47 protein-coding genes (1 of these 47 running past the window's edge) are annotated in these 57671 nt (G+C 44.5%); 15 read left to right on the top strand and 32 right to left on the bottom strand.

The features are described 5' to 3' along the window. The 3 genes from F9K33_10600 to F9K33_10590 all read left to right on the top strand — a co-directional run. A protein-coding gene (locus F9K33_10600) for a DJ-1/PfpI family protein (protein KAB2879137.1) crosses the window boundary here: on the top strand, positions 1 to 533 show its 3' portion. The gene continues 580 nt to the left of window position 1, outside the view; the window shows 533 of its 1113 coding nt (coding positions 581–1113); its start codon lies beyond the left edge, outside the window; it ends in the stop codon at positions 531 to 533. Positions 534 to 593: 60 nt separating this feature from the next. Beyond that, positions 594 to 1916, top strand: a complete 1323-nt coding sequence (locus tag F9K33_10595) for an exo-alpha-sialidase (protein KAB2879136.1) — start codon at positions 594 to 596, stop codon at positions 1914 to 1916. Between the two features lie 84 nt (positions 1917 to 2000). Next, positions 2001 to 2516, top strand: a complete 516-nt coding sequence (locus tag F9K33_10590) for a DUF1579 domain-containing protein (protein ID KAB2879135.1) — start codon at positions 2001 to 2003, stop codon at positions 2514 to 2516. Positions 2517 to 2634: 118 nt separating this feature from the next. Here the strand turns inward: F9K33_10590 and F9K33_10585 are convergent, their stop codons facing one another. The 4 genes from F9K33_10585 to F9K33_10570 are packed head-to-tail and all read right to left on the bottom strand — an operon-like array spanning position 2635 to position 5829. Then, positions 2635 to 3960: a hypothetical protein gene (locus F9K33_10585; protein KAB2879134.1), complete on the bottom strand. Its 1326-nt coding sequence runs from the start codon at positions 3958 to 3960 to the stop codon at positions 2635 to 2637. Positions 3961 to 4008: 48 nt separating this feature from the next. Further along, positions 4009 to 4887, bottom strand: coding sequence for an MBL fold metallo-hydrolase (locus F9K33_10580; protein ID KAB2879133.1), 879 nt, complete (start codon positions 4885 to 4887; stop codon positions 4009 to 4011). Positions 4888 to 4909: 22 nt separating this feature from the next. Next, positions 4910 to 5290: a response regulator gene (locus F9K33_10575; GenBank protein KAB2879132.1), complete on the bottom strand. Its 381-nt coding sequence runs from the start codon at positions 5288 to 5290 to the stop codon at positions 4910 to 4912. Continuing rightward, on the bottom strand, positions 5287 to 5829 hold the full coding sequence (locus F9K33_10570; GenBank protein KAB2879131.1) for a gamma carbonic anhydrase family protein: 543 nt from the start codon (positions 5827 to 5829) through the stop codon (positions 5287 to 5289). The genes F9K33_10575 and F9K33_10570 overlap by 4 nt, the downstream gene beginning before the upstream one ends. Positions 5830 to 6128: 299 nt before the next feature. On the opposite strand from F9K33_10570, the gene F9K33_10565 reads away from it, so the two are divergent. After that, positions 6129 to 8261 carry a M28 family peptidase gene (locus F9K33_10565; protein KAB2879130.1) on the top strand — a complete coding sequence of 711 codons (2133 nt, stop codon included), beginning with the start codon at positions 6129 to 6131 and terminating at the stop codon, positions 8259 to 8261. A gap of 14 nt (positions 8262 to 8275) precedes the next feature. Beyond that, positions 8276 to 8491, top strand: a complete 216-nt coding sequence (locus tag F9K33_10560; GenBank protein KAB2879129.1) for a hypothetical protein — start codon at positions 8276 to 8278, stop codon at positions 8489 to 8491. 5 nt (positions 8492 to 8496) lie between these two features. Here the strand turns inward: F9K33_10560 and F9K33_10555 are convergent, their stop codons facing one another. The 5 genes from F9K33_10555 to F9K33_10535 all read right to left on the bottom strand — a co-directional run bounded on the left by F9K33_10555 (position 8497) and on the right by F9K33_10535 (position 12745). Further along, entirely contained in the window at positions 8497 to 8928 is a 432-nt protein-coding gene (locus F9K33_10555; GenBank protein KAB2879128.1) for a hypothetical protein, read from the bottom strand. 101 nt (positions 8929 to 9029) lie between these two features. Next, positions 9030 to 9353 (bottom strand): hypothetical protein, encoded by a 324-nt coding sequence (locus F9K33_10550; protein KAB2879127.1) that lies wholly within the window; start codon positions 9351 to 9353, stop codon positions 9030 to 9032. A gap of 76 nt (positions 9354 to 9429) precedes the next feature. Continuing rightward, positions 9430 to 10623 (bottom strand): site-specific DNA-methyltransferase, encoded by a 1194-nt coding sequence (locus F9K33_10545; protein ID KAB2879126.1) that lies wholly within the window; start codon positions 10621 to 10623, stop codon positions 9430 to 9432. A 19-nt stretch (positions 10624 to 10642) separates the two neighbouring features. Then, positions 10643 to 11743: a transcription termination factor Rho gene (locus F9K33_10540; GenBank protein KAB2879125.1), complete on the bottom strand. Its 1101-nt coding sequence runs from the start codon at positions 11741 to 11743 to the stop codon at positions 10643 to 10645. 84 nt (positions 11744 to 11827) lie between these two features. Continuing rightward, positions 11828 to 12745 carry an alpha/beta fold hydrolase gene (locus F9K33_10535; GenBank protein KAB2879146.1) on the bottom strand — a complete coding sequence of 306 codons (918 nt, stop codon included), beginning with the start codon at positions 12743 to 12745 and terminating at the stop codon, positions 11828 to 11830. A gap of 625 nt (positions 12746 to 13370) precedes the next feature. Between F9K33_10535 and trxA the strand changes: the two genes are divergently transcribed. The 6 genes from trxA to F9K33_10505 all read left to right on the top strand — a co-directional run bounded on the left by trxA (position 13371) and on the right by F9K33_10505 (position 15406). Next, a complete protein-coding gene (trxA, locus tag F9K33_10530) occupies positions 13371 to 13712 on the top strand; it encodes a thioredoxin (protein KAB2879124.1) in 342 nt (113 codons plus the stop codon). A gap of 5 nt (positions 13713 to 13717) precedes the next feature. Further along, entirely contained in the window at positions 13718 to 14122 is a 405-nt protein-coding gene (locus tag F9K33_10525) for an OsmC family protein (protein KAB2879123.1), read from the top strand. Positions 14123 to 14131: 9 nt separating this feature from the next. Continuing rightward, the gene (locus tag F9K33_10520) at positions 14132 to 14518 is read left to right on the top strand and encodes a DUF302 domain-containing protein (GenBank protein ID KAB2879122.1); all 387 of its coding nucleotides are present in this window, start codon (positions 14132 to 14134) and stop codon (positions 14516 to 14518) included. Between the two features lie 4 nt (positions 14519 to 14522). Next, positions 14523 to 14750: an RND transporter gene (locus F9K33_10515; protein KAB2879121.1), complete on the top strand. Its 228-nt coding sequence runs from the start codon at positions 14523 to 14525 to the stop codon at positions 14748 to 14750. Positions 14751 to 14968: 218 nt separating this feature from the next. After that, positions 14969 to 15172, top strand: coding sequence for a hypothetical protein (locus F9K33_10510; protein ID KAB2879120.1), 204 nt, complete (start codon positions 14969 to 14971; stop codon positions 15170 to 15172). A 42-nt stretch (positions 15173 to 15214) separates the two neighbouring features. Next, the gene (locus tag F9K33_10505) at positions 15215 to 15406 is read left to right on the top strand and encodes a DUF2892 domain-containing protein (GenBank protein ID KAB2879119.1); all 192 of its coding nucleotides are present in this window, start codon (positions 15215 to 15217) and stop codon (positions 15404 to 15406) included. Positions 15407 to 15469: 63 nt separating this feature from the next. Here F9K33_10505 and F9K33_10500 read toward each other — a convergent pair whose 3' ends face one another. Together F9K33_10500 and F9K33_10495 are read right to left on the bottom strand one after the other, a co-directional pair. Next, on the bottom strand, positions 15470 to 16588 hold the full coding sequence (locus F9K33_10500; protein ID KAB2879145.1) for a patatin-like phospholipase family protein: 1119 nt from the start codon (positions 16586 to 16588) through the stop codon (positions 15470 to 15472). 121 nt (positions 16589 to 16709) lie between these two features. After that, on the bottom strand, positions 16710 to 17375 hold the full coding sequence (locus tag F9K33_10495; GenBank protein ID KAB2879118.1) for a phosphoribosylanthranilate isomerase: 666 nt from the start codon (positions 17373 to 17375) through the stop codon (positions 16710 to 16712). A 443-nt stretch (positions 17376 to 17818) separates the two neighbouring features. Between F9K33_10495 and F9K33_10490 the strand changes: the two genes are divergently transcribed. Continuing rightward, the gene (locus F9K33_10490; GenBank protein ID KAB2879117.1) at positions 17819 to 21955 is read left to right on the top strand and encodes a T9SS type A sorting domain-containing protein; all 4137 of its coding nucleotides are present in this window, start codon (positions 17819 to 17821) and stop codon (positions 21953 to 21955) included. 155 nt (positions 21956 to 22110) lie between these two features. On the opposite strand, the gene F9K33_10485 is transcribed toward F9K33_10490, so the two are convergent. The 10 genes from F9K33_10485 to F9K33_10440 all read right to left on the bottom strand — a co-directional run bounded on the left by F9K33_10485 (position 22111) and on the right by F9K33_10440 (position 38185). Continuing rightward, the gene (locus F9K33_10485; GenBank protein KAB2879116.1) at positions 22111 to 23217 is read right to left on the bottom strand and encodes a BamA/TamA family outer membrane protein; all 1107 of its coding nucleotides are present in this window, start codon (positions 23215 to 23217) and stop codon (positions 22111 to 22113) included. 105 nt (positions 23218 to 23322) lie between these two features. Continuing rightward, positions 23323 to 26511 (bottom strand): efflux RND transporter permease subunit, encoded by a 3189-nt coding sequence (locus F9K33_10480; protein ID KAB2879115.1) that lies wholly within the window; start codon positions 26509 to 26511, stop codon positions 23323 to 23325. 171 nt (positions 26512 to 26682) lie between these two features. Beyond that, complete coding sequence (locus tag F9K33_10475; protein KAB2879114.1) at positions 26683 to 27732, bottom strand: efflux RND transporter periplasmic adaptor subunit; 1050 nt, start codon at positions 27730 to 27732, stop codon at positions 26683 to 26685. An 80-nt stretch (positions 27733 to 27812) separates the two neighbouring features. After that, entirely contained in the window at positions 27813 to 29159 is a 1347-nt protein-coding gene (locus tag F9K33_10470) for a TolC family protein (GenBank protein KAB2879113.1), read from the bottom strand. A 23-nt stretch (positions 29160 to 29182) separates the two neighbouring features. Further along, a complete protein-coding gene (locus F9K33_10465) occupies positions 29183 to 29815 on the bottom strand; it encodes a TetR/AcrR family transcriptional regulator (GenBank protein ID KAB2879112.1) in 633 nt (210 codons plus the stop codon). A 179-nt stretch (positions 29816 to 29994) separates the two neighbouring features. Beyond that, a complete protein-coding gene (locus F9K33_10460; GenBank protein ID KAB2879111.1) occupies positions 29995 to 30840 on the bottom strand; it encodes a hypothetical protein in 846 nt (281 codons plus the stop codon). Positions 30841 to 30871: 31 nt separating this feature from the next. Continuing rightward, on the bottom strand, positions 30872 to 32944 hold the full coding sequence (locus F9K33_10455; protein ID KAB2879110.1) for a DUF3857 domain-containing protein: 2073 nt from the start codon (positions 32942 to 32944) through the stop codon (positions 30872 to 30874). Positions 32945 to 33249: 305 nt separating this feature from the next. Further along, entirely contained in the window at positions 33250 to 35799 is a 2550-nt protein-coding gene (locus F9K33_10450; GenBank protein ID KAB2879109.1) for a TonB-dependent receptor, read from the bottom strand. A gap of 33 nt (positions 35800 to 35832) precedes the next feature. Beyond that, entirely contained in the window at positions 35833 to 36912 is a 1080-nt protein-coding gene (locus F9K33_10445) for a serine hydrolase (GenBank protein KAB2879108.1), read from the bottom strand. A 136-nt stretch (positions 36913 to 37048) separates the two neighbouring features. Then, positions 37049 to 38185, bottom strand: coding sequence for a helix-turn-helix transcriptional regulator (locus tag F9K33_10440; GenBank protein ID KAB2879107.1), 1137 nt, complete (start codon positions 38183 to 38185; stop codon positions 37049 to 37051). 294 nt (positions 38186 to 38479) lie between these two features. On the opposite strand from F9K33_10440, the gene F9K33_10435 reads away from it, so the two are divergent. Then, complete coding sequence (locus F9K33_10435) at positions 38480 to 39721, top strand: acetate kinase (protein ID KAB2879106.1); 1242 nt, start codon at positions 38480 to 38482, stop codon at positions 39719 to 39721. Positions 39722 to 39900: 179 nt separating this feature from the next. Here the strand turns inward: F9K33_10435 and F9K33_10430 are convergent, their stop codons facing one another. The 9 genes from F9K33_10430 to F9K33_10390 form a co-directional block, all read right to left on the bottom strand. Further along, the gene (locus F9K33_10430) at positions 39901 to 43590 is read right to left on the bottom strand and encodes a T9SS type A sorting domain-containing protein (protein ID KAB2879105.1); all 3690 of its coding nucleotides are present in this window, start codon (positions 43588 to 43590) and stop codon (positions 39901 to 39903) included. Between the two features lie 68 nt (positions 43591 to 43658). Continuing rightward, positions 43659 to 44282 carry a DUF2380 domain-containing protein gene (locus F9K33_10425; protein KAB2879104.1) on the bottom strand — a complete coding sequence of 208 codons (624 nt, stop codon included), beginning with the start codon at positions 44280 to 44282 and terminating at the stop codon, positions 43659 to 43661. Positions 44283 to 44724: 442 nt separating this feature from the next. Further along, the gene (locus F9K33_10420; GenBank protein KAB2879103.1) at positions 44725 to 45654 is read right to left on the bottom strand and encodes a TerC family protein; all 930 of its coding nucleotides are present in this window, start codon (positions 45652 to 45654) and stop codon (positions 44725 to 44727) included. Positions 45655 to 45767: 113 nt separating this feature from the next. Then, positions 45768 to 49010, bottom strand: coding sequence for an efflux RND transporter permease subunit (locus F9K33_10415; GenBank protein KAB2879102.1), 3243 nt, complete (start codon positions 49008 to 49010; stop codon positions 45768 to 45770). Positions 49011 to 49137: 127 nt separating this feature from the next. Next, the gene (locus F9K33_10410) at positions 49138 to 50196 is read right to left on the bottom strand and encodes an efflux RND transporter periplasmic adaptor subunit (GenBank protein ID KAB2879101.1); all 1059 of its coding nucleotides are present in this window, start codon (positions 50194 to 50196) and stop codon (positions 49138 to 49140) included. Between the two features lie 104 nt (positions 50197 to 50300). After that, positions 50301 to 51608: a TolC family protein gene (locus tag F9K33_10405; protein KAB2879100.1), complete on the bottom strand. Its 1308-nt coding sequence runs from the start codon at positions 51606 to 51608 to the stop codon at positions 50301 to 50303. Positions 51609 to 51617: 9 nt separating this feature from the next. Continuing rightward, the gene (locus tag F9K33_10400; GenBank protein ID KAB2879099.1) at positions 51618 to 52217 is read right to left on the bottom strand and encodes a TetR/AcrR family transcriptional regulator; all 600 of its coding nucleotides are present in this window, start codon (positions 52215 to 52217) and stop codon (positions 51618 to 51620) included. Between the two features lie 179 nt (positions 52218 to 52396). Continuing rightward, positions 52397 to 52630, bottom strand: a complete 234-nt coding sequence (locus tag F9K33_10395; GenBank protein KAB2879098.1) for a hypothetical protein — start codon at positions 52628 to 52630, stop codon at positions 52397 to 52399. 25 nt (positions 52631 to 52655) lie between these two features. Continuing rightward, positions 52656 to 53198, bottom strand: a complete 543-nt coding sequence (locus F9K33_10390; GenBank protein ID KAB2879097.1) for an ATP-binding protein — start codon at positions 53196 to 53198, stop codon at positions 52656 to 52658. Between F9K33_10390 and F9K33_10385 the strand changes: the two genes are divergently transcribed. Beyond that, positions 53159 to 53590, top strand: coding sequence for a helix-turn-helix transcriptional regulator (locus tag F9K33_10385; GenBank protein KAB2879096.1), 432 nt, complete (start codon positions 53159 to 53161; stop codon positions 53588 to 53590). The genes F9K33_10390 and F9K33_10385 overlap by 40 nt on opposite strands. A gap of 77 nt (positions 53591 to 53667) precedes the next feature. On the opposite strand, the gene F9K33_10380 is transcribed toward F9K33_10385, so the two are convergent. Continuing rightward, positions 53668 to 54978 (bottom strand): hypothetical protein, encoded by a 1311-nt coding sequence (locus tag F9K33_10380; protein KAB2879095.1) that lies wholly within the window; start codon positions 54976 to 54978, stop codon positions 53668 to 53670. A gap of 48 nt (positions 54979 to 55026) precedes the next feature. Here F9K33_10380 and F9K33_10375 point away from each other — a divergent pair, with 48 nt between their 5' ends. Beyond that, positions 55027 to 55365: a hypothetical protein gene (locus F9K33_10375; GenBank protein ID KAB2879094.1), complete on the top strand. Its 339-nt coding sequence runs from the start codon at positions 55027 to 55029 to the stop codon at positions 55363 to 55365. A 30-nt stretch (positions 55366 to 55395) separates the two neighbouring features. Here F9K33_10375 and F9K33_10370 read toward each other — a convergent pair whose 3' ends face one another. Beyond that, positions 55396 to 57642, bottom strand: a complete 2247-nt coding sequence (locus F9K33_10370; GenBank protein ID KAB2879093.1) for a type IV secretion system DNA-binding domain-containing protein — start codon at positions 57640 to 57642, stop codon at positions 55396 to 55398. Positions 57643 to 57671: the final 29 nt, after the last annotated feature.

The following is a 57671-nucleotide window of genomic DNA, read 5'->3' as shown; positions in this document are numbered from 1 at the left end:
GTCTAATTCCATCTTTGCAACGATTAGCGCCAAAGGCTCGAGTTGTTTCAAACAAACGATTTGTAGATAATGGTAAGATTGTTACTTCTGCAGGACTATCGTCCGGCATTGATGCAACATTTCATGTTATTTCAAAATATTTAGGGGTTGGCAGGACACAAGTAATTGCTACGAATCTTGAATATGATTGGGATCCAGAGCCGAAATATATTCGAGGAATGTTGGCAGACAAATATTTGCAAGGTCCCCGATCTGTATTTTCACCATTTGAATACAGGACTCTTTCTTATAGTGGAGATAACGTGTCCTGGGAAACCAAATTACATGTCAAAACTGATTTGTCTCATGAAAAACTGGTTCAATTGCTTGAATATCAGTTAAATATCGGAGAGAAATGGGTAAAAACATCGGCAACGAAATATGGTAGTAACTGGCACTTTGTTGCTGATAATAAAAAATGGATTGGTATAATTAATTATGAAATCAGTTCTGCAAACGGGCAAACTATACAAATGAGGGTAAAAGAGTTTTAGAGTAATTGGAATTAAATGTGAACATTTATTCACTAATTAAATTAAGAAAGTTATCGTTTTATGTATTCAACTTATAAAAATAAAGTTATGTTGCAGTTTGTAGTATTTAGCGTACTTCTGTTTGCCTTTATTCAAAGTTGCAGCGGTCAGCCCCCAAAAAACCTGACCAACATCAGCACAAATCATTTCAATATTTCTATTGACCAGAATATTCCTATTCCGTCACAGTTTAGTAATTTTCCTGTTGTCGAACCTCATATTTCTGTTCACCCCTCAAATAATAACCACTTACTCGTTACAGCGATGATAGTAACGGATAAAACGAGGCCTTATGAAAGCTGCCGTCTTTCCAGTTTTGTGTCCACGGATGCCGGAAAGACATGGAAAGAAACTGCGCATGACTGGTGGGGATATGACCCATGGAGCGCTATTTTACCGAACGGGAGAGCTGTGATGAGTTGGATCGGAACACCAAATAGCTTTCAGGATTTATACCCTATCAGGTTCTTCAGATCCACGGATGCCGGTATATCCTGGAGTTCTGAAGTACAGACATTGGAAGGGGGACATGACGGAACAAAAATAACGGCTTCAACTGAAGATTTTTATTTCACGACGGTTTGGTTTACGGAGGACATGGGCACTGAAATTAGGCTTTACACCAGCCGAGGTGACAGCTCATTTGTTAAAACTGCGTCTGTGTACGGTAAAGGAAAACGCCTTGATTTTTGTGAGGTTGCGGTTTTAACTGACGGCACAATTGTAGTACCGGCGTTCTTACGAGACAAAAGCGCTTGGGTACAAGTTTCTCACGACGGCGGAAAGACGCTATCAAATCCCATACATATAACAGACAATTTTGGCAGAAAAGGTTATTCGCACCTTGCCGCCGACTTGCATTCATCATTCAAAGACCGGTTATATTTTGTTCGTGCAACGGGATATGGCGACGAATTCAATGGCGTTTGGTTAAATTATTCTGCCGACAAGGGTAAAACATGGAGTGCAGACATCAGGGTGGACACGTTTGATAAAACTACAAAGACTCGTGCAAATGTTCCTTCGGTCGCAGTAAATAAAGATGGACTTGTAGGTATATCTTGGGTGGATTCTCAAAATGACCCTGATGGAAAAAAGAATGATGTCTATTTTACGGTTTCTGGTGATGGGGGTAACACTTTTCAATCGCCGGTAAAAATTACCGACGTGAGCAGTGATCCAAGGACTTCCGCTAATGATGATGTCGCAAACAAATTTCCTGGTGGCGGCCATTATTTAGGCATGGTCGCTAAGCCGGATGGAAGTTTCCAATTGGTGTGGAGTGATAGCCGAAATCAGATATTTCAATTACAGACATGCAATGTGCTGCTCAGTTCTAAATAGTCTCTATTCGGGAAAGACAACCAATAATGAAGAAATTATTTTGGTGTAAATCATTTAGTAAAGATCTATTCGAAAGAATACAATATGAGAATATTATTGATTAAGATTGCTGCTTTGATTTTGTTTCTGTTTGGAATTTCTGAGACTAACGCGCAAATAAACCTATCACAGACTTTTTTAAATCGATTGGAAGGCAATTGGTCTACCGACAAAGGGAAATCTTTCGGAATGCCTGCTGTCGTCACAATGGTTTGTAAAAAGTCCCTTGATTCTAAATTTATTGAATTGAGTTATACGATAGAAATGTCAGCCGCAGACGGTAAAAAGCATGTATTTGAAGGAAGGGCTTTTTACAAACCTGTATCAGAAATCCAATTTGTGGGCACATGGTTCGATTCAGGCGGTGAAACGCACCCCATTAAGGCCAGCCATGATTCAACGACGCTCACATCGCTTTGGGGAACGGCCGAGACAAAGCTGGGTAAGACCCTTTATGTTTTTTCCTCACCCAACATAATTGAAATCATTGATTTTATTATGAAAAAAGACAGCTCATGGAAGGAGTTTAACCGCAATACTCTGTATAGAGAACACCGTTAAATGTCTATCCATCGGTAGTTGAGTTTTTTGAAAATTCAACAACTTTTGTCGATTCCTTTATCCAAAAAAAAAGCCAGTACGCTGCATGCGCACGGGCTTTTTGATTAATACAATGATCTTAATCTTTTTTCGGAAAGTATCTCGCATACACCGCATCCGTAAAAGCAATCGCTTCTTTCTGATACGGATTGACTTCCAATGCATAGAATGTATCGTCGATCAGATTGTTTGCGTCTTTCCAATTCGTCGACGCATTCAAATTGGCAAGTAATTGGAAAAACTCTTTGTCTTTTTTCTTAAAGAGCTTCTTGATATAAAGTTTCTTGTCTTTATCTTCGATCAATTTGTTGAGATCTTCGAGCACTTCAGCTTGTCCCATCTGACGCGCTAAGTGTTCTGCCAACTGAGTCGCCGTATCTGCGCCTGCCGCCGCTGCAGCCGGAACAGCCGGTTTGACAGTCGGTTTAACTTCAGGCATAGGCGGTTGCGCCGGTAATACAATATCATCTTCTTCTTCCTCTTCGAAAAAGGAACTTACATCGGCAGCCTGATCTTCTTCCTTAATATCTTCAATCTGCGAGACCAGGTTAGAGAGGTTCTTCGTTGAAACAACTTCTTTTTTCTCTTCATATTTAACTTCAGCCGCTTTAGGCGCTTCTTTCACAATCTTCGGCTCGATATCACCGGTTTCAACGAAAGATTTCAGCATGCCTGCAAGCTGGGAAACTGGAATTTTATCTTTTCCTTTCGACTGCGCGTTTTTCATCGCATTGACAAAATCGGGTAAATTGCGATCCTGGTAGGCGCTGATTAAAATTTCGGTATCCAGATTATCCGATTGCTGATCACGCCCTAAATTTAAGAAACCGACTATGACCTGCGCCATGCTCAAAGCCGCTCCGGATTTATCCTGCGATAAGGCTTTTTCATCGAGCTGTTGAATAAAACTCTTAAATTTGGTTCGTGAAATCGTCTCCATCTTGTTGTTCTTAAAAAACTGCTCGAGCGCCTGGTAATAGTATTCGTAATCAAGGAAGTACTTCATGGAATCCATAACTTCCGCCGGCGTAATGACGTCTTCATCGCGGTAAATAAACTGCACCATCGTTCGTTGCGGCTGAATAAGGAAGTTGGATTGTAGCTTTACCGCCTGTTCCATCACGCGATGAAGTTTGGCCCGGCTGAAGATTGCCGTGTTTTTCAGTAAATTATATAATTCATCGAATTTTTTTCGGATTTCCGGCAGATCATAATTAAACCGCCCGGAAGACAGAAACATGGAAGATTCTTCGCGAATCCATTTTTCCGATTCACGGTCAAAATAGTTTTTTATGAAACTCGGAATGTCGCGCTTTTTGATTTCCTGTAACGACACACGTTCATCTCTTCCGATAATCTTTTTGTCAAGATTCAGCGTAATGCCGTCTATCTCGGTAATGACCATGACTTACTCCTTCTGGTGTTTGCAAGTGAATTCATCTGTTTACAAAAATTATAAAACAATTTCCATACCTTCTTTCGCCCCGAAAACTTCCGTCGGGCATCCCTTTTCCTGAAGTATTTTTTTCACCGCGTCAACAATGGTATTCACATACGCATCGTCATGTCCCGGATCGTGATGATATATAGCCAAACGTTTTACCTGCGCTTTCCATGCAATTTCTGCAACATAGTCGTACGGGGAATGGCCCCAACCGACTTTTGTTTTATACTCGTCGGGAGTGTATTGGCAGTCGTGAACGAGGAGATCAGTTCCCTTGGAAAAATTAATGATACGGTAGTTGTTATTTCCCTTATACTTCATCCCTTCAAATTCCGGGCTATCGGATTCCTGAATCGGATACGGTTCGTTATCGCTTACGTATACGACGGATTTCCCGTTATATTCGACGCGGTATCCGAGCGCAAATCCGGGATGATTAAGATAAAGCGTGTCCACGCGCGCGCCGGAAATTTTAAACTTGCCTTCATACAGCCTTTTAAATCCGACCGATGCGGGCATATCCCCCAGTTCCACCGGAAAATAGGCGCTCTTCATCTGATCGGTAATGATCTGATCCAGTTTTACATCGGCTTCCTCACAACCGCAGATCACGAATTTATTTCCGGGAATGAATGCAGGAACAAAAAACGGAAAGCCCTGAATATGATCCCAATGCGTATGGCTGAGAAGTATGATTGCTTCGACGGGTTTTTTCCCGCGTTTCATCAGATCATTGCCTAAAACCCGTATACCGGAACCTGCATCAAAAATGATAATATTATTGTCGTCCAGCGTGAGTTCGCCGCAGGCCGTATTACCGCCGTATCCTACCGTCTCGGGCCCCGGCGTCGGAATGGAACCGCGAACACCCCAAAATTTATATTTCATTATACAACCTCAAAAAATAAGTTTAAGACTGGGGTAACTGAAGAACTTGATGGATCGTATCAATCAGTTTATTGGATTCAATGACTTTTGACACATAAGCATCCGCGCCCAGCCGCAGCGCTTTCTTACGATCTACATCAAAAATTTTCGCCGAATAGACTATGATCTTAATATGTTTCAGATCGTCGGCATCTTTGACGCTCTTGCAGATAGTAAAGCCGTCCACCTTCGGCATCATAATGTCCAGCAATAGCAGGTCCGGCTTTGTTTTACGGATCAGATTCATTGCATCGGAACTTTCATCGGACGGCACGACTTCGAATTTTCCAATCTGGCTTAACACCTTGGTTGTTATCGACAGAAAATCGTCGTCATCATCGAAGATCAAAATTTTCTTCTTCATAAATTATCATTTTCCATTTGTTCAATAATACGCATTTTTCGATACGTTTCGGCATACTGAATATAACGTTCAGCCGATTGTTCTATCGCTTTGATTTCCTCTTCTCTCAGCGGCCGCATCGGTTTTGCAGGAACGCCTGCCATTAACGTTTTCTCAGGAACCTCATAACCTTCTTTAACAACCGCGCCCGCCGCAATGACGGAATTCCGTCCGATCACCGCGCCATCCAGGACTTTAGCCCCCATACCGATCAACACATGATCCTTAATCGTACAGCCGTGCAGTATAGCGCCGTGCCCGACGGTCACATCGTGACCGATCACGGTTGAATGCTTCTTGAAAGTAACATGAACAATTGCACCGTCCTGAATATTGGTTCGCCGTCCGACGCGAATCAGATTCACATCGCCACGAAGAACCACGTTAAACCAAATACTGCAATCCTCACCTATTTCAACATCGCCTAAAATCTTTGCACCCGGAGCAATAAAAACAGAGGGAGGTATTTTCGGCGTCTTTGATAAAAATTGCTCGATCATTGATTGCATGACGTTGGGGTGAAAAGGTGCTTTGCAATATAGTTACGTGAATATCGAATTTCAAGTGAAAAAACACTCCGGCGAAAGCTCCTTTTTATATAAATTCTTGCAAAAAAAAATAAATTGTCCTATTGTTCATAATATAAGAGAAACAATGAGGCATTTTGCACACTCTAAAATCACTGAAGGAAAATTTAACATCTGTTGCCTCACGATGCATTTACTTCAATCACATCTACGGTCGGTACCAAGCAGGTTAACATTGAACCCGTTCTAAAAAGATCCCGGTTTTCCCTAACATGGAGCATTACATGAAAAACCTCATTTCGTTACTTGTACTAATTTTTTCACTGATACCGCTGCGGGTACAAGCACAGTCGACGCCTTTTTTAAGCGATACGGAAATCGATATGCTCGTGAACGAGATCAGCGGCGACCGCGCCTTCGAACATATTCGTTGGTTATCGCACTGGCACCGCGACTCCGGTATGGAAGGTTACTTTAAAGCCGCCGATTACGTCCTGCAGGCGGCCAAAGAAGCGGGATTGGAAGATGTATCATTTATCGAGCAACCGATGGATGGAGCCAACTACACGGCAAAATCTGCTGAACTGTGGATGATCGAACCGGTTGAAATAAAATTAGCCGACATTGGCGATCATGCCGTGTATTTAGCGGACGGAAGCCACGACGCCGACTTGACGGCTGAATTGATCTGGATCGGCGATGCGTCAAAAGAAGCCCTTAAAGACCTCGACGTGACGGGCAAAATCGTTTTGACCGGCGGCAGCGAATATGCGGCCGCGCATAATGCGGTTTGGAACAAAGGCGCGTTGGGTATTGTGACATTCAGAACTTCTGAGGAACGATCCCCGATGGATTTTCCCGATCAGATCGCATGGACTCATATTCCGCTGGATCCGCCGGAAGGAAAGAGCGGAACATTTGCATTTTCACTTCCGCCGCGCAAGGGGGAGATTCTGAAAAATATTCTCGCATCAAATAAATCGAAAGATTGGTTTGCTACCGGAAAAGAAACGCCGGGCGGCAAAGTAGTGCTGAAAGTAAAAATTGATACCGAGATCGGAAAAAAACCGGGACGAACGGGTTTTGTAGAAGGGTGGATTCGCGGCAGTAAATACCATGATCAGCAGATCGTGCTCACCGCGCATCTTCAGGAGGAACAAGGCTCTGCCAACGACGACGGCTCCGGCTGCGCCAATCTGCTGGAACTTGCGCGCACGTTTAATAAACTGATTCGTGAAGGCAAGATGCAGCGGCCGCTTCGCGATATCCGTTTTTGGTGGACGGATGAGATCTATTCCGAATACCGTTATTTTATGGATCATCCGGAAGTTCCTAAACAATTATTAGCCAATTTACACCAGGACATGACCGGAGCAAAGATGTCGCTCGGAAGCCGTACGCAGCATCTCATTTTTGCCCCTCAATCACGCATGTCTTATCTTGATGCTGTTTTTGAGAACGTGGCGACGTACGTCATTCATACGAATAATTCATATCTCTCCGCAGGACGCAGCGGCGGACTATCGCGACCTCACTCACGCGCGATCTATTCCACGCGCGGTTCGCGTGAAGGGTATCGGGCGGAATTTGTTCCTTACTTCGGTTCCTCCGATAATATGACGTTTGTTGAAGGTGCGATCGGCGTTCCTTCCGTTGCCATGATCAACTGGGACGATCATTATATCCATTCCTCGGATGACGATTTGTGGCAGATCGACCAGACGCAGTTAAAGCGCAATAATTTTATTGTCGCCTCGATAACTATGTTTCTAGGCTCCGCCGAAAATACGGAAGCGGCCAAAATAGCCGCTGAAACATTCGCCCAGGGGCAAAAGCGGCTTACCAATGATCTTAAAACGGCTATGGAAATCTTGAGCGGCAGTAATACCGGAAACGATTCTCTGTGGAAAGATGCGGCCATGTTAATCGAACAAGGCATCCAGCGTGAACGGCGCGCCATGAATTCCGTTCGGGTATTTTGCGGGACCGACAAAACGGCGATGCAGATGATTGACAAACTGGTTACACGGTTAAATGCAAGAGAATCCGAACTGATGAATGACCTGCAAACGTATTACCGGCAGACAACGGGCGCAAAACCCGGAGATCGATCATTAACGGCGGAAGAATTGACCGCTTCAAAAAAGATCCCCATGAATGCCGCCCCGCTTGAAACTTATTTCAACAACCGTGTCAAGGTGAAATATAAATCGGCGTTGCATTCGATCATGAAATCCGAGGTGTACAATTTTGTTGACGGCAAACGCAGTTACTATGATATTTATAAGGCGGTGCGATCGGAGGCTTTGTCCAGCGGAGCCTGGTATTATGGAATTGTCACCCTCAATGATGTGACGGGTTTACTTGATGCGGCCGTAGAAACCAAAGCGCTGATTCTAAAATAGTAAAAGGAGAAAAAATGTTGGATAAACTTATACGCAGGCTGCTGCCTCAGGTCATCGGACTAGTTATGATGGTATTGGGGTGGTATGTCAGTATTGTCAATGTGGGACTGGATAAATTAAGTTCTCCCTCGATATTTACGAAAGCGTCGTGGACGGGTTTGCTGATGATACTCATCGGAGCGTACTTGCCGCAGTTATGGATTGCCATACTGAATAAATTTAACAAGTAGCGGGTTCACCCATTTTCTTTTTTCTTTTTGTAAAATAAAACCGCGCTTACGACAAAACATAAGAGAACCACAGAAAATCCTACTGCAGTAAATGGCACATATATCGCGCCGGCGAAAATCAATATCACAAGACCTGCGATATTGAAAAGCGAAAACCGGATCATGGAAACCGGCAGTAGCGATTCGAAAAGTATCAGAAGATTCAGTGCACCGAACACCAACATCAAGACGCCAAAAAAGACCCCCCAGCATTGCATGACATCTATCATGCTGTATTGAAACCCAAAACCGCTAAAAGAATATTCCTTCATAGCCTGTTCGACCAGCGAACGCTGAATGTCCAATCCTTTAGGTTCAAATTGCCCGAAAAAATGGCCGACGCCCACGAGTATCAAAAGAATCGAACCGATTAAATAAAATATCTTAGCCTTTTTCATTATATAGCCTCCTGACTGTTTTTTTAGGTTTATTAGCATACCCCGGCAAATTTTTCGGCGCTATGAAGCTTCTAGACAACAGGATGTATCAATTACAACTCCTATTCCTTTTTCAAGCGCTTAACAAGCAAGGGTATTAGACTTGCTAACGAGGCTGCGAGATAAACATAGGGCAGGTATTTTTTAGCCTGTAGAAAATAATCGAATGCCACGATCAAAAGGATCAGGCTTCCGAATAAGGTGATCCATTTATTTCCATTGACATCCTTCCTGATTGCAAGTAATGCAAAAGACGTATAAGCCAGTCCGCATAACACATAGATCGTTCCAAAAACTGCCTTCCCCTGATCCAGCGTGTCTGTTCCCGCAAGAATGAGCGGGAATGCGGTCATGATGAACGAAAATATAAATAGTTTTTTCTTCATAAATGCCTTTACAAAACTTTGCAATTAAAGAACGAGCTAATGTAATTGAGGCTGAATTATGGAACAAGGAAAAATATTAAGTCTTTGTAAAAAGAACGATCCGGTTGGAATTTGTACCTTTGGAATTATTTTTGATTCCCCAAATGTTGGACGTTTTTGTGAACTGCTGCTGATTGATCACAATGCCTTTACATTCAAATCCTGCTTCTGTTCCCAACGGTACTACGTATTCTTCAAGTTTGATCTTCGCATTCTTTACTTCGCCAACTTCAAACGCAATCCAACCGCCCTTTCGCGTGATACGGAATAATTCTTCGAAAACACCATTCATTACATCAGCCCAGTCTTTTAACGTCTTTGACATGGTTATTTTTTTTGCTACCACACCGGCGTTAATATCGTTAAACCAAAAGCGGAGCCAGTTATCGTCTGCATACTGCACAACATTCAAAAACGGGGGAGAAGTAACGGTTAACTGAATATGATCGGAAGGAATCTCCTTAGTAGACCGTGCGTCATCGTTCAAAAAAACCGCTTGTTTTCCAATACCGCGAAGAATCTGAACATCTTCGCTGGCCAGATCTTTAATCAGTTGTTTTGATTTATTGAGAATGATTTTCTTTGTGTCGCGGTATTCGGGTTTTTGTTTTCTTTTTTTATTGATCAGTTTCTGCCGTTCTGCGCCAACAGCCTGATTGGGAGGAAATGTATACACGGAAAAAAAACCTTTGGAATGGCCTGTTAGACGGTTGGTGGCAACCATACGAATCCAAAGATCCAAATCATCTTCTAATCCCGTTCTTTTTCTTCTCTTCAGGTATTTTTTTAGCCCTACAATTTCCGATTCGGTTTTCGAATGATAAAACATGGAAAGATCTATGTCAGCGCGTTCGTTTTTTTCAAAAGGAATTGCGGAGAGTCTTTTCTCCACTTCCTGCGTGTCAGGAATAAAGAACCGCGGAGAGGATAATATACGGCTAAGCGGATTTACATCATTTGCAATGACGTTACGTTCAAGTAACGCTGCCTCGATCACCGTCGTTCCTCTCCCGCTGAAGGGATCGTATATTACGTCGCCTTTTTTTGAAAAAATTTCTATAAAAAAATTTGGAAGTTGCGCTTTGAAGCATGCGCGGTAGGAAATCTCATGGATCGAAGAAGCCTGGCGCTGTTTGGGGGTCCAGAATTCACCGACATACTTCGGGTAGGACACTCCATCTAATTCTAAATGATCTGTCTGATGTTTTTTGTACGTGGAAAAAAAGTTCATCCGCAGATTGGACGTTCGCTTAGGACTTAAATCTGCTTAAGAGCAGATCGTTCGTCGGGTACTGCCGGATCAGATCCAGCGCGCTGCTCATAGCGTCTTTAGGCATCATCCTCGCCAACGACCGGCGTAAAGCATAATGTTTATCGGTGGCGGGCCCAAACAGTAATTCTTCGTTCCGCGTACCGGATGCATTGAGATCAATGGCGGGAAAAACGCGCAAGTCGGCCAGTTCGCGGTTCAATACCAATTCCATATTTCCCGTACCTTTGAATTCCTGAAAGATCAGTTCGTCCATACGTGAGTTCGTCTCAATCAGCGCCGTGGCAATGATCGTGAGCGATCCGCCGTGTTCTATATTGCGTGCTGCGCCGAAAAGGCGTTTTGGAATTTCCAAAGCGCGGATATCCACGCCGCCGGACATGGTTCGCCCGCTGCCTTTTTGATGCACGTTGAAAACGCGTCCGAGCCGCGTCAGCGAATCGAGCAGTAACGCGACATCCTTACCGGCTTCGACCTTTCGTTTGGCATATTCTAAAACGAGCTGGGCTAACCGCATGTGCTGCCCGCCCTGGCTGTCGCTGGAACTCGCAAATACTTCCCCTTTCACGGAACGTTGCATGTCGGTAACTTCTTCCGGACGTTCGTCGATGAGCAATACCATCAGATCGATTTCGGGATGATTGACGCTGATGGCGTGGGCCATATCCTGCATCAGGCGCGTTTTTCCGGCTTTTGGCGGCGCAACGATCAGGGCACGCTGTCCTTTGCCGATCGGACAAAAGAGATCGACAACCCGCATGGAACGCGAACTGTCTTTTCCTTCAAGCCGGATCCATTCATCGGGTTGAATGGGTTGAAATGAAGAAAAATCAGGAATCTTCGCCCATTCCTCCGGTGTAATATCGTTCACCGATTCGATGGCCGAAAGCTGCACGTTGCCTTTATCGCTCGGTTTGGATGTCCCTTTGATGAAAACGCCTGCCCGCAGCCGGTGTTTCTGAATCATGGCCGGTGCAACATAGACGTCCGATGTACTGTTTTTTATTGTAATTGAGACGTCACGAATGAATCCGAATCCTTTCGGATCAATTTCGAGCATCCCGCTGATAGGATGAGACATTAATAAAGAGGGGTTAATGAGAGATGTGAATTATGGTTATAATATACTATTTTTTTTGAATCGTAACAATTTTTTTTTGAAAATTTATTTTTTTAAATGGTCGTCAAAAAATGATGCGGTGCGTTCCATTACCAAAGGCCAGGCATTGATGAACTCGTGCAACTCATCAGGATACTCATAAAATGTAACGTTTTTGCGGTGTGTTTTCAAAGAGTCGTTCAGTTTACGCGCCCATTCCACCGGACAGGATTCGTCGGTCGTGCCGTGATGAATAAGGATCGGCGATTTTATTTGATCCAGGAAAAACATCGGCGACATGTTATCCCAAAAAGCCGGATTCTCCTGGGGGCTTCCATAAAGTTCAAATATTTTCTTTGACAGTCCCGGGCGTCTTGAATCCCAACGATAAAAATTGTCACGGATATCTGCGCTTACGGTGCCGAAAAGCACGAATGCTTGTACCAGTTCAGGTTGCGAGACCATAATATTCAGGCAAATGCCGCCGCCCATGGAGTGGCCTAACATACCGACGTTTGCGGTATCAACAAAGGTAAAGCCGGCTTTTTTCACCGCATAAACGGCGTTGATCACATCCTCGACATAGCCTAAACGAAAACGCGGATTGTTTAATGAGTCCTTATCGGACTGCGCATGGTTACGGTAATCCGGATGAATTACGACGTACCCTTTTTTTGCAAGATAATCCTGTTCTCTTTTTAACCCACGCCCGTTGGTATATACGCCCGGGTCAATGTAGCCGTGATTGAGGATCAAAACAGGAAAAGGCCCGCGGCCCTTTGGAACGTTCATGATGCCGGAAATTTTCAAATCGCCGCTCCGATACGTAATGTAATAACGCGTATAAAATGCGTGGTCATCCAATACTTTTCCGAGTTTAAGATCCGTTCCGGATAACCGTTTTCGGCTGAAGTTCGGAATTGATACCGAATCAACCCAGCGCTTAATATTAGGCGTAACGGGTTGCGCTGCCTGCTCGAACATATTCGGATAAAATATCCAGCTTAAACAAACAATAACTATAAAAACACCCAGGCTCAGGCTCAATCTCATTTTCATATCTTATTTGTATTATGTGAAACGTACTGTAGGATTCCAAATAAAACTAACGAATCCAGACGTTATTTGTTGCAGGAATTATAACAGCGTCCATTCTGATACTTCCCAAATTTCGACGCCTTGGATATTATATTAAGAAATTACTGATAGCGCAAATTCTTTTCCGCTTCGATTGATATGCTAATTTGCGTATCGTATAGATCATTTCCCAATCCCAGGATGACCCAAAAATAATTCTTCAGGTAATGGCCACATGATTATGCTTTATTACTACGCGTAGGGTACATATATTTATGTGCTTATCCGCTTTACTCACCTTCGTCATGGTGAGCCCTTCGGCGGGGCTCAGGACAAGCTTGTCGAACCATGACAAAGAATAGTAAAATCAGCCTTCGGCTGCGCTCAGGCTGAACCTCTCTTTTCCATTTGTGAGTCAACCGGATATGCATGTATATTCATCTGGTTCCTTATCAAAATAAGCGGGAATATTTTAACCTGCAATTTGTTATACCACTACTTAACTTTATAACTATAAACTTATATAAAAATTATGACAGAAAAAACACCTAAATCATTTGATGAATTAATTCAAACCAGCGAAGTGCCTGTTTTTGTTGATTTCTGGGCAGAATGGTGCGGGCCATGCCGCATGGTGGCGCCATCAGTAAAACAACTGGCCGAAGAACTTGCAGGCCGTCTGGCGGTAATAAAAATCAATGTGGACGAAAAGCCTGCTATTGCCTCTCAGTATGGCATTCAGAGTATTCCGACCTTTATGATATTCTACAAAGGAAAAACCGTCACCCGTTTTTCTGGTGCGATGCCGTATCCGATGTTGAAACAGGAAGTGGAAAAAAGTTTATCCACGTTGCACGAAACAGCAACCGCTTAGGGGACATGATGCAAACAAAAGTCAAATGGATCTCGGATAAACATTTCCAAGGTTTGGCTGATAATAAGACCGTGATCGACATGGATGACGTACAAAAAGGTGCGCCGACGCCGATGGAAATTCTACTGATGAGCCTCGCCGGCTGCGGCGGTATAGACATTGTTCCCATGCTAAAGAAAATGAGGCAGGAACTTGTGGCTTTTGAAACAACGATTAAGGCTGAACGAGCAAATGACCACCCCAAAGTATTTCAGAAGATCCATCTCAGCTATCATTTTACCGGCAAAAAGCTCGACCCGAAATCCGTCGAAAAAGCAATTAAACTAAGTCATGAAACGTATTGCTCCATTGCCGCCATGCTCAAGCCCGCGGCAGATATAACCTATTCTTATAAAATAAGCGAAGCATAAGGATTAAATATGGAATATGGATTTTCAAAAACCGTCGGCTACTCCTATGACGAAGCCGTTGAAAAAGTCACGGAAGAATTAAAAAAAGAAGGCTTCGGCGTACTTACTTCCATCGACGTCAAAGATACAATGAAAAAGAAACTCGATGTTGATTTCAATAAGTACGTCATTCTTGGCGCGTGTAACCCGCCGCTGGCTCATAAAGCGCTGACCGCTGAAATTGATCTGGGCCTGCTTCTTCCTTGTAACGTGATCGTCTATGAAAACGACCAAAATAAAACGGTGATCGGTTTTTTTGACCCTAAGTTGATGGCAAAGTTGGTTGATAATCAGGAATTAAATAACATTGCAGACGAAGTCTACAAGAAACTCCAACGGGTCTACGCTGAATTATAGTTAAATGAACTTTAAAAAACCCTGGGTATATCCCCTGCTGGCATCCCTGACACTGGGGCTCGCCCCATTCACGCCTGAACCTCATATATGGAAGCAAATGGCGGCCATATGGCACGGCACTCTCCATGAATGGATCGACTGGTTCGATCTCGTTCTGCACGGATTTCCCTGGATCTGGCTGTTGGCGGTATTGATGACTATGTTAAAAAACAAGAATTCAGATAAGGCGTGATCCGCGTGGTATTTATGAAAAAAACTGAAATGTTCACGAAGGAGTTAGATCATGGGTGAATGGAAATTGTTATTATTTCTCGCAGTTTATTTTTTATTGATGTATTACATTTTACCTAAATTGGGAGTGCCTACTTGAATGAACAGCTCTTGTTCCGTGCCGAACAAGCCGAAAGAAAAGAAAAACATTGAAGACGACGAGCCTTCTGAGGAATTAAAATGAAAAAGAAAATATTATTTATTGCGTTAGGCGCCGGAGCCGGATTTGCGTACTATTATTTTATCGGATGCAATAACGGAAGTTGCCTTATTCAAAGCAACCCGTACATCAGCAGCACGTATGGCGCCGCCGTGGGATGGGCTGTTTCTACCGTAACGCTCCCGCTTAAGAAAAACAAAAAAGATACAGATTCTTCAATCTGATAATTAATAATACACGTTACTTTCTAAAAAGGAGGCTGGCTTATGAAATGCAATGTAGGTAATGCCGATCGTATGTTTCGCATCATTGGCGGTTTGGTTATAATCGCTTTAGGTTTCATTTATCAGTCATGGTGGGGAGTTATTGGTGTGTTGCCGATTCTGACAGGAACTCTTCGTTGGTGTCCATTGTACTTACCTTTTAAGATCAGTACAGACAAGACGCATCAGGCTTAAATAATAATAGGGAAATGTTTTCGCATTTCCCTTTTTCTAACAACGCAGTCCCTCAGCGCATCATCACTTTGTTGTTACTCCGAGAAAATCTAGAATTTCTTCCTTACGCGCCCTTGCGTCGGCGTATCCGAGCGCGATGAGTTCACGGCAATACGCCTGCTCAAAAAGAAGATAACTTGATAAATTTGCTCCGTTGCGGCCGGCGGCCCCCATTCCACGGAGCAGTATGCGCAGAGACAGAGGCAATTGATGAGCATGTTTTGTTGCTATCGGCTCGATATCTCGGCTGGGGCTAATCCAAAACGTGTCGACTTTACGCAGCGTGTTTGCTCCGTCTCTTAAATATTCTTTCGGAATATGGCTGACGGTGTGGTTAATCCGGTGCAAAAGCTCAAGATCAGTCTCTATGGCATCAAGAAAAATAGAGTTCAACATATGGCCGGCAATGCCGGCCAGCGTGGGATATTCCTGTGGTTTTAAACGCTCAACCTGTTCTTTCACTTTATAACGTACGCCGATAACAAATATACGCTCTGCGCCAAGGTGCAATGCCGGGCTGATCGGCGCCGATTGCCGCACGGAGCCGTCGCCAAAATATTCACGATTCAGTTTTACTGCAGAAAAAAACAGCGGAATGGCCGATGATGCCATCAGATGATCCGTTGTGATTTTGCAGGCGCTTCCAAAACGACGTGCGCGTTTCCAGGGCGTGAGTGACTCAATTCCCTGATAGAATGTAACTGACTCTCCGGTGCCGTAGCCAAACGCCGTGACGGCAAGCGCGCGTAACGCCCCGGAGTCAATTGAGGGTTGTATCAGATCGCAGGGCATTTTGGTCTCCAGTAATTTCCGCAGCGGCGCGCGGTTGAATAGTTCCTGGGGATAACGCCTCCCAAGGCCCGCTAATGCAAGAGCCGCGAACCAATGTGCCCCGGTAACAAGCAAACCCCATGCATCGGCTCGAAACACATGGTTAACATGAAAATTCTTCCATACGAAATTCAGTTGTTTCACCGCATCGTGAAAATCCCCTGCCCGAACGGCTAATGCAGTGGCGTTGATGGCGCCGGCTGACGTTCCGCAAATGATTTTAAAGGGGCTCGATGTGCCCGGAGGAAGCATAGAGGAAATCCCCTTTAACACGCCAACCTGGTACGCGCCGCGAGCGCCGCCGCCCGCCATGACGAGCCCTATGATGGGTTTTTCATTTTGTTCCACAGCCGTGATACTCCTGCGATAATCAGATTTAGAAAATAGGCCGAGAGGCAGTTAAACCTAAAAGACCGTCGAAAAAAATTGAATGTTAGCTGTACCTAAGGCATTCAAAAAAATCATGCAGTTTTTTTTTATCCAATTTTCCGTCACTTCGAACGCCGCTGCAAACATCTAATGCAAAAGGGCCCACCTGCAAAACCGCCTCCGCAGCATTTAGAGGATTTAAACCGCCGGCGAGAAACACCGGAATATCTACAGCTTCTCGAATCTTCCGGCTGATGTCCCAATTATGCGTCCTTCCCGTTCCTCCAAGTTCTTTCACTTTCAGTTTTTGATTCCCTGAATCTAACAACAATGCATGGACTCCTGCCGCTGCGTCTGCCGCTTCCGCAATCGATTCTTCTCCGGTTACATGAACCACCTGAACGATCTTTATGCCGGGCATAGCTTTCCGCAGATCATCATACGATCCTGCTAACAGTCTATCGCATATCTGAATCGTATTGGTCCCGCACCGGCTATGTTGTGCAATGATCTCCTCTGCATCCTGTAAACTGGTTAAAAGAAATGTTGCGATAGAAGGCGGTACGAAATCAGCAATATCAGCAATCATCGTTTCGCTGATAACACCCGGTCCGCTGGGCATGGCGGAAACTAATCCCAAAGCCGATGCGCCGGCGTCGATAGCCATTTGAGCCTCGTTTACGGACTGGATGCAGCAGATTTTAACTCTTATTTTAATCGAGCGGTCCATAAATTATTTTTATTATAATGTACAATTTCATTTTGATGATTCCATACTAATTTTTAACTGCGGGTGACAATTAATTGTTTAAAAAAAATCTTGACTCCGAAACAATTCCATTGTATAATTGTCCGGCTTTAGACCTTTCCGTTAGTTGACATTTCTATGTTTTCTGCGTAATGGCCCCCGCGGTTGTTGCGTCTTGTCAGATTTTAATACCTTCCGGGTTGGTTGGCTCTTTTTTTTTGCCGGACTAACTCCTCACTTTTGTTGAAACCCTCGCGTTGCAGCGAAAGAAATTCAGATTAAGACAAAACATTTTTTAGAATTTGGCGCTTAATAGCGGTATGTACCCGAGATGTGCGCGAATTAAAGTTTGATATCTCTATTTTTTGTTTCTTACTATTAAATAACTTACCTAATGACTATCTAATGAGGAGGAGAAGGATCTCATGAGAAAAGTTACTCACCTGTTGGCAGCGGCTCTTTTCTTTTTGGCCGCAATCACATCGGGCAACCAAGCCCAGGAACAGAAGGCGGGCAACGCGCCCGGCTGGATTGATCCCGACAAAAACTTTAGGGACGTGCAGAAAGAATTTGATCAATTTTGGACGGGAAAGGACGTATCGAACCGGGACGTCGTCAAAGGCACCGGATTCAAACAATTCAAGCGATACGAATGGTTTTGGCAGAGCCGTGTGGATGCTTCGGGAAAATTTAATCCTGAACTGATTTGGCTGGCGCGTCAGGAGAAAATGCGGAATTTTCCAAACTCCTGGTTTGCGAAAGGCAAAGGACTCGGAAAATCCAGCGCGATCATGGTGAATAGTTCAAACTGGACAAATCTGGGACCACAAACATCGATTCCTTCCGGTGGCGGAGCCGGACGGGTCAACTGTATCGTTTTTGATCCGACCAATTCTAATACCATTTATGTAGGTTCACCCGGTGGCGGCCTATGGAAAACCACGAATGGCGGAACTACCTGGACAACTAATACTGACGAGCTGGGAACTCTCGGCGTATCCTCGCTTGCTATCGATCCGACAAATACAAGCATTATGTATCTCGGCACAGGCGATGGCGATGCCGGCGACACGTATTCGCTCGGCGTATTAAAATCAATCGACGGCGGTGCTACGTGGAATACAACGGGATTGAGCTGGACGGCAAGCCAGACCTTCCGGATCAGCAAACTTATAATACACCCGACGAACACGGGCATATTAGTTGCGGCTACCAGCAACGGTATTTATAAAACGACGAACGCAGGAACTACCTGGACGCAAGTTCTGACAGGAAATTTCAAAGACCTCGAAATAGATCCTTCGAATGCGGCCGTGTGGTACGCAGGCCGTTACGGTAATGGAACTGCGGCTATTTTCAAATCGACGGACACGGGCGGTACGTGGGTGCAATTGACCTCCGGTCTTCCGGCCAGCGGTGTGTACCGTGTTGCTATCGCAGTGGCTCCATCCTCTCCGTCAACATTGTATGCTTTGTATTGCAATAACATAGCCAACGATTACGGTTTGTATGGCGTATATAAGACGACCAACAGCGGCACGACCTGGACGCAAGTCAAAGGCGCTACGTCACCTAATTTATTAGGCTGGAATAGCAATGGCGGCGATGCGGGCGGACAGGGCTGGTACGATCTCTGCATCACCGTTTCCCCTACCGATGCGAATAATGTATATACCGGCGGCGTCAATATATGGCGTTCAACTAACGGCGGAACCACCTGGACGATCAACGCGCATTGGACCGGATCGGGCGCATCGTACGCTCACGCGGATCATCATGCGGTCGAATTTTTGCCGGGCAGCGGCACGACGCTTTTCAGTGGCAACGACGGCGGATTCTTTAAAACAACAAATAATGGAACGACCTGGACGGATTTTAGCAACGGACTTGGTATTCATCAATACTATCGGATCGGCGCTTCAAAAACCAATGCGAGCATAGTACTCGGCGGCGCACAGGATAACGGCACAGATCGTTATAACGCCGGGAGCTGGACCCGTATCATCGGCGGCGACGGCATGGAATGCGCCGTAGACTTCACGAACGCCAACATTCAATACGGCGCGCTGTACTATGGCGACATTTATCGCACGACATCGGGAGGTACGCCCACAAATATGGCCGATCCTTCTGAAGACGGCGCATGGGTTACACCCTATGTTCTCAATCCGCTGGTCAATACTACCATGTATTATGCGACCATGACAAAAGTGTATCGCAGTACGAATGTGACCAACACTACGCCGACATGGTCATCCATTAGCGCCTCCGCGCTGGGAACTACAAGCGATCCTCTTACCGTGCTCGCCGTAGCGCCATCCAACGGAACTACCATGATAACGGCTAACGCCGCAAACGCATGGAAAGGAGTTTTCGGAGGAAGTACCTGGACATGGACCAGTTTATCCGGCTCCGGCCTTCCTGCCGGTGTCACGTATGTTGCGTTTCACCCGACAGATCCTAATACTATTTGGGCAACCATAGGCGGATTTACTGCAGGCAGCAAAGTTTTCAAAACCGTCAATGGCGGAACGTCATGGACCAACATATCCACATCCCTGCCTAACGTACCGGCCAATTGCGTCGCCGTTCATCCGACAACTCCTAACGACGTGTATATCGGTATGGACCTTGGCGCATTTTATTCCGCAGACGGCGGAACAACCTGGGAAGCTTATGATACGGGCCTTCCTAATGTGATTGTCAACGAACTGGAAATTCACGTAAGCGCCGGTAAGATCCGCGCTGCAACTTACGGGCGCGGTCTATGGGAATCTCCTTTGCAGACCACCACTCCGACGAATTCCGTGACCGTTACGGCTCCCAATGGCGGCGAAAATCTTACGGCAGGAACTTCCACTAATATCACATGGACAAGCACCGGAACTATAGCGAACGTGAAGCTGGAGTACTCGACTGACGGAGGAACGAACTATACCGTCATTGCTGCCTCTACTGCCAATGACGGATCACAAGCATGGACGGTTCCAAGTACTGCAACGACACAAGGCCGCGTGCGCGTATCCGATGTACTCAATGCGGCAACCAATGACGTCAGCAATGCGAACTTTACCATCACCGTTGCTCCGACGAATTCCGTGACTGTTACGGCTCCAAATGGCGGAGAAAATCTGACAGGCGGAAATTCCACTACTATTACCTGGACGAGCACGGGCACTATCGCCAATGTAAAACTGGAATATTCGCTTGACGGCGGAACGAACTATACCGTTATTTCTACCTCTACTGCTAATGACGGAACGGAAGCCTGGACGGTTCCGAGTTCTGCAACGACACAAGGCCGTGTGCGCGTATCCGATGCATTAAACGCTGCAACGAACGACGTCAGCAACGCGAACTTCACTATTACGGTTCCGTCCGGAGGTTATGCAACTCTACCTTACTCCTTTGGATTTGAAACGGCGCTCGACGCATACTGGGCAACATCCAGCAGCAATAGTTTCGGCCGCATCCTTCGAACAACAGCCAACGCGCCGCATAGCGGAAGCTATCATCTTACCATGGATGTCACAACAAATAACAACTACTCTGAAAACCATGCCGATCTCAAAGTCAATCTGTCGGGATACACAAATGCGACGCTGTCCTTTTGGTGGAAAGATTTTGGCGATGAAAACCATACCAACGACGGCGTGTATTTCTCGAGTAACGGCGGATCGACTTTTACAAAAGTCTACACATTCCTGCCGGCATCATACAGCACCGTTTACACACAATTCACTCTCGACATCGATGCGCTTTGTGCATCCAATGGCTTGACGATGACGAGTACTTTTGTGATTCGATTTCAACAATATGATAATTACGTGATCGCGACAGACGGTATGTCGTTTGACGATATCAGTGTTACAGGTACAACCGGCGGCCCTACGCCGCCGATCACTGCTGAAAGTGAAGACAACGGCGCGTCGACCAGCGCAGATGGACCTGTCGGAACAGGCGTAGCGGTCAGCGGCAGCGTCTCGAGCACGACCGATAACGACTGGTATTATTTTGACGTAAGTACTGCAGGTAATGTAGGAGTAACGTTAGCTATCACCGGATCGGCCGACTTAGATTGGTATATGTACAATTCGGCGTTGACGGAAGTCGCCCGCGGCTACACGGTCAATAATCCGGAAACCGGGAACTACACTGCCGGAGTCGGACGTTATTATGTTAAAGTTAACGGCTATTCAGGCGCAACGGCGGCCTATACGCTGACGTTAAGCGGCGGACTCGCGCAGGTTGCTCGTGGCGGCCAAAAAGGACAGGTCGTTCCAGCCAAACTCACGCTCGATCAGAACTACCCTAATCCTTTTAATCCGACAACGTCCATCCGTTTTGGAATTCCGAAAGAAAGCCATGTATCGCTGAAGATCTATAATATACTTGGCCAGGAAATCCGGTCTTTGATTAATGAGAACCGTAAGGCTGGAAATTATGATCAACTGTGGGACGGCCGCAACCAGTTCGGCGCCGCGGTGTCCAGCGGAATTTATATCTATCGCCTGCAGGCAGGCAATGAAATTATCACCCGAAAAATGAATTTTCTGAAATAATTTCTACTCGAACAAATAAAAAAACCCGTACGATTCAGTCGTACGGGTTTTTTATTTTATAGTATTTGCGATTCAAAAATATTCAGCAACAACTCCACTGCCGCTCAGATAAAATAGTCTGCATTATTCTGCCGGAGATGTTTTGTTGCTCGCCTCTAAAAGGCTTCACCTATGGCAATGGTGGGATACGCCGAATTCTTTCCCACAGCAATATCCAGCCGAACGCATGACTTTGTGCGCCGGTCGATGATAAAACGAATTCCAAATCCTACTGAGTATTTTAGTTCTTGTAATCTGAAATCTTTTACATCATGCGCGACATCTCCATAACCGCCAAAACCTGCAGCGCTAATTCTCCAGAATAACGGCATACGGTATTCCGCCTGAAATGCAACCATATTGCGGTCGCGGAATCTGGCGGGATAATACCCCCGCATCAATCCGTCACTGCCAAATAATGACATTTTGTAGTAAGGGGGATTATACGCGATCAAACTCATATAAGCCTGATACGCAATAACATGACTTTCAAAAGGCGAAAAATACTGGCGGACGTTGGCAACAAATCTCACAAAATTGTAATCGCTTCCCAAGGTTGCGTGGAACGGAATCAGTGAATATTGCTGATATTTGCCGCGCGCAGGATAAATTTTGCTGTCTCTTGAATCATAGTCTGCGCTGACACCCAGTCCCGATGAGAGGCCGGACTTCTCGCCCGGAATATTAAGATTTGCAAAATAACCGTTGGCCTCGCTTTTAACAACCCTGCTGTAATCGAATTCGGTAACTAATCCTATCTGCAGATGTGGGCGAACGGTTTTAGACAATTTCACGCGAAACGCCAATGTTTTTGGAGTATATTCCTCATAAGTTGAATCTGTAGTGCTATTGCCTATGCCATAAAACAGATTGAACCATTCGGTATAGCTCCCCGTTGTCTGAAAGTGCCATCGGTCCTTGTTCCAGTGATTTTCATAACTCAGCGTAATGTCGGACTGATTGCGCTGCGTATATACCGCATAGACGGATATGACGGACGGAGACGGCGTACTATCACCTATACTTTTGTACATCGTATACCCAACCGAACCGCCGCCCATGAGTCTTGTTTGCGGTGTCCAGAAAATGATCGGAAAATAAAATAGTTTGTTTTTCTTCTGAACCAGTGAATCTGCTACATCTTGCGAGAATGTGACAGAGGCTGTTGACTGAATAATAAAAAGACCGACTATGAGACGGTAAAAAACTTTTTTAGGCTGCATAATTAATAAATAAAATTAACAATTTGACTGAGCCATAATACAATAAAAAAAAGCCCTCCTCAAGTCAAATTATCGAGGAGAGATTGAATACAGATACAAGCCCGCTTAGGTTTTCGCCAATTCTTTTATTTTCTCTTTACGGCCGTTGTCGCGTATTGCCGTTCCGGCGTCGGACAATTCATTTTCCATGGACCAAAAAACTTTTCCAAACAAACGCGGCAGTTTTTCTTTCCATTGATCCACCTTACTATAGACCACCGGAACCAGAAGCAAGGTCAGGAACATCGAGCTGGTCAAACCGCCTACCAGCGCCCAGGCCAAACCGGTTTTCCATTCCGAACCGGAACTGGTCGACAGTGCGATCGGAAGCATTCCAAATATCATGGTAAGCGTCGTCATCAAAATCGGTCGCAGCCTCGATTTACCGGCTTCGATCAAAGCATCATACGTGGACAACCCGTTTTCCAGCCGGGTTTGATTAGTGCGATCTACCAGTAAAATTGCGTTTTTTGCAACCAGTCCGACCAACATAATAATACCTAACATTGAAAAGATCGATAGCGACTTCATCATAAGCGCAAGCGCCAAAAGTGCGCCAACCATAGCCACCGGTATCGAGAACAATACAACAAAAGGGTAAACATAAGAATCATACAATGCCACCATGATCAGGTAAACAAATAAGATACCTGCGATCAATGCGAGTCCTAAACTGCCAAAAGAATCAGCCTGGTTCTTCAGATCCCCTGCATAGGCAATGCTCACTCCTTGCGGTAGGGCTTCTTTCTTCATTGCTGCTTCAAAATCCGCACCCACACTCCCGCTGGGGCGTCCGATGACTTGTGAGAAAACGGTGATCGAATTATTACGATCGCGTCGCTGAAGTTTAGTCGGCCCGCTCGCGTGAACAATGGTCGCGAATTGCTGTAGTTCGACCTGTTCCCCGCGTCGATTGAAAAATACGATACTTCCAAGTTTGCCGGTTCTGGATCGATCCGACTCGTCCAGCGCGATACGGATATCATATTCGTTATCTCCGTCCCTGAATTTCGATTCGTCATCCCCTGCAAGCGCGATGCTGAGCGTATTACCGATATCTGCAATCGTCAATCCAAATGCCGCCATTTTTTCGCGAGCGATTTCTACGCGCGACTCCGGTTTACCTTCTTCGGATGAAAGCCGGATATCCGCCGTTCCTGAAATGTCGCCGAGTATAGCTGCCACACGATCTGCCGCCGCGCTAACCTCCGCGCGGGTCGGCCCGCTGACGATGATCTGAACCGGCGTCTGATTTGCAGTACCGAAAATTCCGATGGGATTAACCCGGACTTTCATTCCTGGAATTTGCTGAAGCCGTTGTTTTATTTCCCATCCTATTTCATCCGTAGATTTGCTCCTTTGTGATTTGTGAATTAAGGCCACATTCAATTCGGATGAATAGTTAGATGCTTGCCCGATGAATCCTTCGTTGGATGCGCCGACATTGGTAAAAACTTTATCCACTTCCGGCATCGCAAAAAGAATCCGCTCGACTTCCTGCGTTGCATAATTGGTATGTTCAATTGTCGAGCCGGACGGCAGTTCAATCGTTACGGCAAATTCACCGCGATCGGACTGCGCTACAAATTCGGATCCGATAAACCCAAGCGGAACCAGTGACAGGGAAGCAAAAAATAAGACCACGGTTAATAAAAATATTTTTCCTTTATTGGCCAAACTCCATTTGAGTAAGTTCATATAATGGCCGCTGAATCTTTCATAGATAGACTCAAAAGCCAGCGCAAAGCGTCCAAGCAGCGTGTTTTTTGTCAATCGTTCAATTTTGGCAAATCGCGACGCAAGCATCGGCGTTATGGTGAACGAAACAAATAGACTTAAAATAGTGGACACCACGACCACGACGGCAAATTGCCTGATAATGTTTCCAATCAAGCCCGTGGTCATAGCCAGCGGCAGGAATACAACGACGTCTACCAGCGTAATCGCGAGCGCTGCAAATCCGATCTCATTTCGGCCGGTTAAGGCTGCCGTTCTGCGCTCCTGTCCTTTTTCCATGTGGTGATATATATTTTCCAGAACGACGATCGAGTCGTCCACAAGAATTCCCACCACCAGCGACAGTCCCAGCAGCGTCATCAGGTTTAATGAAAATCCGAACATATAGATCGCCGTGAATGTAGATATCAGCGAAGCCGGGATGGCGATCATGACGATAACGGAATTACGCAGACTGTGCAGGAATAATAACATGACCAGCGCAACAAGCATAACGGCAATGGCTAGGTCCGTTTTAACTGCATTCGACGCGTCAACGGTAAACAGCGATCCGTCCTGCGCGATGTCAAACTTCAACTGAATATCTTTGTAATCTTGTTCCAGTTTAATAATTTCTTTGCGCACCAGTTTGCTGATCTCGACGGCATTGGCATCCGACTGTTTCTGGATCAGCATACCGACGGCAGTTTTCCCGTTGATGCGGCTTATATTGGTATAATCTTTTTGTCCGTCCTGTACTTCGGCTATATCGGAAACTTTTATTTCACCGCCCTGCCGTGAACGCGAAATGACGGTATTTCGGATATCGTCGATGGAGGTGAACTTACCGGCCACGCGTACAATAAATTGCCCGTCCACATCCTTGATCTTTCCGGTCGGAAAATCAAGGTTGGAATACTTGATAGCCTGCGCCGCCTGCGCAATGGACAGTCCGTAGGAACGAAGTTTCCCGGGATCTAAATTAATTTTGATCTCGCGTTCATCCCCCCCGATCATCGTAACCTGCGCTACGCCCGGTAATTGTGAAAAGCGCGGCTTCACGTGATCTTTCAAAAATTGATAAAATTCACGCGGCGGCTTTGAACTGAGAATGCCCATACGGATCACCGGCATTTCATCGATGGCGAATTTAGACAACGTCGGAGATTTTGCATCCGACGGGAGGCGTGCTGCGATCTCGCCGACCTTCCTCTGCGCATTTTGCAAAGCAATGTCGATATCCGCCGCCTGATTAAATTCAACCGTCACGAGAGACAGCCCTTCCTGCGAGGTTGAATTGACCGCCGAGATCTCATCCAAACTCGATACCGCATCTTCCACAAGTTTTGTCACCGACGTTTCAACTTCGTTCGGCGAGGCGCCCGGATAAAAAGTCGTTACGGTCAGAACCGGCGGACTTATCTTGGGAAGCAATTCGTAGCTTAATTGTGAATAACTGTAAAGCCCCAGCACGCCGAGAACCGTGAAGATCACCACGATCAAGGACGGACGCTTTATGGCTAATTCTGTTAAGGTCATAGTTATCTCCTATTTGTAACGGCTCTTAATTTCAATAAATAACATTTAACCAATAATCAAAAATGGCTAAGACGTTTTGAACAATCTATTTTTATGCCTAATGTCGACGTCTCCATGGTTCACTTTTTTATTATTCATTTCTCGTTAAATGTTTTTCATTTCTAATTTTCGTTATTGCATGATGGTTACGGGAACGTCGTCTTTCAGATTATTATGTCCGGCGACAACGATCTTTTCCCCGTCCTTCAATCCCTGTAAAATTTGTAATTTCGTTCCGGATTCATTCCCGGCAATAATGCTGCGTAGTCGTGCAATGCCGTTTTCAATCACATACACTTTCGGATCCTTAATGCTGCCTATCACCGCTTCTCTTGGAATGACGATGGTTTCCATACCGAGAACTGAAACAAAATTAACACGGCAGAACATCCCCGCCTTTAATGGATTCTCCCTGCTGTTGGCAAGAGACATTTCAACCGGGTAGGTATGGGCTTCATCGCCTTTAGAACTGACGCTCTCGATCTTTCCGGCAAAAGTCAGTCCGGGGTAAACCTCCGTGGTAATTTCAACTTTATCGCCTGCTTTTAACTTGAATGCGTCGTTTTCAGCAACATTGAGTTTAACTTTAAGTTTGGAAATGTCAACCACATTGGCGATGGTCATTCCGGGCTGAATCATCACGCCCATGTCCACGGTTCGCGCAGTGACCATGCCGTCTATCGGCGTTTTAATGCGCGTATCATTTAACTGACGTTTGGCGACGATGTACTGGTTCTCCGCGCCTACATACGCCAGCCGCGACGCTTCCATCTGTAATTCCGTAATAGTACCGTCTTTGAAAAGCTCTTCATTACGCAGTAAATCTTTTTTTGCTTTTTCATAAGTTGCTTCGGCCGCCTTGAAGTTGGACTGCTTCACTTCGTCATCCACCTGTACGATGGGCGATCCTGCCGGTACATAATCGCCGATTTTCGCATAAACGGAAACGACACGGCCTTGCGTTTCAGATACGATGGCTACATCGTTATTGCCAACAATCGTGCCGACCATACTCAAACTCTCTTCCATTGTTTCTTTTCCCGCAATTGCAGCAGAAACGGGGAATGTGGTCATTTTGTCATTCCTTGCCGTTGACGCGCTGGTAGCCTTGTTGTGAAGGAGCACGGTGATAACTGCTCCCAGAATAAATGCGATCAGTAAAATGCCCTTTAATGATTTCATGTTTTCTCCTTTTATATTAATATCTTACCGTTTTTACATTTACATTTCTAAATAACTTTGCGCGCTCTTGCGGTTACCATCTATTTTTCTCCAATGGCTTTTAATAACCTCGCTTCGGCCAATTCGTATTCCACAAGCGCATCGGTATGATCCGTCTTGGCCCGCAGCACCGCTACCTCCGCGTCGAGCAAGTCTGTCGTAAGCGCAACGCCGCGTTTAAATTTTTCACTGGTGATGCGGTAACTTTCCTCGGCTTCCGCTATACTTTGTTTTGCAACTTCTATTTTTTCTTTGTCTTTCCGGAGGTTTAAATAATTTTGCGTAACTTCCAGGCTAATGCCGTCCTTGAGTAATCCAAGCGCGTCTTTAACCTGAGCAACTTGCGCCTGCGCCTGTTTCGTTTGATATTTCGTGGCGCCCCAGTTCCATACATCAAAATTTACCGTTACACCGACATCCCATCCGGTTTTGAATTGGTCTCGCGTCGGAAAGTAACGCGTATTGGGGCTGTTGTAATAATAATTTCCGGTTAACGAAGCCTGCGGATAATAACCTGCCTGGGCAATTTTTACCGAAGCATCGCCCGCCTGTAAACGGTATTCCAGCGCCTTGACGTCCTGTCTTTGATCTGCTGCTTTTTGGATCAGAGCGGACACTTCCTGAAACACCATCGGGTCATTTGTGATCACCGATGAAATCTCGATCTGCGTTCCAAGCGGTAAGCCGATCAGGTTATTCAGATTGATCATCGATAATTCTACGCCGTTTCTTGCGTCGATCTGAAGTAACCGGACGCTGGAGAGCTGTACCTGAACTTTGAGCACATCATTATTGGTTATCATACCCTGCGCGAGCAGATTTTGCGCGTCTTTCAGATGCGCTTGAACCTGATCTACATTCTCGTCGACCACTTTTTTAACTTCCGTTGCTCTAAACAAATTCCAATACGCAAGACGAATCGCATAGATCATGTCGGTTTTATCTTTTTCGAGATCCTGCCTGCTAGCTTTTTCTGAAAGTTCCGCTACCTTCGAATTATTTTCCAGACGAAAGCCTGTAAAAAGTTGCTGCTGCACGGTAGCTTTCAAAGTATAGGTATTCAGAATAGTTGGTGACAGCGTGCTTGTGACGTCGGTAACGGGAACACCCGGGGCGAAAGCATTGGCCGGTATCGAAAACTGTCCCGGCGGTACGTCGCTCAACCGCGTATAGCCCGCAGTTAGTTTCAACGACGGCAACCGGGCCGCATTAGTTTCTGATTTTTTAGCCGAAGCGGACTCGGCTTTCATTTGCGACGCGTGCAGGGATTTGCTGTTTTCAAGCCCGATTTGTAGGGCTTCTTCGACGGTCAGTTTCCGCAGCTCCTGCGCCGACAGAACGGGCCACGCTATTATGCTCCAGAAAAATATCGCTTTCAGCAGGTTCATAGATTCTCTCCAAATAAAATAACTTAAATTAAATTCTGAATTTCTTTTTCATGACGAATATATTCCGCTCGCGCTTCTTCCGTAAGGAAGCCTTCATAGAATATTTTTGAAATGTTCTCGAAAATTTGCGATGCAGTATAAGGCAATGTCGATAATGTTTCCGGGTTGATCAAATTTTCCACCAAAGTAAGCATGATCAGCGTGGACAACTTTTCATCCACATCGCTGCGAAATTTTCCTTTTTCAACGCCCTCTCTGATGAGTTGCCCGAATTCTTCCACAATATGTTTCCTCCGATGGTCATCGATCACTTTCCAAACTTCCGGGGCGTGCTTGCGCATATCGTCGACAAAATGTTTATTGAAGCTGGTATACAGGGTTCCGACAAACTCAATCATCTTTTTTAATTTTTCCACGAAGGCCATGTCTTTGGTATCGGTCAATCCGCACATAAAGCCATTACATTCTCCGACCTTGTGTGCCACCAATTCTTGCAGTAAAACCATTTTGCTGTCATAGTGCTGATACAGTGTTTTCTTGCTCATGCCCAGTTCTTCGGCGATTTCCTCCATCGTAACCTTGCTGAATCCATATTGGATGAACTTCTCCCCTGCGGCACGCATGATTCTTTGTTTGGTTTCCATTTCTTCCGACATATTTTCTCCTCGATTATCAGGAAACTATTTCAGTGTTTCCGGTTTCCATAAAGTTAAAAAAATTAGCAGTTTAAATCATTAAATCTGCTACATTTATAGGAAACTTAGTTCGTTTCTACGGTTTCCAATATAAAAAGTTTCATGAAAGATGTCAAGAGGGAAGATTTTTTATTATGCTTTCAGTTACTTAAATGCCAGCGAGCCCCAAGTTCAAATACCATAGCGGCTCCTCCTGTATTAAACGTCGAAAACGTATTCACAATATAATCATAGGACCCAAAATATAGATTAGCGCGCCTTATAAGTTGTTGTTCTTTGATTTTAGTTGGAACTGGCCTGAGGTTCAATTGCAGTTTGGCTTGAATGGAAATCGCATTTGAAACATAATAGTCAGCACAAGCTGTTCCAAAAACACCGAATGAAATACTACTTTGGTTCTTGTTGGTAATAATTAAGACGGAGTTCGGAATCGCGTTTTTATTACTCAACAAGGTACTTTTCATAGAAGTGTTTTGTATGTCTGTTCCAATTCCAGCGCTTACATCCCAATGTGAATACCGTTTTAAATCGAAGATCGTCCCCAGACGAAAAATCGTGCCATATGACAGTTCATGTTTTGTTTCAAAGCTTAGCGATACGTATGGTGAAACAAGTTTTGAATTCAATTTTTGTGGAAGCACAAAATGCGCGTAAGTCGTTAGTCTTGGAGATATCTGAAATTCAGCGCCCACAAAAACTCCCGACAACGTGGTTAATCCAGATGAAGAAGTTCCAAATCTCTTTTCAAACTGACTCTTTGTCGCTGAAAACTCTTGGCTATATCCCATAATAATGTGAATTTTCTTGTTCGGAATTACGAAACCGGGTGTTTTCAACATATCTATCTTATCTTGTTCCAAAAACAAATCATCCGGAAATGATTCTCGATATAAGGAATCACTCTGCCCTAAAACCTCACTTGGGGTTATCAGAATTATAAATAATACCGAACTGTAGAATAATTGTTGAATAGATTTGGAAATCATAATAAACCTCATTTTTTTTCTAATTCAATTTTCACTTTGTAAGTACCACTTTCTCCGCAGAGCTGTTCTGTATCCTGGAAAAAAATGTCTGGATGCTTTGATATTCTGAAGCAGGAATTTCGCGTGATTTAACCGCATAATCTTCTTTGAAAATCAATTCGGAATCGGATTGATTTTCATACGAACTCATATAGTCAAGATCATACGTGCTGAGTTTCAATGTTTTTGGTAAATTCCTTACCTTATAGGCATCCGATAGTTTGATTTGAACCGTTTTGTGAACGGAATATGGATAGCTGTAACGAATAGGATATCTCCGGTTCTCAGAGGATAACCATGTCATACTCTCAAACATTTTAAACGGATCGATTTTAGCATAACAAAGGTCACCTTGTTGCTGAATGGCGTTAGGCATTACGGCATCAAATTCCAAGGTAAGAGGTTTATCTATCCCTTCTCGTTTGGACAGCTTTATGTTTTGAATCTTGGAGTTCAGAAATTCATCCGCAACCAGGCTTTTGCAGTATTTTTGAAGATCGGATAAAGATAGATCCTTGAGTTCGTTGCTAAGGAACAAAGCCCAGTTGCCGTAATGCTCAATTACAAAATGGAAATTCATGCCCGATTCTCCGAACAACACGGCTTGAATTTTAACGTCCATTTTGTTCTGATTTTGATCGCGAACGGGTGTTTTTTCAATTTGAGCTTTGTTGGAATCCAGCACGCAAACCCATACGCCTTCATCTAACCATGGAAGTTCGCCGAATTGTGAGTTTTCTGAAGTCGGATCAATCCAAAGGGTCTGATCGGGCAACTCAACTTTGGCGATCATGTGATTAAACCAACCCATACCTTGAAATTCAGGATCGAGTTGTCCTCGGTTGTATGTTCTGACTAGTACAGGTTTTGCAACTATACCAATAGATCGCAGCATGGTTATGAGAAGTGTCGATTTATCCTTGCAGTCACCGTATTGCGTATCTATCACTTCCTGAGGTTTTCGTGGTCTATATCCACCGTCTCCGAGTTGTATAGCCGTATACCGAATCGATTTTACATAATTACTCAAAAGACGAACCTTCTCTTCATCACTGGAAACTCCTTCAATAATTCGATTCGTTTTTTCCAATACTTTTGGTGTAATCAACGCCTGTGGATTCCAAAACCGATCCATGTAACGCTTAGCAATGCCGTTCCAAGATGTTTTTGTTGCAAATCTTACATGTCCGACTGTTTCTGTATACGGCGGGCAAAAGGGCTCCCGTTGAAAGCTATGAATTTTTTTTAGTTTCCAAGTAAAAATATATTTTTGTTCGTCCTCAACCTGGTTTGATAGAGGTCTTTCAACTGTAGGTTGGCCGATATCCATTCCATAAGCCTTGTATATCCAATCCCACTTGTATTCTTTTTGATTTTCATCGAGCAAAGTCAGCTTATCAACCAAATAGGTAGGGACAGATAATTTCATTACGTTCAAAATTACCGGAATGTCTTGTTGTACATGCCAAGTAACTCCTCCGTATGCAAAATCACTCAGTATACGACATTTGTATTCTAGCACTGAACCGGCTTGGACATTCTTGAATGCAAACCGAATCGCTTTTCGATCCGAAATAAATTCAGATTCGTAAGTGACACCGGTTGCAGTATGAAAATCTGTAGACAATAACGTGACGACCTCACCTTCAGGGTTAATCGTTCGTGCTTCGATGGACATGAGTTTGTCATCATGATCAAGCATAATTTCTACATTGGCATATTTGTCAAAATTCCTAAAAACACGCTGCACTACATGCGTCTCTTCAACGGTATAAATATTGTCATTCGTATCAAAATTCATGTCAATAAAATGCGATTCAATAACTGTAACTGCATCCGAATTCGGAAAATCTTCTGCATTCGGCATTCTCCGTAAACCGTAAGTTTTTTGTGTTTCAGAAATCTCTTTAAATGAAGCGCATCCTGTGCTAAATAACAACGTGACACCTAATACAAAAACTGTTTGTAAAAAACGCATTTTTCCACCTGTTTGGTTAACTGTTGTCTTGGAGGCAATGGTTGAGATATTCAACCCGGTTTTTTTGATAGTAAGGGAATTAGACATTTGAATTTGCCACGATAAATCAAACCCAAAACATTTAGGCTACCCTAATTCTAGACAATCGAAATTATATTGTCAATCTTTTTTTTTGATAATTTTTTCTCAAAATCGGCAAATCAAATTAAAACACCATACTCAATCTAATCGCCGGCAGGAACGGAAATTCGTGGGTTTTGCTGCGTTCGATCACGGGATCGGGTTTCCAACCTCAACCCTGTCCCTTCTCCTTGAAAAGGAGAAGGGGACGTACTAATCGAGAAAGTACGTGCCCTCTCCTCGCTGAGGAGAGGGACAGGGTGAGGTTATATCTAAAACACCATGCTCAGTCCGATAGTCGGCAGGAACGGAAATTCTAAAGTCTTACTCCGTTTGATGACGGGCTGGCCGTTACTGTCGTAAACAATTTCCTTTTGCCCGGTCGAGTTTCGGGCTTTCCGGAATTCGTAATCATATTGAAAAACATTTTTTTGATCATACACGTTGATCGCGTCAAGATAAAACGTCCACTTCGCGCCCCAGAAACGGGCATAAAACGACGCGCGCAGGTCGAGACGGTGATACACAGGCAGCCTTTTTAGATTCTTATTTTCTTCTCCGCCGAAATGGATCGTTTGCACCAGACGGCCGTTGGGGTCAAAACGAACGATGATAGAGTCGGCCACGCCGTCGCCGTATCCGTTGGCGTCTTTCGTATCGACGATAAATTGCTGAGGAACCGAACCCACGGGCGCGGTCGCCGGAAATCCCGAACCGACTTTGAGTTTCGCTGAAAATTCAAACCACCGCTTGAATAAATAATTTCCAACCAAACTGAGCGTGTGCCGCTGATCGAAATCAAAATACGATTGCGTTCCATACGTCTTCCGTTTTGCGACCGAATACGCGTAGGAAACCCATCCGCTGAATTTGTCTTTGGCCGATTTGCTATCCCGCTGCAAAAAAACTTCAAATCCGTACGCATACCCTTTCCCGCCGTTGCTCGGCACGGTGCTGACGGTGCGTCGATCAATTCGCGCGATAATGTCCGCCGAGTCCGCAGGGCTGATCGGATTTCCAAACGCGTCCTGAAACAGAATGGGCACCGTATTCGTGCCGTCATTGATCACAAGTTCTTTTCCTGCGATCAGGTTGTAATACGGTTTATAATACACCTCCGTTTTGAGCAAAGTTTTTCTGTTGAAAAAATGTTCCATCCCCAAAATGTAATGTATGGCCATTTCCGGCTTGATGTCGATTTTTTTTGAATAGTCGACAAAGAAGTTTTGATTGACAAATTTCTCGTAACCGGGAGACTGGTAATACACGCCCCATGCGCCTTTGAAGCGGGTTTGATCGTTCAGTTTATACACCGCATTGAGGCGCGGCGACATCGAGTAGCGGTCATTGATCTCGGCATAATCGAAGCGCAGTCCGCCCTGAAGCGTCCACTTCGGGTCCAGTTTCCATGTATCCTGCGCATATACGCCCAGCTTGACTTTTCCTCTGCGGGGTGAACTGAAGAATTGCGGCAGACTCGCCCCGCCCTCATTGCCGTTGTTTCCACCGGAGATAATGGTTTGTTTTACTTTCCATCGGATATCGGAGGTGACCGTCTGGTATTGAAAACCGCTCTCCAGTTGATGCTCCGCATTGATCCTATAGTCATACTCCTGCTTCAGCGTGAAACTGGAAATGTTCTGCTGTAAATTAACGCTGAAAAGCTGCGCCGTGTCAATGGTGGATGCATTACCGAATTCACCGCTACCTCCGAAATCACTGCGATTAGGATTCTGATAATAAGACATTATCGACGTTATGGTCAGGTTGTCGGCCGGCGCGTAGAACCAGGAACCGCTGAGCAGATTATTGTGCGAGGTATTGAAAACCCGGATACTGTCGCCGTCTTTTTGATCGGGCGCGGTGATATCCACGCCTTCCCGGCTGGTAATTCCGAGAAAGGAAAAACTGTGTTTTTCCCACGGCGCAACCGAGATCTTACCTTGAAAATCGAGAAAGAACGGCAAAGCCGTGGCGCCGTCAATAAATTTATTGGCTACCAGATCGTAATACGTTCGCCGCGTCGTAAAAAGCCACGAGCCGTTTACCTCTTGAGGCAACCGGCCTTCAAAAATCAGATTGGCATCCGTAATGCTCGCGTTAATATTACCGACGAATACCCGTTCGAAATTACCGTTTCGGTTCTGAACTTGCAGCACACCGGACAAGCGGTCACCGAAACGGGCGGGAAATCCTCCCTGAGAAAGTTCAAAACTCGACACGGTTTGCGGATTGAAAGCGCTGGTCACACCGAAGAGCCGGTAGGGATTAAATAATTCTGCTCCGTCCAATAATATCAGGTTCTGATCGGGATTCCCGCCGCGCACGACGATCTGCGAACTAAAATCGCTCGTCGAGATCACGCCGGGCAAAGTTGCGACGGAGCGGAACACGTCCTCAAATGCGCCCGGTAATTTCTTAACCTGGGTCGGTTTCACGTCGATCACGCTGGTTTCTATCCGATTGGCAACTTCATCCCTGTCGGCCATCACCGTTATCGTTTCGCCTTCAATTTGTTCAGGATGCAGGCGGATGACTATATACTTTTTTTCACCCTTTTTTAGTTCAACGCGGTTCGAATAATTTTTGTAACCGATGTACTGCGACACCAAAGTGTACACGCCTTCATCGGCCTGAATGGAGAAGTACGCGTTCGTATTGGTAACGCTGCCCCGCTTGGTTTCCTTCAGAAAAACATTGGCGCCGATCAGCAGTTCGTCCGTATCCGCATCTTTTACAACACCGGTGATTTGGGTTTGACCATAACTGTTGCCTAAATACAAAAACAGCAACGTAAAGATTCTTAAGATACAGTTACTCATATTTAGAAATGTACACCTTTCCGGATGTTGAAACTAGTTACGAAAATTGGTTATTAACTCTTCCCTAAAATCGGAATCCTCAATCAATTTAACCATGAAATTATTTATGTTGTTTTCCAGGCTGTATTTATCAGCTCCTGAAAGATTATTAAAGAAAACTGCAAACTCGGTTTTTGAACCTGATTTTTCATTAAAATAGAAAGCCAGAGTCAATATCCAATCCGTGTCCCCGCCTTTGCCGCCTGCATGATAAAATAGTTCCCGATTTGCAGGACTTAAGCGGGTGAGCGTATCAAACACTTCGTCGATATGAAACAGTATTTCAGATGGAAAATTTCGGTCATTTATTTTTTTCATTATATCAACGTACGCTTTAGCAGTAGACGCCGGCAGATGGTCTGACCATATTTTTTGAGCGCTCAGGCTCAGGTTCTGCTCATTTAGACTAGCCTTAAATGTACCATCGAAATCGGTTGCCAATTTGCCGTGAATTATTTCGGCGTGATGAGATCTTTCTTCAAAACTCAGATTATTTAGAAAGCGAATCAATGAATCTTGCGCGATAGACCTGTCCAAACCGATGCCGAGCGCTGAAATAAAATAATACATGGGTGTATGTTCTACATTCAGTTCGGTTATCTGTTGATTGATCCTATCCAAAGTGAGTCGTTCCATCAAAAACTCCGTATTTGCGTTTGAACTGAAATCAATCATGCCTCGTGCGACCTCTCTCAATGGCACTTGATGGTTGATAATTAAGTTATTTTGATTCAAATAATTTATCCACATCGGATGCGCCCCACCGTCCGTTCCTTCGATATAAAACCGCTCGAGACAATCCAGATTGATCATCGAATCCGGATTGATTTCATTTGCAGCCGCTTGTTTGGCGTATTCTAATGCGATAAGAGTTTTCGCAGTGCTGGCCAAAGGTAATAGTACATTGGCATTATAATCGGCCAATACCGTATCATTACGAACGACACTCAAAGCCGATGATTGATCATATTTTTTAAGCATTTGGATAAAAATAAAATCTTTACGATCAGAAGTGTCCGCGGAACAGCCAAATAAAAAGTTTGCAATCACGATTATTAAGAGCGTTTTTTTCATAGTATTACTTTCATAATTTAGTTTTTTGTTTCCACTTGTAATAATATGAAAATAGATAGAAAATATCGTCCTGATGCATTCATCAGAACTAAAAAATAATCGTAAATGTTCTTAAACCTTTAAGAAACAGGGTTATCTAAGTGACAGATTTTTTATAGGCTGAGGGTGTTGAGTGCGTATATTTTTTAAAAGCTGTATTAAAGGCCGATTTAGAATTAAACCCGACGTCATAAGCAATACTCAAAATATTCGTCCGTCCGTCCTTACTTTCCAATAATAAGCGTTTAGCTTGATCAATTCGGTATCGATTGACAAAATCAAAAAAATTCTGCTTTGTTTGTTCATTGATAATCTGAGATACATAACGAGCAGGGAGACTCAACTTATGCGACAATGTGTCAAGACAGAGATCGGAATCTATATATAATTGTTCCTTTTCCATCAGCTCTGTTAATATTAACATATAGTGTTTTGATTGATCGTCTGTTAAAGGTGAATTCTCATATTTAGTCACATATGCTTCTTGTTCCTGCGCAAAAATAGCTGGCTGTCGAAGACCAAAATACCCCATGCCATAGACAAAAAATGAAAAAATAACCGGTAATATGATCACGTCATCAGAATTGGACAGATTCAAAAATAGAATGAACCATGCCATCCAAATCAGGGTAATGATGATCAAAAGATAAGTAATCCATTTTAAGTTAATTTTTCCGATGGTAGAAAATTGATTTTTCAGATTCATCGTATGTTGATGAAGCGTTTTAAATATCAAAATAATATAAACCAAGGGCTGTGTACAAAAAAATAAGGCTATTACAATCTTGCTTTGAAAATTATCTGAACTGCCCGTATTAGTTAGTCTTTCGTTATATGATTCTTTGATCAAGTCCAATTTCCATTCTGCGCTTTGAAACCAAATCGGAGCGAAAACCAAACCAAGCAGAATAAAAGGAACGAAATGCAAAAAATAATATTTTTTTAGCCTGAACCCCTTCTGGGTTAGAGCCACAACATACAGAAACAACAATGGGCCGACAGCCCAATCTAATGGGTCGGTAATAAGATATAAATTGGGAAACAGAAAATAGTAACCGGCATAATCGGCAATCGTCCCCAAGATGTCTATTGAAAAAACAAACAAAAAGGCCGCTAAAAAATAATTGGCAATTCGATTCCCCGTCCGATGAAAAACCAATACTATGGAGAGAAAAATTCCTTGAATAAAACCAATAATACCAATGATGGAATAAATATCAATATTAGGCTGCATCGCGTCAGTTAGTTTTTAGATCTCTGTTGAAGCAAGATAACAATTTTATGAAAGCGATACTAAAGGCTCAACAATTCAGGGTTTTTTAACCTTTCTCGTTTCCTGAAAAAATATTCGCCGATCTAATTTATGATTAATAGCTCTCATTTTCAATCGAATCAAAGTGTATATTTATGCAGCAAGGGTCGAAGATAAATCAGGGAAAATCAGGTGTTTCTTGTAGTTCAAAACATGACCGTTGTCATTGGTTTTTCAGTTTGATTGTATTAAATTCAACAAAAATTGAGGTGGTATATGAATATACTTGTATTAAATAGCGGGAGTTCCTCCGTAAAGTTTCAAGTCATCGAAACGGATCTGGATCTTATAACAAAAAGCGGTGATAAAAAATTGGTTTCCGGCATCATTGAACGCATCGGAAGCGAATCGATTATTTCTTTTAAGGCGGAGGGAAATCCTCCGGTGAAGCAAACGGCGCCGATCCGCGATCACAAGATCGCGATTGACAAGATCGTCAAGTGGATCATTTCCAAGGAAGCCAATATCCCGAACATTAAATCGCTGAAAGACATACACGCCGTCGGTCACCGGATGGTGCACGGCGGTGAAAAATTCACACGATCGGTTATGCTGAACGAACAAATTATACGGGATATTGAAGACTGTATTGAATTAGCGCCCCTGCATAATCCCGCTAATTTGAAAGGCGTGTACGCTATCAATGACATTTTTGGAAACGGCGTTCCTCAGATCGCCGTCTTTGACACAGCCTTTCATCATACGATGCCGGATCATGCTTATTTGTATGCGATCCCCTATCAAATGTACCGGCGTTATAAAGTTCGCCGCTACGGATTCCACGGCACGTCGCACCGATACGTGGCCTACCGTTACCGGTTACTGAACAATCTGCAGAAAAAACAGGTTAATGTTATCACGCTGCATCTCGGCAACGGCAGTTCCGTTTGCGCGATCAAAAACGGCAACTCGATCGATACGTCGATGGGCATGACGCCGCTCGAAGGACTGATCATGGGCACGCGCTCGGGCGACATCGACCCCGCGATCATTCAGTTTCTGTCGCACAAAGAAGGATATTCGCTCGCGGAAGTGGAATCGATTCTCAATAAAGAATCCGGCCTGCTCGGCATTTCCGGCCTGACCAACGATATGCGGGAAATCATAGCCGAAGCGGAAGAACACGATGACCGCCGCGCAAAACTGGCCATCACCATGTACTGTTATCGAATTAGAAAATATATTGGTTCTTACATCGCGGCGATAGGCAATGTCCAGGCGCTCATATTCACCGGCGGCATCGGCGAAAACTCCGATTTGATCCGCGCAAAAATATGCGAAGGTTTGGAGATCATGGGCATAAAAATAGATCAGGACAAAAATAAAGCATTGCACGGAAAAGAAGGATTATTCTCTGACGATAAATCTGCAGTAACATTGTGGTCGATTCCAACCAATGAGGAACTGCTCATTGCGCGTGATACCGTGCGCTGTATCGAAAAAGCGCCATTGCCTTAATCAGAGTGCGCCGATAAACGGAATCTTACAAATATAAAATGCTTATCGGGTTAACTCATAATAAAAAAATAAGGTCAGCCTAAGCTTGCCGAAGGCTGCATAAAACATAAAGTCCACAGAGGTATCGCTGTGGACTTTATGTTTTTGGGCGTGTGAAGAATTTTATTAACGACTGATTGTCATTTGATCAATAACATTTTTTTCGTTTTCACTACACGGCCTGCCTGCAAACGGTAAATGTATATTCCCGAAGCAACCGATTGGCCGATTTGATTAGTGCCGTTCCAGTCTATTTCATATACCCCGATCCCCTGAGCACGATGGCTTACCAAAGTTTTTACAACCTGTCCAAGCGCATTGTAAATCACCAGGCTCACCGTTTCCGTAGTCGGTAATTCGTATCGAATCTTCGTTGACGGATTAAACGGGTTCGGATAATTCTGAGAAAGCTTGAACGTCGTCGGCAATTCGGATTGTGCTTTTGCGATTCCGGTTTCTACGAAATCTTTCGTCCCCGCGAATACTTTAAAAGCGACGGGCAATGACTCGTGTGGATTATCAAACGTGTATTCTGATCCATCTACTATCTTGTTATTTGAAACATCCAGGATTCTGATCTGGTAATCGGCAGGAAGATTCTGAGCCGACCATTGCAAATATGTTTTTTGATGGTTGATATTGGTTCTTACTGACATGAGCCATGCATGGCCATCGGCTTCGCTGCGATAATCGATCGTATAGGGCGTTGTCTTTCCGGAAGCCGTTGTGTGATCGAACGATACGCTCACGTAATCTCCGATAACCGGCAGTTCCGGCAGATCGTACCGATCTTCAGCATCAAGCGCATCGGATGCCGCTCCCACGTAATTATAATTATCTTCAAACTCTCCCGCCTTCGCAGAAAAATTAATATACCATCCGGCAAGCGCAGGCTTAGCCATTCTTTTTCCTAACGCGCCGATAGGTTCGACGGTCAGAATTTGACTAGAGGAAGAAGCATTGTAAACCCAGTAACCATCCCACGGATTAAGAGTGTTAAATAGGGTCGCATCTCCTTGTCCCGGGCCAATGTATTTGTTGCCATCATAACGGATAGGTCCTTTGATAAAAGAATTTTGACCGGCATTAGTATTCGCATTCCAATCAATCGGGAAAGTAAAGGGGTTGGCGATCATGTTAAATCCGGGAACCAGATTCAGTGCAACACTGCTGCTAACCGTTTTACCGCCGGCAAGCGAAATTTGTTTGCCGCCAACGCCGTTAGGAACATTCAATTGTTTAAGCCAGAATGAGCGGCCAACAGCAAATTGGACTGTAGTGCTGTTGCTAATGTCCTGGTCCTTATCAAAAAGTTTCCACGTTTTATTTCCTGGAGGGCCGAAACCATCGAGAACCGTGGCCACACTTTTATCATCCAGATCCAGCGGCACGGAAATCATTCTCCATATTTTGTCCGGGAATCCTGAAGTATACGGACTGCCGCTGGTATTTTGAATCGTAACGGCGCCTGCCGGAATCGTTACCTGTATTGTTCCGAATGTCGTGTCCCGGTTACCCGATTGGTCCCTTGCAATGATTCGGTAAATCACACCGGATGCGGTTACCGATGTGCTTGAAACGGATGCATTATAAAGCGCTCCATCATGCAGCATGCCGACGGAATTCGTAAATCCGACATCCGATCCTTTTTTGTAGGCAAGAATAACCGTATCAACTGAAACGCTGTCGGTCACAATACATTGAACCGTTACCGCGTTACCCAGATTAACAGGGTTAGGGTTCACGCTAATTTGTGATACGACAGGCGCAAATAGATCGGCTCGAGTGTGTACCGTGCCGGTATCGGGGTTTGTCGTATTGTAATCTATTGCGCTTCCTGAATTGTTGTATGCATAGATCGATATAAAAATGTGTTGCCCTGGGGATAATCCGGTTAAGTAAAACGTGGTGTCACTGCCGATGTACAAAACTCCGTTAAAACCGACATTATAATTTGATCCATCGAAAAGCACAAGGCCCGGATCACTAAGGGCAATATAACCGGTCGGATTTCCGGCAGCGGCTGTAAATGAAACTGTCAGAGCCGTGAATGGATACAGCGGCGATAAAGAAAATCTCAGATTGGTCGGTTGTGCCGTGGGTTCTCCTGCGATTACAAGGGCGCTCACTTCATTCGAAAAATTACTGACGAGGCTGTTACTATCCACCGCATTTACTCTAAAATAATACCGCGTCCCTACTGTAAGGCCGCTTATGACCCTTAGCGTATCATTAACCTGATTAAATGCCGTGGAATCTATTTGTACTGTCGGGTTTGGTGAGGTACCCATAAAAATTCGGTATCGCGCCATATCGGAATCGGAAATTTTGTTCCAATGCAATGTGACCTGTCCTGCAACCATTGAATCGGCGGCAACGTTTTGGGGAATCTGTGGAACAGTTTTATCATCCAATGTTCCGTTAGGTTTGATCCTTTGTGCATAAATGTCGTACGCACTTGAATTCGAGCGGTCGGCGGCAAGAATCGTAAATCCATTATTGTCAATTACAATTGCAGGATTGCTGAACGGAGGCGGTCCACTGAAAGGGTTTACCACAGCGACTCCATTGGCTGCCCAGAGCAAATTGCCGGTAGAATTAATTCGCTGCGCAAAATTTGCTCCTGAAGTTGCATCTTCCCAGGCAATGATTGCACCCCCGCCGGCCACGGACGACATAACCGGTGTATTTTGATTTCCGGTTGCTGTACAAACCGCGACCCCGTCTGTTGTCCATAACACCGAACCGGCGGAATTAACTCTCTGAGAATATATGTCGTTATTTCCACCGCGAAAATCTGTCCAGGTTATGAGGCCTCCTCCAGCGCCGTCAGCGGTTATCAGAGGGCGAGTCTGCTGACTGGACGCACTGCAAATAACAAATCCGTTGGAATCAGAACCGGCAGCCCACTGACGAATTCCGGCAGAATTCAAACGTTGAGCGTAAATATCGTAGTCGGAGCCTCCGCGCATGTCCTCCCATGTTACAATCGCGCCGCCGCTACCGTCTGCTACTATCGCCGGTTGCTCCTGCGAGTCTGACGCATCACAAACAACAATGCCATTGGTATCGGAGCCTACGACCCATTGACGGATCCCGTTTGAATTATACCGTTGCGCGAAAATATCTTTCTCTGTTGATCGATTGTCCCGCCATGTAAATATCGCCCCATGGCCGCCGTCGCCGACCATCGCCACCTGATCCTGATTGTTGAGGGCGGTGCAAATTGGCAGGCCATAAGCATTAAAAGAATTCCACCGATCGCCACCATTTGCAAAGATGCGCTTCGCATAAATGTCTCCGGATGTCTCCCAGGCAATGATCGCGCCGCCGCTATCGTCACTGATGATTTTTGGATTGACCTGATCTCCAAGTTGAAAACCAGACACTATATAACCAACATCGGCCCACTGACGGACTCCGGAAGAATTAATCCGTTGCCCGTAAATGTCTTTGTCACTTCCGCGTGAGTCTTCCCATACAATAAACGCACCGCCGCTGCCGTCACTTACTATTACGGAATTAATTTGGTCGCCCTGCTGAACCGGGCAAATTTCTACGCCCCATGCTGTGGGATACCCGCCGGTTTGTGCCCATAATAAATTTCCGTTAGAATCAATTCGTTGTGCAAATAGGTCCTTTCGTCCCCACCGGGAGTCCTCCCAAACTATTATAGCGCCACCGGAACCATCCGGTATCATTTTTGGTTTGGCTTGTTGACTGTCTCTTGTTACCACATTAACAGGTACGACAGGATTCCCGGTCCACTGCGCTTGTGAAGCCCGCGGAGACAAGATTAGGGCGATTAAGATGGTGGTAAATATTTTCATAATTACTCTCGATTTTATTATTTCCGTAATGGCTTTTTATTCAATCTTTTTTATCAGTTCATTCTCATCTATGGAATTAATGGCGCCCCCGGCGGATTGCCTATGGTGGCGGAAGTTCCGCTTTTGCTTCCGCTTAGCAGAAGCACCGCTGCGGCCGCACCCCCGGCTAATGCCGTACCGCCCATGATGTACCACAGCGTCGCCTTGGAGCGGTATACGCCGGTCAGCTTCTGAGCCAGGAGATCAAAAGTCTTGATCAACCCGTCGGTATCGCCGCGATACTCCGAACTCTGCGTATCTTCGATCTTGCCCGTGCTGACGTCGATGATGCGAACCGTGACCGTATACGTACTGCCGATCTTTCCGATATCGCCCGTGATCATTTTTTCTGCAGCCAGGAGTTGCCCGACCTGCACCGCGCATTCGGCGGAATTACAATTATCGCTTAGACTGAAATCCTGTTCTTTCAAAATGGTTTCCATCTGGCCGCGTTCCAGCACATCATACTTTTTGGTTTGAATCAGTGAACTTCGAAATTTACTGGTAAGCGCCGTAACTTCAGCGTCCGTGATGCCGGAAATGATCTTAAAATCCAAAACGGCAGCCGTTAGTCTGTTTTCAGTTTTTGGTTTTTCCTGAGCAACCAGGGTGTTCAAGAAAAGCACAGTGATGAGCAGAAGGGCACGTTTCATAATTAAACTCCAATGAATTGGATAAATGAATTGCCGGGTATACCGGCATAACTGATAAGATTTTCGAAATGCACGCCTCTGGTAAGAATGGGCCGACTACTTTGGAGAGAACCGCTCGTGCGACGGACCGGCAAAGGCGTAAGAAAGGCTCCTGCCGAGAGAACGTTTCAGCAGAAGTGCGTATTACAAATTCACTGAACAAATGTAAAAGAAAGAGTTCACATTGTCAAAAGAAATGTTTACCAATCAAAGGTTGTTAGGCTTCATTTAGAATGCAGCATGAAAGCCTAGCGTCGATCGGGAGAGGATGATTATGGAACGAAAGGAAATACGCGGGTTTCGAGCTGATCAATTATCACAATAAAGAAAAACGACGTATCTATAAAGCCCACAGATTGTGTCTTCTCTGTGGGCTTTGTGTTTATAAAAATAATTCTTGTTTCTACGACGAGTGTGATCCCATGGACCGGCTTCGCATCACCGACGCAACGATGGCTACCGTTAGTATCAATACAATGACAAGCAGCGATATCTCAATGGGGATCTTATAAACATCCACCAGCATCATTTTCGCGCCGACAAATATCAGCACAGCCGATAGTCCGTACGCCAGATAATGGAACAACTGCATGATCCCCGCCAGCGCAAAATACAGCGCGCGAAGGCCGAGGATCGCAAACACGTTTGAAGTATAGACGATGAACGGGTCGGTGGTGATCGCCAGGATCGCCGGAATCGAATCAACTGCAAATATTAAATCCGTCGTTTCAATAACGATCAAAACGATCATCATGGGCGTCGCCAGAAGTTTTCCATCGACGCGCGTCAGAAATTTCGAACCGTCGTAAGCATCCGTCACCGGAAAATAGCGCCTGAATAATCTGATGGCCGGATTTTTGTCCGGCTCGATTTTTTTATCTTTTTGCAACGCCATCTTGATTCCGGTAATGATCAGGAACAATCCGAATACGTATACCGTCCAATGAAACTTGGCGATCAGGGCTACGCCGGCAAAGATGAATATGGCCCGCATAATCAATGCGCCGAGAATACCCCAAAACAAAATTTTGTGCTGATAGAGCGCCGGAACATGGAAATAAGTGAATACCATAATAAATATGAAAATATTATCGACGCTGAGTGATTTTTCAATAACGTAGCCGGTCAGAAATTCCAGCGCTTTTTTCTCTCCCATCCAGAAATAGATAAGCACGTTGAAAACAAGCGCAAGACATATCCACACCGCACTCCAGGTCAGCGCCTCTTTCATTTTCACTTCGTGCGACTTACGATGAAATACGCCGAGATCCAGCGCGAGCATCGCGAGAACAAATACGTTGAATAATACCCAGTACCACAATTGGTCGTTCATGAAATTCCTCTACGTTTGTGTTTTATTTATGAATTAGTGCCCCACCGTACACAAAAAAACCGACATTTGCAAACAATAATCTTTTTCCAAATGCCGGCTTTATTGAACTTTATTTATTCGGCTAATTTCTCCGAAACTTTATCTGTCGTCGCTGTTTGTCCAAACATTCGTCCTAAAAACGCTCGTGACGAGTTCGTCTTTTCTTCGAGCCATGAATAGGCGGTCGGAACGATGACCAGGGTCAAGAAAGTGGATATGAATAATCCGAAAATTACCGCAATTCCCAAAGGCCTCCAGAAGTCGCTGCTCTCCGCGCCGATAATGAAATGTAAGTTTCTCCAGTCGAAATCTATCCCGGTCGCTAACGGTAAAATTCCAAGTATGGTCGTCGTGGCGGTAAGGACAACCGGCCGAAGGCGCGTTCGCCCGGCTTCTGCAAGCGCTTCATCTAAAGTTAATCCGCTCTCCCTCAGATGTTTGGTAAAGTCCAAAAGCACGATCGCGTTCTTCACCACAATGCCGGCCAACGCGATCACGCCGACGCCCGTCATGATAATTCCAAATGGCGTTCCGGTTACCAGCAGGCCGATAAAAACTCCGATCAATGACAGCGGCACGGACGTCATGATGACAATCGGCACTTTGACCGAATTGAATTCCGAAACTAAGACAAGAAAAATCAAAAGTATCGTTATAATCAAAGTCCGCATGAGGAACGCGGCGGCTTTATCCTGCTCTTCATTTTCACCGGTATAGTCGATTTTATATCCGCTCGGCAAATTAAATTTTCCAAGTTTGCCTCTCACATCGTTCAGCACATCGTTGGCAAGGCGTCCTTGCACATCGGCCGTAATGGTGATCACGCGCTTGAGGTCTTTGCGTTTGATATTGGCAATACCGTTTGACCGCACGATCGTCGCAACAGATACCAACGGCACCGATAAAAGTTTTCCTTTATTGTTCATGAATGTAATGTTCAGATTTTCCAGATGGCTTGGCGAATTGCGCTGTTCTTCGTTAAGCCGTACTGTGATCTTGTATTCATCTTCGCCAACTCGGTATTTGGAAGCTTCCGTTCCGTTGATCGCCGTTCGTACGACGTTCGCGATCTGCGCCGTGCTCATTTCAAGCATGGCCGCTTTTTCGCGATCGACCATGATCTGTATTTCAGGTTTACCTGCGTCATAATCATCTTTAAGATCCACCAGGCCTGGAATCGTTTTGATCATGTCCTCGATTTGCAGAGACAACGCGGTAAGCGTTTTAAAATCCTCGCCTGAAAGTTCCAGACTAACCGGCGCGCCAACCGGCGGGCCGTTCTCCTGCGCTTTTACTTTGATGTCCGCGCCCGCAATACCGACCGACACTTTACGGATTTCTTCCTGTGTGATAAAAGAATTTTGCCCCCGTTTCATCTTTTCGTAAAAATTGACGGAAATCTGCGATTTATTAGGCGTTCCCTGGCCGCCGAAATCGAACGGATCTTCGGATGTCCCGACATTGGCCACCATAAATTCCATATCGTCTACTCCGCGAACGTCCTTCATACGCGATTCGAGAACTTTAGTGATGCCGTTGGTTCTTTCCAAAGGCGTACCGGGCGGCATCGCTACGGCAATAACCACCTGATTCGGTTCCGTGTTGGGAAAAAATTCTACCCCTTTGCTGAATAGCGAGAATAGAACCGTCATGACGATCAAAAAAACGCCTGCCGCCACAACTGTAAACGTCTTATGCCGCAGCGTCCAATGAATTGTTCCAACATATTTCGCCTGCGCCATGGGGAAGAACTGTGTGTCAACAGCATGGTACAGCCTGGCAAATATATTGTACTTTTTCCATACGCTCGGATGAAGCGCCGACAACCTTGCTTTTTCAATCTCTTTATGATAATCGATAAACTGCGCGCCTTGCGTCGGACTGATAATGTACGCTGTGAATATAGATGCGCTCATCATGATGATCAAAGTCATCGGGAGATAATACATGAAATCGCCGATAATACCCGGCCAGAATAACATCGGAAAGAATCCGGCGATGGTTGTCAGTGTGGACGTTGCGACCGGTATGGCCACTTCCTTAGTGCCGTCTTTGGCCGCCTGGATCGGGTTTTTTTTGTACTCATGCTGATGCCGGTAAATATTTTCAATGACCACGATCGCGTCATCCACCAAAATCCCAAGAACAAGTACCAGGGCAAATAAAACAACAAAATTCAGCGTAATACCCATAAGGCCGAGAATAATAAACCCGATCAACATGGACAGCGGAATGGCGGTGCTGATTAAGAAAGAATTTTTTAGGCCGAAAAACATAAAAAGAACCAGCACTACTAGGAACATGCCGGTCATGACGCTGTTTTCCAGTTCAGACACCATACGTTTGATCTCGATCGACGCGTCGTTGGTAACACTTAATTTCAATCCGGGAGGAAAACCGGGTTTCATCTCCTGCAGAATTTTTTTCACTTCATCGGCAATTTGAATCAGATTTTCACCCGCGCGTTTCTTAACATTTAATGTGACCACTTCCTCGTTATTTAGCCGGCTGAAAGTGAGCCTGTCTTCGAAGGCATAATTAACCGTCGCCACGTCACGGACGTAGATCGGCCGGCCATTGCGCATTTTTACGATAAGATCTTCGATAGGTTTGGGCGTTGCAAATTGTCCGGGAATCCGCACGGTATAATCGGCATTGCCTGTATTGATCGATCCGCCGGGCGTATTCAGGTTTTCTTCCCTAATCGTATTCACCACATCGCTGAAACCGATATCATATCCCTTCAATCGATTGACGTCGCAATTCACTTGTATTTCGGGTTCTAGACTTCCTGAGATTTCTGCGCTCAAAACGCCCGGCACCGCTTCGATCTTATCCTGTATATCTTCCGCGATCTTTTTCAAACGCGATAGTCCGAGTTCTCCCCCAACCGTAACAAACATGATCGGAAATTCACTGAAATTGATTTCCGAGATCATGGGCTCCAGAATGTCGGTGGGCAATTTAGGTTTGGTTTGATTTACCTTATCGCGAACGCGCCGCATCGCCTCGTCTATATCGATGCCGGTTTCAAATTCTACACGAATAGTGGAAAGCCCTTCTTTGGAAGAGGATGAAATTTCTTTGATATCTTTCAGTGATTTTAGTTCCCGCTCCAGCGGCTGAGTGACCAGTCCTTCCACATCCGACGGGCTGACCCCGACGTACGGAACTGAAACAATGACCAGCGGTATCGTAATGTCCGGAGCGGCTTCGCGGGGAAGGCTGCTGTAGGACATCGTTCCCATAAACACAATAATTGCAATTAGAATATATACTGTAACCTTATTATCAACGGCAAGATTCCATGGTCTCATAAAAGTACCCCTAAATTCTCAAAAATGAATCGATATATTGGTTTAATGTGTTACGAAGCAAACGTAAGACGTGCAACATGAGACAACTACTTTTGTGTCTGCGGTTCATGTCTTGCGTCTCGCGTTTTCATTCCTGAATTCTAATTTTTTGTTTATCGATCAGATTCTGAAATCCGACGGTAATGATCTGATCGCCCTCTTTTAGCCCTTTTATTACACGCACAGAGGAACCGTCAGAACCGCCCAAAGTCACCAGCCGTTCCTCCGCAACACCGTTATTCACTACATAAACAACTAATCTGCCCATATCAACCTGTTGAATATAATCCTGCGATATCAGAATGGCTTTGGCAGATGAAACAAGCCGTAGTTTTATCGACGCGATCATTTGCGGCTTGAGTTTCCCCTGCGCATTGGTAAAATTTATTTCAACTGGAATACTGCGATTATCCGGATTCACCGCGGCGGCAATAAAACTGATCGTTCCTGCAAATATTTCCCCTGGATACGCATCGACGGTAAACTCCACCGGCAAGCCAAGGCGAAGTTCTTTGGAGTGCCGCTCGGGAACTCCTACCATGACTTTCATCTGATTCATATCAATGACCTGAGCGATTGGCATGCCGGGCCCGATCAATTCGCCTTCATCCGCGAGACGGTCATTAAAAATGCCGCCAATCGGGCTGGTGATCACGGTTTTATCCAGGCGTAATTTAGCCATATCGGCCTGGGCTTTGGCAGCGTCGCGCTGATATTCCAGATTCTTCAGTTGCAGGGCGGAAATCGCCTGTTCTTCGAACGCAGCCTTCTGCTTTTGATAATTTACTTCGGCCATATTATAATTTGCTAAAGCCGCATCGTAAGCGGCCTTCAACATCGCGTCATCGATCTTAGCCAGGGTCTGTCCTTTCTGAACATAACCGCCCTTATCGATCTTCCAGGAAACAACGCGTCCGCCTTCTTCCGCTGGAATGACAATATCGTTTCGCGATTCGACAGAGCCGGTTAATTGAATGGTCTCGGCAAAATCTTTCAGTTGAACGGGTTCAACCTTTACAAAAACTTCGGATTCTTTTTCTGTTCGTTTTTCTTTCCCGTTTTCTGCATTCGAAGAACCGCAGGCATAAACGGATAAACTCAAAACGGCCGCGGTCGTGATGATAATAATTCTCATAATTTCCTTCATACTCTTTTGATTATATGTTTTTAGTACCGCTGTGTTTATTTGACGTATCCCGCAGATGTCGCGAATTTCGCAGAACCATTTCCGCGATATATGCGGGAATGATTTTACTTTGGATCGTGATAACTAATCAGTTCTTCGAGATCCGTTTTTGCCATAGAATAATCATAAATAGCCTGAATGCGGTTGAGCCGCGCGCGCGTCAGCGAAAGATCCGCATCGTTGAGTTCCAGCTGCGTACCCGATCCCGTGTTGTATCGCGTTTTGGCTATTTTATAACTTTTCTCCGCAAGCTCGACCGTCCGACTCTGCCCAGCAACACGTTTTTGCGCTTCCTCCAGGCGCAGCGCAACGTTTTGCATCTGCGTTTTGAGCGTTTCGCGCGTATCGTTGATCTGCTGCTGCGCTTTTTGTTTATCCGTAATCGCCTGCTTAATACGCGCTACGGTCTGCATACCGCTGAACAGATTGATGCTCAAGGTAAGCCCGGCTTGTGATGAGGCAATAAAGTCTTTGCCGCTGACACCGAGTCCATTGCGTTGCGCCTGCCATTGATAATTTCCAAACGCGGACAGCGTAGGCAAATATTCAGACCGGTTTATGGCGATCAATTCCTCCGTCACCTGCTTCTGGTAATTCAACGCTTTAAGGCCGGCATTTTCTGTGGCCGCCATTAGAGGATCGAGAAGCGTACTATCCACCGGCGAAAAATCAAGCAGCCCTTTGACTGAAATCATCGCTTCGGCGTTCATACCGAGTTGAACTTTAAGCGCGTTGGAAGCTACAAGAACGCGCTGTTCCGATTCGATCACCGTGGGACGAATATTTTCGACCTGCACTTCAGAGCGAATAAGATCGTAATCCGATACGATCCCCTGCGCGTGCAGTATTTTAACATTTTTAAAATTCTCCTCCGCATTAGCCATGCTCGCTTTCGTTGTTTCAAGAACCTGCTGAGCAAGCAGCACATTATAAAATGCCCGCTTGACGTTAGCAATAGTAGCGTTATACGACGAGAGAAACATTTCCCGCGAAGCTTTCTGGTATATCTTGGCGGTTCCGACGCCGGTGAAGACGATAGAATTAAATAAAACCTGGCTGGCATTAAATCCCATTTGATAGGAGTTTTCTGTGCCTATTTTAATTCTGGAAACCATGGTGTCCACCGTAAATACGATTTCCGGAGTTTTAAATGTATGCGTGTAGGTTCCGCCAAATGACAGATTGGGCATCGCATATCCGTAGGCTTCTTTTACCTGCGCGTCCGCTTTCTGCATTTCCAGCCTCGCGATCGCAAGCTGCCGGTTATTTTTTACCGCCTGAATGATCGCATCATCCAAAGTTAACGTCTCTGTTGCCTGCGCGTGAAGAAATCCCGTTATAAAGAACAATAACAGTATTGACCAACGTATCATATTTATCTCCTAAGATTCCGTTTTTGCTTTAATACCTTCTATCAACATATCAATAGCTGCTTTCCAGCTTTTTTCAAAATCCATTTTTTTATCGAGATGCCATTGGATCATCAATCCGTAAAACATAGCGTCCACGGTATCGGACAGTGCTTCCGGATCGATGTCCGGCCTGAATAGTTTTTTTTCAATAGCAACCTTTACGAATGCAACGGCTTTCTCACGGGTCTCATTGAAATTCTCCACCAACGGACACAGCACTTCTTTGTTTTCGATGGAACGAGCCCACAGATGAAAGAAAAATTTATAGTGATTTTTGAGATCCATCTGCGTGATCACATACGAAGGATATTTATAAAGAAGTTGATCCAAAGGAAATTCCAACGCCATTTTATAAAGTACGTTCTCCCCCCTCTTCATCCAGTTTTTGATAAGCGCTATGATGAGGTCGTCTTTACTTTTGAAATGCCAATAAACCGCGCCTTTACTTAAACCGGCATCTTTTGCGATCTCTTCCATCGTTACCATTTCAAAACCGCGTTTCGAAAAACAATTAAAAGCCGACTTCAGAATTTGCTCTTTTCTTAGATCTTCTGATTCGTGTTGTGCCATAACTTAATTTCAAATTTTGAATACTAAATTTTAAATTCAAAATTTATAATATCTTAATTTACAATTTCAAATTAAACATACCGACCGGTCGGTTTAATATAGAAGAATAAAACTCATTGTCAATTGTTTTGTGAAACAATTACTTTGGTGTGATACGACACAAATCAATGAAGTTTCAATTAATTTTGTTTTTTAATAAGCGCGGCGCAGGCAACTAAAGCCCAGGTTCCTTCGAGGATAACAAAAGGCCAATAGTCGATGAGGTAGGATGCGTATCCGGAAATAACGGCTCCGGCAATATTGAGAAGAATGTAGGTATAACTGTCCGTTGAGATCTTCCTGAACACGTTCAGAAAAAAAGCGAGAAGCAGAAGTCCAACACCGATCGAGCCGGTGAGAATGGGAATGTCCATGAAGGCCACATTAGTTTTATAATTATCAAAATGCGAACGTGCGATCCAAACTCCGGTACTGGATCGCTTCGCTGATATGTTCCGGACGAATCGATTCGCTCGAGCTGCAATCGGCAATCGTTCGCGCCACTTTCAAAATGCGGTCATAAGCCCTTGCTGACAATCCAAGCTTCGTGATCGCCATCTTCATTAATTCCGCGCTCCGCTCGTCTATCTTACAGAACTGCCGTATCTCCTGCGATTCCATATCGGCGTTACTGAAAATCCTCCGGCCATGGCGTGAGATTCTCTTAAATCGTTCGATTTGAATTTTCCTCGCCTTCATCACGCGATCCCGAATCACGGACGACTTTTCCCCGCTCGCCTCGCCCGCCAGTTCATTATACTTGATCGCCGGGCACTCGATATGAATGTCGATGCGGTCCAGCAGTGGCCCTGATACTTTGGCCATATACCGCTGAATGACCGGCGCCGCGCATGAACAGGCATTATTAGGATCGCCATGATACCCACAAGGACATTCCTGCGTTGCCTTTCTACCGTCAGACCAAAACTGCGATAAAGCCAAAGCCTTATCCCAAGGAGTTACTCACAATTGGTGATCATATAAAGAAAAAAAGGATCGAATGTAAAATCTTTCAAACACAGCTTGCAGATATGCTGGGTGTTGATGAGATAACTATAGTAAACTGGGAGAAAAACTACAGCACTCCTAAAGTCAGTATGTTTCCAAAGATCATTGAATTCCTTGAATATGAGCCTCAAAATAAAATAATTACACTTGGGGATAAGATCAAGGCTTACCGGCGGAAATTAGGCTTGAGCCAAGAAAAGTTCGCCAAGAAACTCGGCATTGATGCATCCACATTAAGGAAGTGGGAATGGGGCAATGTGCAGCCAAGCTCTGTGTTAAAGGAAAGATTTTTGAAGTTCTGTAAAATGCTAAAGGTCGATTTATGATTAAATCAGTATCGGGTTAGTGTTCGAATGCAATTAAATTAGCTTGTCTTATCTAAATCGGTAAAGGAGAGTAATTTTCATTTCCTAGAAACGGTCCATGTCCCGAAAGAATTATTTTGTGACCAAGTTCCAGAAATATGATCTCCCGCCGCCTGACCTACATATTCTCTTACCACACCGTCGCCATATCTATACTTAAAGTTTATATAGTCTCCACAAATCTCGCCACGAAGCGAGGAAGAACCCCTTGAGCCAATATAACTAACTTTTCCAACAAAAACCTTACCCTCTTGTTTTAGTGAAAGCTTAAATCTAGTTTGATTTACCTCCAACGGATTCCAAAGACCACCTCTTTCCCACTTCCCTTCCCAATTTCCTGATATGTTAGAGGGCATCCCATCGCATTCTCCTACCGACCAGTAACCGACAGAACCATCTGAATCTTGAAAACTGCCAAGAATTTTCCAATTCTGATCAAATATTAATTGCCCGCAAAAAACATCTCGTTTACCGTTATTTGCAAACTTTCCCCGGAATATTAGGACAACTCCGTTTTTATTGTATGCCGGAATCGTAATTGGAAAATACAGAGGAGCGTGTAGTCTTGAGGTCAAAAAAAGAGAGGTTGAATAATTTCCTTTTCCGAAATCCATTTGTAATTCCTGATCGCTCCCCCTAAAATTAACCTTTGCACTGAACCTATCTCCATAAAGATGTGTTAAATATAATGTGACAACCGTGTTAGATGCATGACCGAGCCACTTACCAGGTACCTTAGATGCAATAATTTTTACTTCATTTTTCCATTTTTCTTCAGCTTCTTTTGCTTGCTTGTTAAGCCATTGTTGCCAAAAGAAATATGTCAAGATCAAAAACAGACCTGCAAATACATGCCACAGTATGAAATTCTTACCGCTGCTTGAGGTATTGGACGCAGAGGTACCGTCTCCTGAATCGTTATTTGAAGCGCTTGTTTGGACTATTTTCTTTTTAGACTCATCTCTAGGATGAGCGCCATGATGCTGTCTAAATTTTGTGCCAAGTATAGATTTCTTGTTTTCTGAATACCCAATTTTTTCATGTTCTTCATTAAAGTGTTGGATGTATTTGCCTCTAAGGAAACTCTCCTTTGGTTCTGAGGTGCCCGTTTTGTTTCCATCCTTGTCGTAAAATTGTGTATAGTGTTTGGTCTCGAGAAAACTTGTTTTTTCTTCCGATATCCCACATTTGTCTCCGTTTTCACTGTAATGTTGTGTGTATGTTTGTCCAAAAAGAGTAGTCTTCTCTTCCGAAGTCCCGCATTTATTCCCATCCTTATCATAGTGCTGAATATATTCATTACCAAATAAACTCGTTTTCTTTTCTGAATGGCCACTCTTTTCGCTCATGAATTTCCTCCTTACCGAAAAACGTTTTATTGGTCACGAGGCTGTCTATTGACTAAATTTATTGCCTCTTCCATACTAAAAGCAAGTATGAAGTTCGAACAATCACCATCATTATCACCAGAGAACAGTTTTTATCAGAGAGCTTTAGAAAAAGTTAACTCGTATATTAAAGAAATTGACCCGGATTTAAGATCTGAAATTGCATCTTTCACTATAACCCCCAATGATCCGTCAGCAGAAAAATATACGACGTTCGCACTAAAATTCTTTTCAGTCTCAAAGCCAAAACTCAATTGGACAATGGAAATCGAACAGAACGACAACTATATCAACAATCGTTTGGAAAACATCATTAAAAAAATATATAAAGAACAACTAACTCAATAGGGCTGTAGAAGAAATTTATTAGCATTTTGACTATTGTTTAATTCTTCTCATAGAATCGAGGACGACTTTTGCTATGCTCTCTCGTTTACTGGTTCGCTCATTTTCTTCAACTAGGTTGTGCTCAACCCGAACCCTATAACCTTTGATCCGTTTTTCGTGCTTGGCTTCTGATTCAGCAGATGAATCCAAGTAGTCGATTAGAGCATCCGGTTCGAAAAAGAGAGCTTTCTTTTGATCAGACTGAGTCAATAATTCTGATGCGAGTTCCTGTATCCTTTTGAGCTTCAGTTTCTTATAAGCACACAGAATAACAACACCGTATCCCGCAACTAAACATTTCTTAATATTCTGGACTTCATGTTCTGCATTTGTTGTAATCGAAATTTCACAGGCGATTTTTACACCGTCTTTTTCCAACCCCACATCGACTCGTCCTCTTCCGTCTTCTGTGGGCTCTTCGATCACAGCCCTATACCCCCTCTCCTCCGCGATCCGCTTGATGAGTGTTTGCAGATAACGATGTTCAGACACTTTAGAATCATCCACTAGAGTTGTTTTATGGAAGTCCACCTCCTCTGAATTAGACACTTCTTTGTGAGATACAACCGGTAGGATTGGTTCATTTCTCTTGGTTTCTATTTGATCATATTGTGCGGTCTTTGGCCTATGACCGTATCGCTCTCTCATCAAATTCAGAATTTTTCTACTTTTGTTTTCTACATCGTTTTGAGATAAAGAATTGAATGCATGTGTTCTCAGGTTGAAATCGTTTTCCGAATTGTCGATTCGGCAAATAGCCTCGCCCACTCCCAAGCTAAGAAAATCCTTTTTTGTAAAGTAAGAGAATCCCTCTTGAACTTTCTCGGCATCGAATTCAGAAAGTCTAAAATAAACACGTGTCCCAGCGTTCGTAATTACCGAATGAGCTAATTCGGTGTCTGCATCCCAGAGTTGACGCAATCCCTGATGAGCCAATATGAGACCAAGATTGAACTTTCTGGCACCTGATAAAACGGCGCTCATGGTCGGAGTTATGAAATCTTGGAATTCATCTATATACAACCAGAAATTAGATCGATGAGACTCAGTCTGCCTAGATAGCACAGCCTGATGAATCTTGGATACAAGAAGCGATCCTAGGAGAGAACTGTTTTCTTTACCGATCAGACCGTGAGATAGTTTGGCGATAAATATTTTCTTTTCATTGATAATCTGCTTAAAATCCAACCCCTCTCTTTTCTCAATAATCCGCCTGATAATTTTGGGTCTAAAGAAGGTATCAAGACGTGTGAGGATTGAAGCTAAAGTATTGCCCTTGAGTAACGGATACTCATTTTTCCAAAAATACCGAATTTCTTCATCTCTCACTGTTTCCAAGAAGGTCTCGCGATATTCTTTGTTTATAAGAAACATCCGAAGGTCAAGTAAGCTACCAATTTTCTCGTTTTCAACAAAAGCTTGAACGGCGTTTCCAAATACCGCCGACATTTGATCGCCCCAACTTGTCGATAATCTCTTGAAAGCCGCCACCAAGTCACTCGCAATCACATTTCTATCTGTCTCCGTTTGAGCTTCAAGAATATTCAGACCAATCGTGTATTCTGGGTTTCCCGGATCGAAAAGAATAATGTCCTTAATGCGGTTCTCTGGAACGTGTGAAATAATCTCGTCAACGAGGTCTCCGTGAGGATCGAGTACTGCCAGTCCTTCTCCGCGCTCCATATCATGAATGATAAGATTCAGTAGGAGATGGGATTTACCGCTGCCGGTTGAACCGCAGATGTGAATGTGTTTCACTCGCAATTCCGGTGAGAGTGAAACTTCTAGAGATTTTCCTTGATGAATGTTTTCTCCGAGCATTAACGAATTGCCCATTGAGACTTGAGGTGCTTTTTTTGTCTTTTTCACAAGCCTTCTAAGCTTTTCTGATCTAATAGAACTGGATGGCAAATGAACGAGTGAAATCAGTTCGTCCGAATTCAAAATCATTCCCGAACGATGCGTCTCTCGGCTGACTACATCCTGTTTGTGCTTTGCATTATCATAACCTTCATTTGTAAGAGGAATTAATCCGTTGCTTTGCGGAAGATTCATAATACCCAACGCAGAACTCAGATTCTTTACCTTATCCCACGCAGACTTATTCGTTTGACCTGTTCCAATTACCCTTACAACAACAGCAAAAAGAGGTTTCATAATCTTTTCTTTTGCAAGGAATAGCATTTCTGGCGCATCTGCAAAAAAACAGCCACCTCGGCAGTCGCTTACAGCCCGCATAATGTGGTCCGACCAGGGGGAATGTATTG

This window comes from bacterium (assembly GCA_008933615.1).
Taxonomy (GTDB): domain Bacteria; phylum CLD3; class CLD3; order SB21; family SB21; genus SB21.
The sequence above is the reverse complement of the archived record's forward strand: the minus strand, read 5'-3'. Positions and strand labels throughout refer to the sequence as shown.

What these genes read in the sequence shown, in the direction of transcription:
- F9K33_10595 (KAB2879136.1), top strand. Translation starts at nt 594, where the DNA reads ATGTATTCAACTTATAAAAATAAAGTTATGTTGCAGTTTGTAGTATTT.
- F9K33_10590 (KAB2879135.1), top strand. Translation starts at nt 2,001, where the DNA reads ATGAGAATATTATTGATTAAGATTGCTGCTTTGATTTTGTTTCTGTTT.
- F9K33_10585 (KAB2879134.1), bottom strand. Translation starts at nt 3,960, where the DNA reads ATGGTCATTACCGAGATAGACGGCATTACGCTGAATCTTGACAAAAAG.
- F9K33_10580 (KAB2879133.1), bottom strand. Translation starts at nt 4,887, where the DNA reads ATGAAATATAAATTTTGGGGTGTTCGCGGTTCCATTCCGACGCCGGGG.
- F9K33_10575 (KAB2879132.1), bottom strand. Translation starts at nt 5,290, where the DNA reads ATGAAGAAGAAAATTTTGATCTTCGATGATGACGACGATTTTCTGTCG.
- F9K33_10570 (KAB2879131.1), bottom strand. Translation starts at nt 5,829, where the DNA reads ATGATCGAGCAATTTTTATCAAAGACGCCGAAAATACCTCCCTCTGTT.
- F9K33_10565 (KAB2879130.1), top strand. Translation starts at nt 6,129, where the DNA reads ATGGAGCATTACATGAAAAACCTCATTTCGTTACTTGTACTAATTTTT.
- F9K33_10560 (KAB2879129.1), top strand. Translation starts at nt 8,276, where the DNA reads ATGTTGGATAAACTTATACGCAGGCTGCTGCCTCAGGTCATCGGACTA.
- F9K33_10555 (KAB2879128.1), bottom strand. Translation starts at nt 8,928, where the DNA reads ATGAAAAAGGCTAAGATATTTTATTTAATCGGTTCGATTCTTTTGATA.
- F9K33_10550 (KAB2879127.1), bottom strand. Translation starts at nt 9,353, where the DNA reads ATGAAGAAAAAACTATTTATATTTTCGTTCATCATGACCGCATTCCCG.
- F9K33_10545 (KAB2879126.1), bottom strand. Translation starts at nt 10,623, where the DNA reads ATGAACTTTTTTTCCACGTACAAAAAACATCAGACAGATCATTTAGAA.
- F9K33_10540 (KAB2879125.1), bottom strand. Translation starts at nt 11,743, where the DNA reads ATGTCTCATCCTATCAGCGGGATGCTCGAAATTGATCCGAAAGGATTC.
- F9K33_10535 (KAB2879146.1), bottom strand. Translation starts at nt 12,745, where the DNA reads ATGTTCGAGCAGGCAGCGCAACCCGTTACGCCTAATATTAAGCGCTGG.
- trxA (KAB2879124.1), top strand. Translation starts at nt 13,371, where the DNA reads ATGACAGAAAAAACACCTAAATCATTTGATGAATTAATTCAAACCAGC.
- F9K33_10525 (KAB2879123.1), top strand. Translation starts at nt 13,718, where the DNA reads ATGATGCAAACAAAAGTCAAATGGATCTCGGATAAACATTTCCAAGGT.
- F9K33_10520 (KAB2879122.1), top strand. Translation starts at nt 14,132, where the DNA reads ATGGAATATGGATTTTCAAAAACCGTCGGCTACTCCTATGACGAAGCC.
- F9K33_10515 (KAB2879121.1), top strand. Translation starts at nt 14,523, where the DNA reads ATGAACTTTAAAAAACCCTGGGTATATCCCCTGCTGGCATCCCTGACA.
- F9K33_10510 (KAB2879120.1), top strand. Translation starts at nt 14,969, where the DNA reads ATGAAAAAGAAAATATTATTTATTGCGTTAGGCGCCGGAGCCGGATTT.
- F9K33_10505 (KAB2879119.1), top strand. Translation starts at nt 15,215, where the DNA reads ATGAAATGCAATGTAGGTAATGCCGATCGTATGTTTCGCATCATTGGC.
- F9K33_10500 (KAB2879145.1), bottom strand. Translation starts at nt 16,588, where the DNA reads ATGGCGGGCGGCGGCGCTCGCGGCGCGTACCAGGTTGGCGTGTTAAAG.
- F9K33_10495 (KAB2879118.1), bottom strand. Translation starts at nt 17,375, where the DNA reads ATGGACCGCTCGATTAAAATAAGAGTTAAAATCTGCTGCATCCAGTCC.
- F9K33_10490 (KAB2879117.1), top strand. Translation starts at nt 17,819, where the DNA reads ATGAGAAAAGTTACTCACCTGTTGGCAGCGGCTCTTTTCTTTTTGGCC.
- F9K33_10485 (KAB2879116.1), bottom strand. Translation starts at nt 23,217, where the DNA reads ATGCAGCCTAAAAAAGTTTTTTACCGTCTCATAGTCGGTCTTTTTATT.
- F9K33_10480 (KAB2879115.1), bottom strand. Translation starts at nt 26,511, where the DNA reads ATGACCTTAACAGAATTAGCCATAAAGCGTCCGTCCTTGATCGTGGTG.
- F9K33_10475 (KAB2879114.1), bottom strand. Translation starts at nt 27,732, where the DNA reads ATGAAATCATTAAAGGGCATTTTACTGATCGCATTTATTCTGGGAGCA.
- F9K33_10470 (KAB2879113.1), bottom strand. Translation starts at nt 29,159, where the DNA reads ATGAACCTGCTGAAAGCGATATTTTTCTGGAGCATAATAGCGTGGCCC.
- F9K33_10465 (KAB2879112.1), bottom strand. Translation starts at nt 29,815, where the DNA reads ATGTCGGAAGAAATGGAAACCAAACAAAGAATCATGCGTGCCGCAGGG.
- F9K33_10460 (KAB2879111.1), bottom strand. Translation starts at nt 30,840, where the DNA reads ATGATTTCCAAATCTATTCAACAATTATTCTACAGTTCGGTATTATTT.
- F9K33_10455 (KAB2879110.1), bottom strand. Translation starts at nt 32,944, where the DNA reads ATGTCTAATTCCCTTACTATCAAAAAAACCGGGTTGAATATCTCAACC.
- F9K33_10450 (KAB2879109.1), bottom strand. Translation starts at nt 35,799, where the DNA reads ATGAGTAACTGTATCTTAAGAATCTTTACGTTGCTGTTTTTGTATTTA.
- F9K33_10445 (KAB2879108.1), bottom strand. Translation starts at nt 36,912, where the DNA reads ATGAAAAAAACGCTCTTAATAATCGTGATTGCAAACTTTTTATTTGGC.
- F9K33_10440 (KAB2879107.1), bottom strand. Translation starts at nt 38,185, where the DNA reads ATGCAGCCTAATATTGATATTTATTCCATCATTGGTATTATTGGTTTT.
- F9K33_10435 (KAB2879106.1), top strand. Translation starts at nt 38,480, where the DNA reads ATGAATATACTTGTATTAAATAGCGGGAGTTCCTCCGTAAAGTTTCAA.
- F9K33_10430 (KAB2879105.1), bottom strand. Translation starts at nt 43,590, where the DNA reads ATGAAAATATTTACCACCATCTTAATCGCCCTAATCTTGTCTCCGCGG.
- F9K33_10425 (KAB2879104.1), bottom strand. Translation starts at nt 44,282, where the DNA reads ATGAAACGTGCCCTTCTGCTCATCACTGTGCTTTTCTTGAACACCCTG.
- F9K33_10420 (KAB2879103.1), bottom strand. Translation starts at nt 45,654, where the DNA reads ATGAACGACCAATTGTGGTACTGGGTATTATTCAACGTATTTGTTCTC.
- F9K33_10415 (KAB2879102.1), bottom strand. Translation starts at nt 49,010, where the DNA reads ATGAGACCATGGAATCTTGCCGTTGATAATAAGGTTACAGTATATATT.
- F9K33_10410 (KAB2879101.1), bottom strand. Translation starts at nt 50,196, where the DNA reads ATGAAGGAAATTATGAGAATTATTATCATCACGACCGCGGCCGTTTTG.
- F9K33_10405 (KAB2879100.1), bottom strand. Translation starts at nt 51,608, where the DNA reads ATGATACGTTGGTCAATACTGTTATTGTTCTTTATAACGGGATTTCTT.
- F9K33_10400 (KAB2879099.1), bottom strand. Translation starts at nt 52,217, where the DNA reads ATGGCACAACACGAATCAGAAGATCTAAGAAAAGAGCAAATTCTGAAG.
- F9K33_10395 (KAB2879098.1), bottom strand. Translation starts at nt 52,630, where the DNA reads ATGGACATTCCCATTCTCACCGGCTCGATCGGTGTTGGACTTCTGCTT.
- F9K33_10380 (KAB2879095.1), bottom strand. Translation starts at nt 54,978, where the DNA reads ATGAGCGAAAAGAGTGGCCATTCAGAAAAGAAAACGAGTTTATTTGGT.
- F9K33_10370 (KAB2879093.1), bottom strand. Translation starts at nt 57,642, where the DNA reads ATGCGGGCTGTAAGCGACTGCCGAGGTGGCTGTTTTTTTGCAGATGCG.